The following is a 57671-nucleotide window of genomic DNA, read 5'->3' as shown; positions in this document are numbered from 1 at the left end:
GCGGCATGGGTGAAAACGGGGGGGGATTACACCTGTGAATCAAGCGGAGCCATTAACGTAATTTCGGCAGCGGAAACATCCATCAACGCCAAGGGTCAAGTGACCATTGAGTCCCCGCTTGGAATCACCCTGCAAGCCGGAGACAGCAAAATAGAGCTGACACCGACGGGTATCAGTATTAATGGCGCAATACTCAATATTGAGAGTCAGAAAATGACCGCCAATGCAAGTACCATGAAACTGGAAGCATCCTTTAAGGCCGCGGTCTCAGGCTTGATGGTGGATATTGATGGAAAAATACAAACACAGGTGAAAGCCGGTGTAAATCTAACCTGCAGTGGCGCTATTGTCAGGATAAATTAATGACAGGCTCAACTTAATCGTTCAAATCAGAACCCTTCCATGGCAGTCAAGTCGTTAATACAGTAAAACCTGAATTTACAGGTTTGATCAGCGCTATCAGCCTATTCTGCGTTATTTTCCAAACGACATTAATAAAAATTGCTTAATACCAACTTTTGCAGTAAAAAAGATTCCTCCCTCTGACATTAGCAACGCAAAACAGATAACAAATGCCAGACACCTTTTTGATCACAAGGTGTCTGACAGAATATCCAGATACTCAATTAGCCTGGTATACGTTTGATCTTCGCACCCAACTGCTGAAGTTTCTCTTCAATACACTCATAACCACGGTCAATGTGGTAAATGCGGTCAACCATGGTGTCGCCTTCTGCCACCAATCCTGCAATCACAAGGCTGGCAGAGGCACGAAGGTCGGTTGCCATTACGGGTGCAGCCTTTAATTGCGAGACACCTGTGACAATAGCAGTATTGCCTTCCACATCAATCGTCGCACCCATACGCTTCATTTCCTGCACATGCATGAAGCGGTTTTCAAACACGGTTTCCGTAATGGAACCAGTGCCTTCCGCGACGGCGTTCAGTGCGGTGAACTGCGCCTGAACATCAGTTGGCAATGCGGGATAAGGCGCGGTCTTCAGATTAATCGCTTTAGGGCGACGGCCTTCCATGTCCAGGGAGATCCAGTCATCACCCCACTGCACATTGGCGCCGGCTTCCTGCAGTTTGGTCAGCACGGAATCCAGGATTTTCGGCTCTGTATCCTTGACCTTGATACGCCCGCCAGTTGCGGCCGCTGCAATCAGGTAAGTACTGGTTTCGATACGGTCCGGCAGCACGGAATAGACACAGCCATGCAGGCGATCAACGCCCTGAATACGGATGGTGTCTGTACCGTGGCCTTCAATTTTCGCCCCCATGCGCAACAGGCACTCAGCCAGGTCAACGACTTCCGGTTCACGTGCGGCGTTTTCAATCAGGGTTTCACCTTCTGCCAATACCGCGGCCATCAGCAGGTTTTCCGTACCGGTTACCGTGACGGTATCCATAAAAATACGGGCACCTTTCAGACGCTTGGCCTTGGCGCGGATGTAACCTTCCTCAACCTTGATATCTGCGCCCATGGCTTCCAGGCCACGAATATGCAGGTCAACAGGACGACTACCGATCGCACAACCACCCGGCAATGCCACTTCCGCCTCACCAAAACGGCTCAGCAAGGGCCCCAGAACCAGGATGGACGCACGCATGGTCTTGACCAGTTCATAAGGTGCGCTGAGATGCTTGATAGTGCTGGCATGCACTTCCACATTCATCTTTTCATCAATGAGCAGTTCAATCCCCATGCAGCCAAACAGCTCGATCATGGTAGTGATGTCATTGAGGTGCGGCAGGTTACAGACTGTCACCGGCTCATCGGCCAGCAGCGTCGCTGCCAGGATCGGCAGGGCAGAGTTCTTGGCGCCGGAGATCCGGATCTCGCCATTGAGTTGTACTCCACCAGTAATAATCAGCTTATCCATTGAAACCCCTGTTGCGAGGATAAGCATTATTTCCGGGAACTGACGTCACGTTCACCTTCCTGGAAATAACACAGCTAATACGAAACCATCACCCAGCTTGATCAACCCGCAAGCATGCAGCGTCGAACAAGCATAGGCTGGCAAAAGAATTACTGCTGGGCAGCCCACTCGTCACGGGTAAAGGTACGCATGGTTACCGCGTGAATCGTGCCGTCAGCAATCAGGTCATTCAGATGGGCATACACCATTTGCTGGCGTTTTACAGGCAAGGCACCGCTAAACTGATCAGAAATCACCGTCAATTGAAAATCACAGCCTTCACCGGCAACGATGACCTCGGCGTCATCCAGTCGCTCTTCCAGTAGTGTCTTGATTTCAACTGCTTGCATGGCGCTCAATCCCAACCCGGATACAAAACGAGCAATGATAATAAAAGAAGCGGGCTGAACACCAGTGCCCAGCCCGCTTCTTACACGTTTTTTTCAGTTTTTCTGCAATCTCAGGTCATTGGCAGCAGGTCATCCACACCACAGACCCCGGCCAGTGCCAGCAACTCATCGGGTAATCCCGTAAATTTAAGCGCTACCTGTTTTTTGCCGGCATCACGCATCCAGGACAGCATCAAGGCCAGCGCGGCGCTGTCGGCCCGGGTAACGGCTGACAAATCCACTTCCCACTCAGAAGCAACCTGCCCGTCAATCAGGGTCATACCAGCCTGCTCAAGTTCTGCCGCCGTATCAACATCAACGGCGCCCTTCAAGGCTAGCTTGCCTGATGCAATAACCTCAACTGTATTCATCAGGCCCCCTGGTCGGCTTCTGCCTGGCTCTTCATGATGGCTGACCAGTTATCAATCACCTTGCCCACATCCTTGTACTGCTGCATGGCAGAGGCAAACTGGTTACGGAACTGCACGCCGATGTTGATCCCTTCAACGATGATATTCCGCGCTTTCCACTGGCCATCATCCTGAATCATGGAGTAGGACAAGCTGTACTCCTGACTGTCAGAGCTGACTTTCAGGTTGACCGGAATAGAACGGATCTTTCGGTTACGGTAATCCGTCAACTGCTCTTCTGCCACCGGATCAACCCTGGATAGCTTCAGGCGAGAGGGATCCAGCGTCATCACGGCCTTACCGTAAAACTCGATCAGACTATCACGAAAAGTCTGGGTAAACGCCTTCAGCTGCTCCGGCGACGCCCGATGCGCGTACTTCCCCATCACACCACGGGCCACCTGGTCAAAGGCAATGACAGGATCAAGGACTTCTTCAACCGCCACGTAGTATTTCTGCGGTTCTTTCTCAAAGACTGACCGGTTTTCACGCAGCACCGTCAGTACCCGGTTGGTCGCTTCGCTGGCCACGGTTTCCGGCTTTTGCTCAGCCGCGGCAACCGGCAGGGAAACCTGTGCAACAACCGCCAGCAGTGCCAGCATACGAGTCAGTTTCTGTGTCATTTTCATGGTTGGCAACCGTCAAGATCACACGTTAATTTAAGTCTATCGCCGTTCTGTCAAAACGCATCGTCGCTGGCAGTATCATCCTTGCCAACGGCACCCAGCATGAACTTGCCTATCAGGTCTTCAAGCACGATGGCGGACTGGGTATCATCAAACAGCTCACCCGGCTGCAGGAATTCTGCCGCACCACCGATACTGATGCCGATATACTTTTCACCCAGAAGACCTGCCGTCTCAATGGCCGCAGTGCTGTCGATGGGAATATTGTCGACGTCACTGTCGATGGCCATGGTGACCCGCGCCATATAGGTTTTCTTGTTCAGCTCGATACCCACCACGCGACCAATCGTGACACCCGCCATGGACACCTTTGCCCGGTGTGTCAGTGAACCGATATTATCGAACTCCGCATGAAGCTGATAAGTCTGTGAGTTACCACTGAGTGACAGGCCGCTGACTTTCAGCGCCAGCAGGACAAGCGCAAACACGCCCGCCAGAATAAAGGCGCCGACACCAATTTCTATCGTTCGCATCCGCATCGCTTACAGGTCTCCAAACATTACGGCAGTCAATATAAAGTCAAGCCCCAGGACAGCCAGGGAGGCGTAGACCACCGTGCGGGTCGTTGCCCGACTGATACCTTCTGATGTCGGCACGGCGTCATAGCCCTGGAATACGGCAATCCAGGTCACGACAAAACCAAACACCAGACTTTTTATCATTCCGTCAATCACATCATTGCGGAAATCAACGGCCTGCTGCATGTTGGCCCAGAATGAGCCTTCATAGATACCGAGCCAGTCAACTCCCACCATGGCGCCACCCATGATACCCACCATGGAAAAGATCGCGGCCAGTATCGGCATACTGATAAAACCGGCCCAGAACCGCGGCGCGATAATGCGCTTAAGCGGATCAACACCGATCATCTCCATGCTCGACAACTGTTCCGTGGCTTTCATGAGCCCGATTTCTGCCGTCAACGCAGAGCCCGCCCGGCCAGCAAACAGCAACCCGGTCACCACCGGCCCCAGCTCACGCACCAGACTCAGCGCCACCAGCTGACCGACCGCCTGCTCAGAACCGTAACGCACAAGGATGTTGTACCCCTGAAGCCCCAGCACCATACCGATGAAAAAACCGGATACGATAATGATGACCAGAGACAGAACACCCACGAAATACAGTTGCTTGATCAGCAACGGGAACATGGAACCGTGGCGGGAACGCCCCAAAATGGCATGAAACAGGATCATCCCGGCGCGGCCAATCGCCTGAATGCGAGTGAGACCAAGGCGACCGATCCTGACCAGACTATCGACAAAGCCCGTCATTATCCCTCCTCCAGCAATTCAGTGAGATAGTCCTCACCGGGATAATGAAACGGCACCGGCCCATCAGGCAGACCATTCATAAACTGCCGGATATCAGGGTCATTTGAATTCATCATTTCTTCCGGCGTGCCCTTGCCAATCACATGGCCATCGGCAAACAGATACAGGTAATCGGCAATACTGGCGGTTTCCGTCAGGTCATGCGACACGACAATCGTCGTCATCTTGAGGGAATCATTGAGCATCCTGACCAGCTTGACCAGCACACCCATGGCAATGGGATCCTGCCCGACGAAAGGCTCGTCGTACATCATCATGCCGGGATCCAGCGCAATCGCACGGGCGAGCGCCACACGGCGCGCCATACCACCTGACAGCTCACTGGGCATAAGCTGAGATGCACCGCGCAAGCCCACTGCCTGCAATTTCATCAGGACAATATCCCGAATCATTCGATCTGGCAGGTTAGTATGCACACGCAGCGGAAAGGCAACATTTTCAAAGACGCTCAGATCGGTGAACAGTGCGCCACTCTGGAACAGCATCCCCATACGGCGACGCAGCTGGAACAGGCGCTCCCGGTCCTGGGCAAACAGATCATGGCCATCGACCCGGATCGTACCGGCATCAGGCTTCAACTGGGCACCAATAAGGCGCAGCAGGGTTGTTTTACCCGTGCCGCTGGGGCCCATCACCGCGGTGACTTTACCCCTGGGAATATCCATATCCACGTTGTCGAAGATCACTCGTTCGCCACGCAGAAAGGTCAGCCCGCGAATTTCAACAAAATTGTCCGACAGTGCACTCATCGAGCAATAGCACCTTCCATCCAGGAATCGGTTAACGCGAAACAATCCATACCCAACCGCAGACGATAAATACGCTCACGGTGATTCAGTACAATCTGGGATTCAGCCAGTTAAGGCTACAAGATTACACAACAGGCAACGACAGCTTGCTATTTCAAGGCAACAGCTTATAACAACCATTATCCTGTCGCCAAAGTGTAACACCGTTCACACTATGACATAAGTCTCCCATGAACGATGCTGATCATCTGAATATATTCCTGCCTTTTATCCTACGCAAAACTTCCTTAACAAAACCTGAACAAGCAAAAAGGTTGCGGTTTTTCGCCGGTTCCGAGTGCCAGACCTCGTGTTTACAGATACAATCGACCGCTTTCATGCAGACAGGTTTACGTAATCACCATGCTTCTCGCTACTGGCGCTATCCTTGCCGGATTCATCGCCCTGATGTGGAGCGCCGACCAGTTTGTCAACGGCGCAGCCGGCACTGCCCGGAACTTTGGCATGTCACCCATGCTGATCGGCCTGACCATTGTCTCCATCGGCACCTCTGCCCCGGAGATCCTGGTTTCCCTGATGGCGGCCATGTCCGGTTATGGCAACCTCGCGGTAGGCAACGCTGTCGGTTCCAACATTGCCAACATAGGCCTGGTGCTGGGTATTACAGCTATCGTTGCGCCTCTGCCCGTCAAGAGTGATGTTGTTCGCCGTGAAATCCCCCTGCTGATGATTGTCACGGTTCTGGCGGGCCTGCTGCTGATCGACAACCAGCTTGGCCGACTGGACGGCATACTGCTGATCAGCGGACTGGTTCTTACGCTTTACCTGATCTACCGCTGGCAACGCCAGCCCGACAGCCAACTGCAAACCACTGCAGGCCAGGAAACCGAAGAAGAACTGCCAAATATCAGCCAGGCAAAAGCCACCGTCCTGCTGATCGTTGGACTGCTGGTGATGGTCGCCAGCTCCCGCCTGCTGGTCTGGGGTGCAACGGAAATCGCCCGGGCACTGGGCATCAGTGAACTGGTTATCGGCCTGACCATAGTTGCCATCGGCACCAGCCTGCCGGAACTGGCCGCTTCTGTGGTCAGCGCCCTGAAAAAACACCATGACATTGCGCTGGGAAATATTGTAGGCTCCAACATTTTCAACCTGCTGGCCGTCATGGCGGTGCCTGGAATCGTTGCACCGGCTACTATTGATCCGGCCGCATTCCAGCGTGACGTGCCAGCCATGACGGCTATCACGGCATTGCTATTGATCCTGGCACTGGCCGGTCGCAAACGCCAGAGAATCGGACGGGGCGCGGGCATACTTCTGGCAGCCTGCTATCTGAGCTATACCCTGCTGCTGTATCTTCAGAGTTGATACGCTATGGACACGCACCCAGACATCACAGCGACCACTGAATCATTATCTGACCGAGCTGCAATGACCAATCCGGAAACTTTTATCGCGTCAGGCCGACGCACCGTAGACCTTGAACGCAAGGCGGTCGACGCCCTGCACAACCGTATCGACAACCATTTTGCCGATGCCTGTCAGCGCATGCTGGCCTGTACCGGCCGCGTCATTGTGGTAGGCATGGGCAAGTCTGGCCATATCGGCCGCAAAATTGCCGCCACCCTGGCCAGCACCGGCACCCCTTCATTCTTTGTGCACCCGGCAGAAGCCAGCCACGGTGATATGGGCATGATCACCAGCAACGACATCGTGCTGGCCCTGTCCAACTCCGGCAATACCAGTGAAGTCGTTACCCTGATCCCGCTGCTGAAGCGGCTGGGTGTTCCCCTGATCAGCATGACAGGCAACAACGACTCCACGCTGGCGCGTGCATCCGACGTTCACCTGAACGTCAGCGTTGAAAAGGAAGCCTGCCCCCTGGACCTGGCTCCCTCCTCAAGTACGACTGTGACACTGGTCATGGGTGACGCCCTGGCAATTTCCCTGTTGGAAGCACGCGGTTTCACCGCAGAAGACTTTGCCTTTTCCCATCCCGGCGGCAGCCTGGGACGCCGCCTGCTGCTGAAAGTCTCCGACATCATGCACACCGGCGACCGCATCCCCATGGTCAGGGAGGGAACCTCGCTCGGCCAGGCACTACTGGAGATTACCGGCAAAGGCCTGGGCATCACCGCAATCTGCGATGACAGGCAACAAGTTACCGGTGTTTTCACCGATGGCGACCTGCGCCGGACACTGGACCATAACATCGACCCTCGCAACAGCGTGATCGATGATGTGATGACCCGCAACTGTAAAACCGTTCGGGACAATATCCTTGCAGCCGAAGCCCTGCATATCATGGATGAATACAAAATCAACGCCCTCATTTGCGTGAATGAAGACAATCACGCGATTGGCGCTATTAATATGCATGACCTGCTGAAGGCCGGAGTTGTCTGAATGAATGCCGCACTGCACGAAAAAGCACGCAACGTAAAGCTGGCCGTTTTTGATGTGGACGGCGTGCTGTCTGATGGTCGCCTTTATTTCACGTCTGACGGTGAAGAAATCAAGGCGTTCAACATTCTCGATGGCCTGGGCATCAAGCTGCTGCAAAACAGCGGTGTTGAAACCGCCATTATTACCGGTCGCAGCTCACCGCTGGTAGAAAAGCGCGCCCGTGACCTCGGCATTGCCCACCTGGTACAGGGTCGTGAAGACAAACTCACCGTTCTGACCGGTATACTGGAAGAGCTTGGCCTGTCCTTTGAACAGGTCGCTTACCTGGGCGACGACCTGCCGGATCTGGCCGCTATCCGCCGGGCAGGTCTGGGCATGGCGGTTGCCAATGCCCACGATTTCGTCAAGCAACATGCTGACGGCGTCACCCAACTGAACGGTGGCCGTGGCGCTGCACGGGAATTCTGTGAGCTGATCATGGCGGCCCAGGGCACCCTGGAAGCTGCTCAGGCCGCGTATCTCTGAATCACCAGGGATACGCAGCCCGCGGGTTAAGGACGTTATATGCCACTACGCCAGATTCTATTGATAGCCGCCATTGTCGTCCTCGCGGTCGGCATGGGTTACTGGGCCTACGAAACCGACCTCAAGGTTTCCCGCCAGCCAGCCGGGGCAGCCACCGAGATCAAGGTGCCGGATTTCTTTTCCTACAATGCGCATATCCGCGAATTCGATGAGAAAGGACAGCTGAAATCAGACCTCACTGCTGACAGCATCAGCCACTATCCTCACAATGAAATCACACTGCTGGCCAGCCCGGATCTCTGGAGTCACAGCGAAAACGCTGCACCCTGGCATACTGTCGCGGACACCGGCCGCATTCTCCCCGACGGAGAAACCGTAGAACTGAAGAAGAATGTTGTCATGACCCAGATGGAGGGTGACACCCAAAAGCTGCGCATGGACACAGACTTTCTGACCATATACTCTGGTCAGAATTTTGCCGATACCAACCGGCCTGTCACCATCATCAGCCCCAGCGGGGTGATGAAAGCCAATGGTATGAAAGCGTTTTATAAACGGGATTTTATCCAGTTGAAGTCCAGGGTCAGGGGCGTACATGAATCACGCTAAACTCACACTTTCACTTGTTACCGCCATGGCACTGTTTGGTGCAACTTCTGCACAGGCCTTGCCCGGCGATCGGGAAAAACCGATCCATATCTCTTCGGACTCCGCCGACATAGACGACAAACAAGGCATTTCCATCTACCGTGGCAATGTCATCATGACCCAGGGCACCACCAAACTGACCGGGGACATTGTCACCATCTATTCAAAGGATCGCCAGATTCAGAAAGTCGTCTCTGAAGGCAAGAAGAAAAAGGCCTACTTTGAAGAAGAACAAGACAGTGAGAAAGGCCTCCTCAAAGCCTGGGGCAAGACCATCAAGTATTACCTGGATCATGAAAAGGTCGAGCTGATCAAGCAGGCCCGTCTTGAGCAAAAAGGCGACACCTTTACCGGTGACATGATCGAGTACGACAAACAGGCCCAGGTCGTCAACGCAAAGGCAGATGGCGCCAACCAGGGCAAACGGGTCGAGATGGTCATCCAGCCTCGCCAGTAAACCGACCCTTTCCAGGGATGGCCGCTTCATATTGCGGCCATCACCGTTCCAACGAGTTTCGATGTACAGCGGTTAAACGACAGCATGTCTCAGCTTAAAGCCTGCAACCTCAGAAAACAGTACGGTGGCCGCCAGGTCGTCAGGGATGTCTCTGTCAGCATTGAGAGTGGGCAGATTGTCGGACTGCTCGGCCCCAACGGCGCCGGCAAAACGACCTGTTTTTATATGATTGTCGGACTGGTACACGCCGATGGCGGCCAGATCCGGATTGATAACCAGGACATCACTCCCCTGCCCATGCACGGCCGCGCCCGCGCGGGCATTGGATATCTGCCACAGGAAGCCTCCATTTTCCGCAAACTCAGCGTAGCGGATAACCTGATGGCTATCCTTGAAACCCGCAAGGACCTGACCAAGGCGCAGCGTGTGGAGAAGCAGGAACAGTTGCTGGCAGAGTTCAACATCCAGCATATCCGCGACAGTGCCGGCATGAGCCTGTCCGGTGGTGAGCGACGCCGGGTTGAAATTGCCCGTTCGCTGGCAACCGAGCCCTCCTTCATCCTGCTGGATGAACCCTTCGCCGGCGTTGACCCTATCTCGGTCAATGATATCAAGCAGATTATCCAGCACCTGAAGAATCGCGGCATCGGCGTCCTGATCACCGATCACAACGTACGCGAAACGCTGGATATTTGTGAACACGCCTATATTGTCAGCGAAGGTCACATTATCGCCGAGGGCGACAGTCACACCATCATGGCCAACCAGAAGGTTCGCGACGTCTATCTCGGAGAACACTTCCGTATCTGATGCAAAATCCGATCCAGCCATGTACTATACCGTCGCGAAAGCGATAACTGTCGCAACAGACTGAATAGCCGCAGGTGCAAACAGGCACCTGGCAAGCTCTCAGGGATGAGCAAGAACGACAACCGTGAATCAGATGTAGTGCAACCAGGACCGGTAGAGTCATGAAGCCATCACTGGAACTCAAGATTGGCCAGCAACTGACCATGACCCCTCAACTGCAGCAGGCTATCAGGCTGCTGCAGTTGTCAACGTTGGATCTGCAACAGGAGATCCAGCAGGCCATTGAGAGCAATCCGCTGCTTGAACAGGAGGAAAACACGCCTGAAAACAGTTCAGCCGATGACGCAGCAACGCAGGACAGCGATGCCGGCAGTGAAACCGGCCTGACTGACTTTGCAGCGGGCGAAAAAACAGAAAAATCCTCAGAAGAATCGGAATCCCAGGAAGAGTGGAGCGATCAGATTCCTACGGAACTACCCGTGGACAGCGGCTGGGACGACATCTACCAATCCTCATCCAGCTCCCAGAGCGAACGCTCTGACGACGACTTTACCAGCCGCAGCAGCGCCCCCGATTCCCTGCAGGATCATCTTGAGTGGCAACTCAACCTGACCCCGATGAGTGACACCGATCGCCTGATCGGTATGGCGATTATCGATGCAATAAACGACGACGGTTATCTGACCTGCTCTCTGGAAGACATCCTTGAGGGCATGGATCCGACACTGGAACTCGAACTTGATGAGGTCGAGGTCATGTTACGTCGTATCCAGCAGTTTGACCCGATCGGCGTAGCCTGCAGGGATCTACGCGAATGCCTTCTGATACAGCTAAACGGTCCTGACGTTCTGGAAGAACCCGCGCTACTTGCCGCCAAGCAGGTCGTTGATCAGCACCTGGATCGTCTGGGCAGCCGTGATTACACCACTATCATGCGCAAGGCAAAGCTCAAGGAGCCCGAGCTGAAAGCCGCCATTGAACTGATCCAAACCCTGAACCCGAAGCCCGGCAGCAGCCTTGAAACCGGTGAAGCAGAATATGTCATTCCAGACGTACTGGTCAGCAAGAAGCAGGGCGAGTGGGTTGTTGAACTGAATCCTGATGCGTCGCCACGTCTGCGCATCAATACCGGCTACTCCTCGCTGATCCGCCGGGCGGATAACAGCAGCGACAATACCTACCTGAAAAACCAGCTTCAGGAAGCCCGCTGGTTTATCAAAAGTCTGCAAAGCCGCAGCGAAACCCTGCTCAAGGTCGCCACCCGCATCGTCGACTACCAACGCGGGTTCTTCGACTATGGCGAGGAAGCCATGAAACCCCTGGTGCTGCACGATATTGCTGAAAGCGTGGAGATGCACGAATCCACCATCTCCCGTGTTACCACCCAGAAATACATGCATACGCCCCGGGGCATTTTTGAATTGAAATATTTCTTCTCCAGCCATGTCAGCACGGCATCCGGGGGAGAATGTTCTTCCACCGCCATTCGGGCGCTGATCAGGAAACTGGTCTCCCAGGAGAACCCGAGAAAGCCCCTGAGCGATAACAAGATCGCCGCATTGCTGGCGGAACAGGGCATTCAGGTCGCACGGCGAACCATTGCCAAGTACCGGGAATCCATCCTGATTCCGCCATCTAACGAACGAAAACGGCTGGTGTAGTCTACGCTGTGCCTAACAACCGGTTAGGGCACGTACAAACATACGCGCATTCCGGTAAATAGGTCGCAAAAACCCAAGACGACCGCCCCTGAGCAATGGTACACTAGAGCCGTCAGCCCGGTTCGTACGGAGTGCAAACCGGATGTGAGCGAACCTGTGATCAGGAGAGTAACGCATGCAAGTTAACATCAGCGGACATCATGTCGAAGTTACCGAGTCTCTCCGCGAGTATGTTACCAAAAAACTAAACAAGCTCGCTGAACACTGCGATAGCATAACCAATATCCAGGTTACGCTGAGCGTGGAAAAAGTCAGACAGCTTGCAGAAGCGACGCTCCACATACGCGGTGCGGATATCGCAGCGTCCGCCGAGCATGAAGATATGTATGCTGCCATTGATCTTCTGGCCGACAAACTTGATCGCCAGATCCTCAAACACAAAGAGAAAAACCTCGATCGTATGCAGGGAGCCGGCTCGCATTGAGCACCCCTCGCTACTCCCAGCATTCCAATGAGCATTCGTAAGATTCTATTGCCCGAGCACGCCCTCTGTGGCGTGCAGGGTGGCAGCAAAAAGCGCACCCTCGAATATATCGCCAACCTGATCGGACAGCATGATCCCGTCATCGACGCCAAGGATCTGTTCAACTGTCTTGTCACCCGCGAAAAACTCGGCAGCACCGGTTTAGGTAACGGCGTCGCCATACCCCATTGCCGCCTGGCCTCCTGCAAAAAACCGGCAGCCATATTTCTCCAGCTGGCAGAACCAATCGACTTTGATGCTATTGATCGCCACCCCGTTGATCTCATCTTCGCGCTGGTCGTACCAGACAACAGCATCAACGAACATCTGGAACTGCTGAAAAAACTGGCTGAAAAATTCAGCAACCCGGGACTTTGCGAGGCTCTGCGAAAAGCCGAAAGCAGCGAAATGCTGTACCAGCTGATCACCTGCGAGGAATAACGTCCCTCCCAGAAACGCCAACCTTACATAAACGATAAACCATTGTCGTTTGACCTCTTTCTCTTGTTTTCATTTTTTCCTATGCTTGAACTGATCAGGGAGCCTGCCGCTACGGCTGACGGGTTCCCTGCTGGCAGCAACAAATACGGGATAATTAACAATGTCCACTGTCCCCCGGCTGATCGTCATCAGCGGTCGATCAGGTTCAGGCAAGAGTGCCGCGCTGCATGCGTTGGAAGATCAGGGCTTTTACTGCGTGGACAACCTGCCCGCCGACCTGCTGCCAGGCCTGATAGACAGTCTGCGCAATAACCCGAGTGAACAGTCACCCCGCATTGCCCTGAGTATTGATGCACGCAATATCCCCGGCGCACTCAGTCATTTCTCATCGATTTACCGCGAAATCACTGAAACACAGGGTATTGAATGTGACATCATCTTTCTGGATGCTGACGATACCACCCTGCTGAAGCGGTATAGCTCAACCCGCAGGCGCCACCCCCTGAGTAACGAGCAGTATTCCCTGGAAGAGGCGATCAAGCGAGAGACCGACATACTGGAACCCATCTCTCTGTTAGCCGACCTGCGGATAGACACCAGCACCCTGTCACTGCATGACCTGCGCAGCACCATCCGCCAGCGGGTTCTGGGAAAACAGGAGCACGGACTGTCACTGCAACTGCAATCCTTTGGTTTCAAGCATGGCATTCCCACCGATGCCGATTATGTCTTTGATGTCCGCTGCCTGCCGAACCCTTACTGGGATGAATCGTTACGCGCATTTACCGGCAAGGATCAGCCCGTTATCGATTTCCTCAAAGGTCAACCGCCCGTAGAACGGATGATCAATGATATCTACACCTTTATTGAACACTGGCTCCCGGACTTTGAAGCCGGCAATCGCAGCTATATGACCATCGCCATTGGTTGCACAGGCGGCCAGCATCGTTCAGTCTTTGTCTGTGAAGCACTCGCGCAACGGTTTCAACAGGCTCACAATAACACGCAGGTTCGGCACAGAGAGATTCAGGCACAATGATCCGTGAGACCATTACGATAAAAAACAAACTGGGCCTGCACGCGAGGGCCGCCGCAAAATTTGTCACGACCAGCTCCGCCTTTGCCAGCCGCATTGACGTGGGACGTGATCAAAATATGGTGGACGGTAAAAGCATCATGTCTGTGATGATGCTGGCTGCCAGCCAGGGCACCGAACTGACCGTCGAGATCGAAGGCCATGATGAAGCCAGGGCGCTTCAGGCCATTCAAGCCCTGATTGATGATTTTTTCGGTGAGGGAGAATAATCTCCCGCACTTGCCCCCGGATATTTATTACAACCCGCTGCATTCTCCGCTTGCCCCACCGTTGACAGACTGACTATTCTTCAAACATATAACCACTGTCTACTATATCCGCAGTCAAGGACAGGCATGACACAGCAACACTCCCTGGCGCTTTCAGACAACCAGCTGGACATCCTCAACAAGGCACTGGAGGAAGGCATTTCCACGCAGGTCAAACAGATGCTGAACAGCCTGTCGCCTGCCGATGCTGCGCACCTGCTGGCTTCAGCGCCACCCCGACAGCGCAGCCTGCTGTGGAAACTCATTGACGTTGAACACGAAGGTGATGTCCTCAACGAAATGAGTGATGATGTCAGGCAGTTCTTTATTGACCGCATGAATGTGGCGGAACTGATCGGCATCCTGGAAGGACAGGATATCGACGACATCGCCGACCTGCTGCAACAACTGCCCCAGACCATCACCCACCAGGTGCTGTCGTCAATGAGTCAGCAGGATCGCCAGCGGATTGAGGCCGTCCTGTCATGGCCTGAAGACACTGCCGGCGGCCTGATGAATACCGACACCACCACGGTCAGGCCGGATATCACCATTGATGTCGCACTACGCTATCTGCGTCGTCATGAATCCCTGCCGGAACCCTTCGATGGTTTGCTGGTTGTCAGCCGGGATGACACGTTAATCGGCACCTTGCCCACGACCCGACTACTGACTGAGGATGGCAACAAAACCATCAGTGAGGTCATGGAAACGGAATTCATTGCTATCCCCGCCGACATGCAGGACAGCCAGGTGGCCCAGCTGTTCGAACGGGAGGACCTCATTTCCGCGCCGGTGATTAACGAAAACCATCGCCTGATTGGCCGTGTCACTGTTGATGATGTTGTTGACGTTATTCGGGAAGAAGCGGATCACTCAGTGATGAGCCGGGCCGGTCTTGATGAAGACGAGGACACCTTTGCACCGACATTCAAGACCGCACGCCGTCGGGCAACCTGGCTGGGCATCAACCTGATGACCGCCTTTATTTCCGCCAGCGTGATCGGGCTGTTTCAAGATACAATCGACAAGGTGGTTGCCCTGGCGGTTCTAATGCCTATTGTCGCCAGCATGGGTGGCATTGCCGGCAGCCAGACACTGACCCTGATTATTCGTGCCATGGCACTGGGCCAGATCGGACGTTCCAACACCCGCTGGCTGGTGACCCGGGAATTTATCGTCGGTCTGTCCAATGGCGTGATCTGGGCCAGTGTCGTTGCCACTGCCGCCATGCTGTGGTTTGACGATTCGGTAATTGCCCTCGTGATTGCGCTGGCCATGGTGATTAACCTGACGGTTGCCGTTGTGGTCGGCGCGATACTGCCAATGATATTGAAGGCCTTGAAGATTGACCCTGCTCTGGCCGGTTCCGTGGTGTTAACCACCATCACCGATGTCACCGGTTTTATGTCCTTTCTGGGACTGGCCACACTGTTCTATTCATAATCTTCAGCCATAAAAAAACACCGGATAACCGGTGTTTTTTTATGGGGCTATGACGGGTTAATTTCCCGCAATCGTCAAGCCATCAATCAGCAGTGAACCCGTCTGGATATTGCCACGACGATCCACATCGTTACCTACCGCCTGCAATTGCATAAACATGTCTTTGAGATTTCCGGCAATGGTAATTTCTGACACCGGATACTGGATCTCGCCATTCTCCACCCAGAAACCAGCCGCGCCGCGGGAATAATCCCCCGTCACGATATTCACGCCATGACCAATCAGCTCTGTAAGCAGCAGGCCAGTGCCCATTTGTTTCAGCAACGATTCCTGATCACCGGCATTACTGTCTACAAACAGGTTACGTGCACCACCCGCATTGGCAGTACTTGGCATACCCAGCTTACGGCCAGAATAAGTGCTCAACAGGTAGTTAGCCAGTACACCGTCCTTGATGAAATCCTTAGCGTACGTTTGAAGACCATCACCATCGAACGCGCCTGAACCCATTCCGCCTTTTAACAGGGGCTGCTCATGAATATGCACCCATTCAGGGAATATCTGCTTGCCGAGATGGTCTAACAGGAAAGAAGACTGCCGGTACAGGTTACCACCACTGATGCCCGCCATCAGGTTCCCGATCACACCACCAGCCAGCTCGGCACTGAACAGCACAGGCACTTTACAGGTTTTCAGTTTCTGGCCACCCAGACGACGAATCGTGCGCTCTGCTGCAGTACGCCCCACATCCACCATCCGGTCCAGCAGGTTGCCGTCACGGGCCACGGTGTACCAGTAATCACGCTGCATGTCGTCGCCTTTCTGGGCGATCACCACACAACTGACACTGTGCCGGCTGGACGCCTGCGCACCAATGAAACCATGACTGTTACCGTAGACACGGCAGCCTTGGTGGGTATTCACGGTCGCACCGTCTGAATTCGTAATCAGCGGACTGGTTTCGCGAGCCGCCGCCTCACATTCGCGGGCGAGCGTGATCGCTTCTTCCGTACCAATACCCCAGGGATGATAGAGATCCAGATCAGGGAATTCCGTTGCCATCAGCGATTTGTCCGCCAGACCGGCACAGTCATCCTCGCTGGTGTAACGGGCAATATCGCAGGCGGCCTCTACAGTGGCACGTATGGCATCCGGGCTGGAATCCGTAGTGCTGGCCGAGCCTTTACGCTGGCCAAAGTACACGGTAATACCAAAACCCTTGTCCTGGTTGAATTCCACGGTTTCCACTTCACCGAGGCGAACCGAGGCGGACAATCCGGCATCACTGCTGGCGCCGACCTCACAGGCCGAGGCGCCCTGGCGGCGGGCCTCGGCAACAATGTCTTCCACCAGCGTCTTCAGACGCTCTTGCTCAACGGCTGGATCGATAGCAGGCTGCAGCTGATGGCTGGTCATTCCAACTCCCAATGGCGTTGTTTGCGATAACTTTCATTGTACCGTCAGCCTTGTTCAAGGGGAAACGGAACTGTGTTTGATCAGACCGGACTTTCCTGACAACAAACGCTACAATGCACCCCATCCTATGAGTGTGGAATAGCAATGAATCACCCCGACAACGTTGGAGAGCAGGACGAGTTCGACGACATCGAGTATGTCAGCAAAAGCCAGATCAAGAAGGAAATGCACGAACTCAGGGATATGGGCGCCAGACTCCAGGAGATGAAGCCTGCGCAACTGGAGAAACTGGTACTGACAGAGCGCCTGCGCGCCGCACTGGAAGAAGGCCGCCGTATCAAGAGCTTCAATGCCAAGAAACGGCATCTGAATTTCATTGGCAAGCTGATGCGCGACCAGGACGTGGAACCGATCCAGGAACTCCTGCAGCGGCTGGATAGCCAGACGGAAGAAAGCGCACGTCACTTCCACAATCTGGAGCGCTGGCGCGAACGGCTCCTGACGGAAGGCAATGCCGCATTGACGGAGTATATGGACGAATACCCTCAGGCTGACAACCAGTATATTCGCCAGCTGGTTCGTAATGCTCTGAAGGAGCAGAAGGAAAACAAGCCACCGGCCCAGAGTCGTAAACTGTTCCGCTACCTGCGTGAAGTCAGTGAAGACATGAGACCGGCGGAATAAAAAGCATCAGGCAGCCTCCTTGCGAGACTGCCTGTCACACCTCTCAGGTGCCAGTACCACCTACGGTAATTTCATCAATCTTCAATGTCGGCTGACCTACACCAACGGGAACCGACTGACCATCCTTGCCACAAACCCCCACACCGGTATCCAGTTTCAGGTTATTGCCCACCATGGACACCCGGTTCATGACTTCTGGACCGTTGCCAATCAGTGTTGCGCCCTTGACCGGTGAAGTGATCTTGCCGTTTTCAATCAGGTAAGCCTCACTGGTGGAGAACACAAATTTGCCTGAGGTGATATCCACCTGACCACCGCCCATATTAGCTACATAGATGCCCTTATCCACGGAAGCAATGATCTCATTATGCTCATGGGAACCGGCCAGCATGTAGGTATTGGTCATACGCGGCATGGGAAGATGCGAGTAGGACTCACGACGGCCATTGCCCGTCGACGCGACGCCCATCAGGCGAGCATTCATCTTGTCCTGCATGTAGCCCTTCAGAATGCCGTTTTCAATCAATACGGTACATTCAGAAGGCACCCCTTCATCATCCATATTCAGAGAACCCCGACGGCCGGCAATCGTGCCATCATCCACAATCGTACACAGCGGTGACGCCACGCGTTCACCAATACGACCAGAAAAGGCAGAACTGCCTTTACGGTTGAAGTCCCCTTCCAGACCATGGCCAACGGCCTCATGCAGCAAGACACCATTCCAGCCTGCCCCGAGGACTACCGGCATGGCACCGGCCGGTGCAGGGACTGCTGCCAGATTGACAATGGCCTGCCGCACAGCTTCCTTCGCATAATCACGCCAGAGGTCACCATCCAGGAACATCTGATAGGTACCACGGCCACCGCCGCCAAAAGAGCCCCGTTCAAGCCGGCCATTCTCTTCGGCAATGACACTGACATTGAGACGAACCAGCGGTCGGATATCCGCTGCCAGGGTGCCATCACTGGCTGCCACCAGGATGGTCTCATACACGCCAGCCAGACTGACGGTCACCTGTTTGATTCTGTTATCCGCCTTCCGGGCTTCCTGATCAACATTCTTCAGCAGCTCAACTTTCTGATCACGGCTTAACGTATCCAGCGGATTGATTTCACCATAAAGACTCAGGGGCTGACTTCTCTCCCAGGCCTGTACTGAACGCGATTGTCCCTGGCGGGCAATACTCCGCGAGGCACCGGCCGCGGCTTCCAGCGCGGTGAGCTCAATATCATTGGCGTAGGCAAAACCGGTTTTTTCACCGCTCATGGAGCGGACGCCAACCCCACGGTCCGCGTTAAAACTGCCTTCCTTGACGATGCCGTCTTCCAGCACCCAGCCTTCATGGCGGCTGCTCTGGAAGTAGAGGTCAGCGGCATCAATCTGGTGCCCCAGCATCCCATGGATGACCTGTTCGATATGCTTCTCTTCAAGGCTTGATGGCGCCAGCAGGTGCTCTCTGGCGAGACTCAGAATATCTGTCATGAATTATTCTCTGGCTTTTCCCGCTTGTCTTAACGCTATGGTATGAAAGGCCGGGAACCGGCACAAGAAGAGTATGATGAACTGTTGGTTATTTTGTTCATAACCGACGGTGGGACTGACAGGGCATCTGCCGCCGAACCTCAGTCAGCCGGGCCATATCCAGTTCTGCTGTGATAACACCCGGCTCCTCTCCGGCTTCCGCCAATATGTCACCCCACGGGTCAATAATCATGGAATGTCCCCAGGTTTCCCGGATCTTGCCATGACGTCCACACTGGTTGGCGGCCAGAACAAAACACTGGTTTTCAATAGCCCGGGCCCGTAATAACACTTCCCAATGGGCTTCACCGGTCACCCGGGTGAATGCTGCTGGCACAGTGAATATATCTACCTCTTGCGCTGACAAGGCTCGATACAATTCAGGAAAGCGAATGTCATAACAGACTGACAACCCGACCTTTCCCGCAGCCGTTTCCACGCTCACCACCTGATCACCATGCCGGTAGTTATCGGATTCGCGGTAGGTGCCCTTGCCGTCCGCCACCTCTACATCAAAAAGATGTATCTTGTTATAGCGCGCGTATTGCTGGCCATCCGGACCAAACACGCAACAAGTTGCATAATGCCGCTCATTGGAAGCGGGTTCATGATTCAGCGAAGCACAGGGCGTTGTTCCACCTACAATCCACAGTTTCAGCGACTTTGCCTGGCGGGAAAGAAACCGCTGAACCTTTCCCGAGTGGCTTTCTTCAACACCTAACCGCTGCAGATCACCTTCCAAACAGGCGAAACACTCCGGTAAAACAGCCAACCTGGCTCCCTGCTTGGCAGCCAGAATCAGGAAATGACGAGCGGCATCCAGATTTGCGGCTACATCGGCTTGTGACGACATCTGAATGACCGAAACCCGCATCTGATTTTCTATCCTGTCGTTTGATTAAAAATAAAGATACACGCGTTTGTTTTGAATGATGAAACAGCATTTAAGTCATATCAATCGACTGTATAAACATTTCGTCACTTCAGCGCAAACCCGCCAAAAATACGATTCACATCATTTTCAGCTATAGTGTGTGATTACCATCCGCTTTCGACAGGCGACTGTAAGACAATGCCTACTTATCCTGGAAGCATGCTCGAAAATATTGTATACCAACATGATGTGGGAGGTGCCAGTCTTGGTGTGCTGCTGATTGATGAAAGCAAACATAATATGGAGCGTTATCCAGAGAACAGCAGCCAGTTAAGAGTGTTACAAACAGCCTCCGATCTTGGCCTTCCTATCATAACTATTGAATTGAATCCAAAGCTGAAACATGATCCGCACGAATTTTTCATAAAAACACATCAAAGTGCTATCAAGTTTGCTCACAAGATCGTCAACAAATCAACGATGAATGTATTTAGCGGCATGACGTATCCTAACATCCATTACACCTTACAAGCTTGCGGATTGCTCCCACACAAAAGCAAACTTGTCATTATGGGCTACGAGATGGAATGTTGCGTTAGATTAAGCGCTGTTGGCGGGAAGCAACGAGCAAAAAGTACTATTTCAGAAATGGGCGCAACATCGTATGGCTACACTGTCATAACATGTCTTGATGTTCTGAGAGGGATTGGAGATAAACAGCCCCCTTCGTGGCGCGATAACTTTTTGGTGGAGTATTACGAACAGCTGTAAATACGCGCTTTGTATTGAAAAATACGATAACTGCTTGCCTGCAGATAATGACCGTTAGATTAACACTCAACTCCGTACTTCGTTAATACACATTTATTTCACCTTATTGGAAAACAGCTTGTCCAGCTTCACATCCGGGTCTGCAAACGGCCCCTTGATCTCATAGCGGACACTGGCCAGCTGCTCCACCTTCCTGCCCCAGATTTTATCAAACAGGTAGATCGCACCGGCAATCTGGGGCTGACCCAGCAACAAACTCACCAGCGGCAGGTTTTCCGTGACCGGCAACGTTACCACCAGCTCCAGGTTCAGGTTTTGCCTGGGCAGGTCAATGACACCACCCAGCTTGAAGTTAGACGACGGTCCGGACACTTCTATGGGTTCGGCAAAGGTAATCAGCCCTTCATTGAAATTCATGACCCCTTTGATCCTGTCAAACGTGACGCCCGACTTGAACAGGTCAGAGAAATCGAGTTTCAGGCGGCGGGTAATGGAATCCAGGTTGAGAATACCGAAAATACGCAGTACGCCGGATGCAGCGTCCGAAGACAGAAAGCGCCCATCCTTGATATCAATCCCCACCTGACCTTTCAGACTTTTTGACATAAACGCTGCCGGCGAGCCAGGCCAGACGACATCCGCAGTAAACGCCGCCTTACGTGTTGTGATGCGATCCGGATATCCCCAGCTGGCCAGCACACGCTTCAAGTCACCGGTTGAGATATGCCCCTTGTAATGGGTATCAGGTTTCCCGTCCACAAGGTTCCACGCCAGCGAACCATGTAGCGCCAATCCACCCAGTGCGCCATTGAGTTCCTGCAGCACAATGCCGGTATCGGTTTTACGCGTCTGAAGACTGATCTTGCCAAACTCACGTTCGCCTATGCGTACATCCTGTATTGCAATATCCATGACAGGAATCGTCTTCGGGTTAACCTCCGCCAGGGGGTCTTTCTCTGGCTGTTCCGGCTTAGCGTCTTCCTCCTGGGCCAACAGGGATTCCGGCAACACCAGCTTTTCCACATCCAGCACCAGCGGCGTATCCTGATCCGGCACAGTCAGGGTGCCCTTTGCCATCGGCGACGTTAAGCGGATATGGGTTCCACGCGGATCGCTGAGCACACTGAAACGGGTATCATCCAGTACATAGTCATCCACTTTCAGCTGCTGAATGGAAAAATCGCTAACACTGAGTTCCAGCCCTCCGACTGTTAATCCCGCAGCGCCCGTCCCGCTGTCAGTGGCTTTTTTCTGCGTCGATGCCTGGCTATACCCTTGCCACCATGTTTGCCAGGGGGATAAATCCAGTGTTTTCAGACCACCTGCGATCTGAAGGCCGGTTTCCGGCAGGCGGGGTTTCCCCTTGCCAAAATAAACGACACCAGATTTCAAATCCTGCCCATCAAGGCGCAGGAGTGATGTAATCTCATTCCCTACGGTGGTACGCACCGTTACCGCACCCTTCCCTGGCAGCGTGACGCTCACCCGGAGCTTCCGCGCAGTTTTATCAGACTTGCCCAATGGTGCAGGCAACGGGATGGTGATGCCCTTAAGGTCGCTGATCACATCCAGGGTAATCCCTCCCTTACCAGGTATCACCAGGTCAGCGCGATAGGCGGTCTGCCCCCGAATCCAGGGCGACAAATCCTGCCCCAGCGAGGACTGGATGGCAGCCACATTCGCCGTCCCTTCCAGGCCTAACCGCACGGTATCCGATTTCACATCGGTCTGCATATCCAGCTTCACCAGCTTGTCATACAACTGCGCCTGCAGCCCCTGGCTGTAGAGACCTTTTTCGGTGGTGTAGCGGAATTGTCCGGCAACATTGTTGAGGGATACATCCGGACTTTGCAGGGCAAAGCTGCCATTATCGGTTGTGACCGTGACATCAATCCTGTCTTCCAAGCCTTCTTTTAACGGGATGCCGAGGCTGAGCTGGATATCGAGATCACCACCCAGCGCCCAGTTATCCGCAGCATTGTGGATAGCCTCTGCAACAGGCGTTTCCCGTAGCAGCTTGAGACCATCCTTACCCTTTGATACCAGGCCAGCCTGCAAATCCAGCACCAGTGGATCCGCCGTCCCCAGGTCCGGCACCGACGCCTTAAGACTCACTACCCGACTGTCATAAATACGGGCGCTGCTGGCCGATACGTTGACAGCTTCCTGGTCGACCAGCACCAGTCCATTAATATCCTTGAGTTCCGGCCAGTCCGGGCTGTACATCAACTCGCCGTTTTCAATATTGAAGTAGAGGCCCCAGGTCATATCGTTAGGGGCGTCGGTCACGTCGAGCGGCCCGTTCCAGATGAATGCGCCATCGTTGATCGCAGCCCCATGGATACTGGTTTTCAGCCAGCGCACCAGGTTCTCATTCATGCCGGTCTTTACCGGCAGGTATTTTTCCGCATAACGGGCATCGCCGTTGGTAATACCCACTTCCAGTCCCATGTTGACCGGCTCGCCATCGAGCGGCACATCCAGGCGTAACCGGGCATTCAGGTCGCCTTCTTTGGCCAGAAAATGCATGCGATCCGTTCTCAGGCGATACACGTCATCAGTGAGACGCCAATACAACCGCCCGGTCACCTGTTCGTAGGTCCAGTCCTCATCGAAGACATTATCAAGACCCAGTACAAAATCCTTACTATCCAGGTCAAGCAGACCTTCCCGGGCGGTCATGCGCAGCCTGCCCGAAATATGCTCGCCGGAGGGTGCGCCCTCCCAGGAGTCCACCGCCACCTCATCCAGCCTGGCAGCGAGATCAAAATCGAATGTTTCACGTTCCGGATAAAATCGCAGCACCACCTGCTCCAACTCACCACGAGGGTTCAACACCCGCAGGAGTTTGTCGGCGATACCCGGCAAGGGAACAGTATCCACCATCTGCTTTAGCGGCTGGAGCGAAATACTGTCGGTCGCCACCGTCAAACGTGATTCGGGCTCATGACGGGAAGAGAAGTAGAACTGGCTGCGCGGATAGGGAATCCCCCCGAAAACAAACTGCCAGTCCTGTAACCAGACCTGCCAATCCTGCTGATCCCCCCTGGCAAACAGTCGGGTACTGAAATCCGTCAGCGGCGGCAGTGTACGATGCTGCCAGTCCAGGTCCAGCATGGGCGCGTTCAGATCACTGCTGACCTGCCACTGCCCCTTGTTCCATTCAGCCTGAATTTCCGCAGATACACGCAGCTGGTTGAGTTTTATGCCGATATGCTGCTGAACCAGATCGTCAAAAAATGGCAGCCAGGGCTTGATATTGATCCGTTCAGCAATCAAATGGCCGGACAACCGGATATCCGGCCAACTCAATAACGGCCCTTCTGCCGCGAGGTTCAACGATAGCTCATCCCCGCCATCCGTCACCAGGTGCCCCGAAAGGTGGCGATTGGCCCTCGTACCGCCCACCCGGAGATGCTCCACCATCAGTCCGGCGCGATCACCCTCGTCATTGGTAATCTGCAGGTGGACGTCATGGAAATGAATGCTTTCCTGGTTGCTCAGAACGTCGGTCAGCTCCCTGAGATTGTGTTCACTGACCGCTGCCTGCTGATTCGCAGCAGCATTGCCTGCCTCAGGGAACCCGGCCACGCCCCACTGCCCGTCGTTAAACGTCAGCTTAAGTTGCGCGCCGTCAACGGCAATGCTGTCAAATACCGGGGATAACGTACGAATAGTGGCGAGGGTATCCAGTTGCAGAATGGCGGTATCAATCTCTACCGCCGTCTTGCCGGGCTGATCGGGCTGATAAACACGAATACCGGCCACTGCAATGGCGGGGTTGTAGTTGTAGATACGTCCCTTAATGGACGTCAGCGTCACTTTGGTCTTGAAGGTATTACCCAGGTAAACCTGCAATTCTTCCCTGAAACTGTCCATCCAGGGCATCAGCAGACGCACGACACTGACAGTCAGTGCCGTGGATATCATGACTGCGGCAAATGCCAGCCAGGTTGCCTTTGCCAGTCTCTTCATGGATTCTGCCGATCACCCTCAAACCAGTACGACATCAAATTGCTCCTGCGAGTAACGGGGTTCGACCTGGAAACGGATGGTCTTGTCCAGGAACGCTTCCAGTTCTGCCACATTGTCGGACTCTTCATCCAGCAGCTGGTCCACCACCGCTTCGGAGGCCAGCACCAGGTAAGAGTCGTTTTCATAGGCCCGGGCTTCACGGATGATTTCCCGGAAGATTTCATAGCAGACGGTTTCAGCGGTTTTCAAAGTACCGCGGCCGTTACAGGTCGGGCAGGCTTCGCAGAGCGTGTTTTCCAGGGATTCCCGGGTACGCTTGCGGGTCATTTCCACCAGACCCAGCTCTGATACGCCGGTGATATTGGTTTTGGCGTGATCCCGTTCCAGGTTTTTCTCCAGTGTCCGCTGCACCTGGCGCTGGTGTTCAACATCTTCCATATCAATGAAATCAATGATGATGATTCCACCAAGGTTGCGCAAACGAAGCTGCCGGGCAATCGCGGTGGCCGCTTCCAGGTTGGTCTTGAAGATGGTTTCTTCCAGGTTACGATGCCCGACAAAACCACCGGTATTCACATCAATGGTGCTCATGGCTTCGGTCTGGTCAACGATCAGGTAACCGCCGGATTTCAGTTCAACCCGTCGACTGAGTGCCCGGTTGATTTCATCTTCCACACTGAACAGGTCAAACAGGGGACGCTCGCCGGTGTAATATTCCACCCGACCATCCAGGTGGGGCACCAGCTTCCGGACAAACTTGCAGACCTTGTTGTAGGTATCGAGCGAATCAATCCGGATCTTTTCAATATCCGGTTCGACCAGGTCACGCATGGTGCGCAGATGGAGCGGCAAATCTTCGTAAACACAGTCAGGCGCCGCGGACTCCTTGATTTGTTCTTCTACCGTTGTCCACAGGCGATGCAGGAACAGGATGTCCGCCAGCAGCTCCTTCTCACCAATGCCTTCTGCAGCCGTGCGCAGGATAAAGCCGCCCTTGTCATTCAGGCTTTCCTGTTCCAGCAGCCGTTCAACGGTATCCTTGAGACGCTCACGCTCCTGGGGATCTTCAATACGCAGGGAGATGCCGACATGGTTGTTATGGGGCATCAGCACAAGGTAACGGGCAGGGATGGAAATATGCGTGGTGAGCCTGGCGCCCTTGGTGCCAATCGGGTCCTTGGTGACCTGCACCACCATGGACTGCCCTTCATGCACCAACTCAACAATACCCGGTTCCCCCGCCCCCTCCGGACGGTTGTTACGGTCAAAGATTTCACTGGCGTGAATAAAGGCGGCTTTATCCAGGCCAATATCGACAAACGCCGCCTGCATGCCCGGGAGTACGCGGACCACCTTGCCTTTATAGATATTGCCGACAATGCCGCGGTTACGGCTACGCTCCACATAGACTTCCTGCAGAACGCCGTTCTCAACCAGCGCCACACGGGATTCCATGGGCGTGATATTCATGAGAATCTCTTCGCTCATCCCTTTACATCCCCCAAACTTCTCGGATTCCAGGTATCTTTACGTAACCTGCCCGTACCGGGGTATGCGTTATTATCGCTGAACATGGCAAGACAGGCTCACTTATTCTTGGTTAAACCCGGTGGATTTCCCGATGACGGGTAATACCCACACAGCTGATCAGTTCATTCATTATTGCCAGTACGGCACGCCGAAACAATCCAGCAGGTCAACGGTTTCGGCAATCGGCAGGCCGACCACCCCGGAATAACTCCCCTGCAGCTCCCTCACAAATACTGCACCCAGCCCCTGTATACCATAGGCACCGGCTTTATCCCGGGGTTCCCCCGTCTCCCAGTAACGGGCAATTTGTTCTTCGGATAATGGATTGAACCGTACCCGGGTGATGCTGAGACGGCTCTCCAGACGGTCGCCATCGTTAACCGCCACGGCCGTCATCACCTGGTGGTCACGACCGGCCAGCGCACTCAGCATTATTATGGCCTCTTCACGGTCGGCCGGTTTGCCCAGGATTTTGCCGTCAACCACTACAGACGTATCGGCAGCCAGAACCGGCCGCTGTACCATCCGAGCTTGCTGCATTGCGGCCAGGCCTGCGCCGGCTTTCTCGCAGGCCATACGCGCCACATAATCTTCCGGTGTTTCCCCGGCGTTCGGTGTTTCATCAATATCGCCCGCTACCAGCTCGTAGCGCACCCCTATCTGATCCAGAATCTCCCGACGCCGGGGTGAGCGGGAGGCGAGGTACAGCGATACAGCACTCATGGTGAAACCACCTTATTGTTGAAACGAATGCGACCGGTCAGACAATCCCGAACCGGCGTCGCAGGCCATGAAGAAGCAGGGATAACCAGGGCCACAACAGGGCACTGGTCACAGCAGGTAATACATAAATCAGGGACGGCTGGATATGCCCGATCGCACTGTTGATCCAGAGACAGGTCAACTGGTAAAGCCCGATGATCACCAGCACCATAAACGTCTGCTGCCAGAGCGGATACAACCGCAACCGGCGATACGATTTGTGGGTCGCCATGGCAAGAATCAGCATGGCAATGGCATTCTGCCCCAGCACTACGCCCAGCATGACATCCATCAGCAGACCAATACACCAGGCGAAGAACACCCCATAATTCTGTGGCAACACCAGCAGCCAGAACATGACCACCATAGCCATCCACGCCGGACGAGCCAGTGCCAGCCAGGGCGGCATGGGAATAATGCTGAGAACCGCAGCCAGCAACAGCGTGACCCAGACCAGCCAGTGATGTCCGTTTTTATACATCACCCTTCTCCTTCCGGCTTGTCAGCCTGCTGTTGCCTGGCAGCCTTCGCCGCCTCGGTGAAGACCAGCATGACCAGGCGTCCCTCATTCAGCTGGGCGGCCGGCTTGGCAACGATCCGCGCGAACGGCCGACCGGTATCCCGGGCCACTTCCGTCACTACCGCGACCGGATAGCCAAAAGGATAACGCTGACCCAGGCCCGAGCTCACCAGCAAGTCACCTTCCTTGATGTCCGCCGTATCCGGCACATGCAGCAGTTCCAGGTCATCCCCGTTTCCGGTACCGACGGCGATGGCACGGTAACCATTCCGGTTGACCTGCACCGGCACCCGGTTATTGCTGTCAGTAATCAGCAGAACCCGACTGGTAAACGGCGTCACCGAGATCACCTGCCCCATAACGCCGTGGGCATCCAGCAGCGGCTGCCCGACATAGACCTTGTCCGCCGAACCTTTATTGATGATGATCTGCTTAACCTGCGGATCAGGGTCAATCCCGATCAGCTCAGCCACCGTCACCCGCTCTTCCACACCCTGGGAAGAATTCAGCAATTCCCGGAGCCGGACATTCTGGGCAGTCAGCGCCGCATATTTCTGCAGCTTCTGTTCAAGGATCAGGTTACGGGCATTCAGACGGGCGTTATCCTCAATCAGGCCGGTATGGGAGGAAACGGCATCACTGGCAAGGGAAAACAGGCGGGCAGGCGTATCAGCCAGCCACTGGATCGGCGTCACCACGACACCGAGGTAGGACCGGGCATGCTTCAGATAATCAAAACGGTGGTCAACAAACATTAACACCAGGGACACGAGCATCAGCAGCGTAAATCGCGCCCAGATTGACTGACCTTTGCGAAAGATAGGGTTAATGGAAAACTCCTGACCCGTCGAGTCTTCTAGATAAATACCAAAGGACTGAATACACGACGAAACACGAATGTTGGGTGTTCACCGGACGTCTCCCGTCCTTCCCTGAACCACGACAGCCGGACATCAAGCCCGGCTGCCAGGATCAACCATCACGGCACGGTACTACTCGGTGGACAGCAGATCCATACGGTGCTTGTCCATCATCTCCAGTGCCCTGCCGCCGCCACGGGCGACACAGGTCAGCGGATCTTCCGCCACAATCACCGGCAGGCCGGTCTCTTCACTGATCAGGGTATCCAGGCCACGCATCAGGGCGCCACCACCGGTCAGCACCAGGCCACGCTCGGCGATATCGGAGGCCAGTTCCGGCGGAGACTGTTCCAGTGCACTTTTCACGGACTGCACGATCGCCGCCAGGCTGTCTTCCAGTGCTTCCAGGATCTCACGGCTGTTCAGGGTGAAGCTGCGCGGCACCCCTTCGGCCAGGTTACGACCACGGACATCGATCTCGCGGATTTCATCCATGGGATAGGCCATGGCAATTTCCTGCTTGATGCGCTCGGCAGTGGAATCACCGATCAGGCTGCCATAATGACGACGTACATAAGTCACGATCGCTTCATCAAACCGGTCGCCACCAATGCGAACCGATTCGGAATAGACAACACCGCTCAGGGAGATGATGGCGATCTCCGTAGTACCGCCACCGATATCCACCACCATGGAACCATTGGCTTCCTCAACAGGAAGACCGGCGCCGATCGCGGCCGCCATGGGTTCTTCAATCAGATACACTTCACGGGCACCGGCGCCCAGCACCGATTCCCGGATCGCCCGGCGTTCCACCTTGGTGGATTTGCAGGGCACGCAGACCAGCACACGCGGGCTGGGCTGGATCACACTGTTCTCATGCACCTTGTTGATAAAGTGCTGCAGCATTTTTTCACACACATCGAAGTCGGCGATGACACCGTCCTTCATCGGACGGATGGCAGTGATATTGCCCGGCGTCCGTCCCAACATGCGCTTGGCGTCGGAGCCGACCGCCACCACGCTTTTCTGGCTGCCCAGGTTACGGATCGCCACAACCGATGGTTCATCCAGGACAATCCCTTTTTCACGCACATAGACCAGCGTGTTGGCTGTTCCCAGGTCGATAGAGAGGTCTGTCGAGAACAGCCCCCGTAATTTTTTCAGCATTTTGTAATGTTACCCTGCACGGTCCGGGGGAAAACTGACAAGCCCCGTTATCATTCATAAAACTCTAACAACGGCGGGAATGCCGGACAACCCGCAAAATAGGATAAGTATGCCTTGCATTTGCCGGTAAGGAAACGATATTGTCACGCAATTCACTATCCTGGCCGTTGCATCCCTTGAGATTCAAACGCCAACCCCCTACATTAAGCCGATTAATTGCACTTGACCCGTTGATCCTGCACATGCAATCGAAGGGTTCGCTTATTTGTCACATTCCGGAGAATGATCCCTATGGCGATTGACCGCTCCACGATATCCAGTGTGGCGCATCTGGCTCGTCTGTCCATCAGCGAGACAGAGGCCCAGAAAACCACGGACAATATCGTGAACATCCTTGAACTGATCAACCGAATGCAGGCAGTGGATACCGACGGCGTCGAGCCCATGGCCCACCCGCTGGATGCGGTTCAGCGCCTGCGCCCGGATGTGGTGACAGAAACCAACCAGCGTGAACACCTGCAGGAAAATGCCCCGGCGACGGAAGACGGCCTGTTCCTGGTTCCCCGGGTCATTGAATAAAGCGCCGCCAGCAACCCGAACCTTCTTGCTCCGGCATAACCTGTATTCACCTGATACCAAGACATGCATAACAAGACATTAGCCGAACAGTCCCGCGCCCTGGCCGCCGGCGACATCTCCAGCGAAGAGCTGACCCGCGCCTACCTGGACCGGATCCGCGACCTGGATTCCACCTACAACAGCTACATCACCGTTACCGAAGACCTGGCCATGAACCAGGCCCGTCACGCGGACACACTGCGCGCCGAAGGCAAGGCGACCCCGCTGACCGGTATTCCGCTGGCGCAGAAAGACATCTTCTGCACCGAAGGCGTGAAAACCAGCTGCGGTTCCAAGATGCTGGATAACTTCATTGCCCCTTACGAATCCACCGTTACCCAGAATTTCAAGGATGCCGGCGCGGTCATGTTGGGCAAAACCAACATGGACGAGTTCGCCATGGGCTCTTCCAACGAAAGCAGCTACTACGGTGTGGTTCGCAACCCCTGGAATACCGAGATGATTCCCGGCGGTTCTTCCGGCGGCGCGGCGGCCTGTATCGCGGCACGTCTTGCCGCGGGCGCGACCGGTACTGATACCGGCGGCTCCATCCGTCAGCCTGCGTCCATGTGCGGCATCACCGGCATCAAGCCCACCTATGGCCGGGTATCCCGCTGGGGCATGATCGCCTTCGCTTCCAGCCTGGACCAGGCCGGCCCCATGACCCGCACCGCGGAAGACGCCGCGATGATGCTGAACGTCATGGCCGGTTTCGATCCGAAGGATTCCACCTGCGTCAACCGCGAAGTGCCGGACTACACCGCCGACCTAACCAAGCCGCTGGACGGCCTGCGCATCGGTCTGCCGAAAGAGTATTTCGCGGCCGGTCTCGACAGCCGTGTCGAAACCATCATTCGTGATGCCGTGCGCGAATACGAGAAGCTGGGCGCAACTGTCAAAGAAGTCAGCCTGCCCAGTTCCGACCTGGCGGTTGCGGCGTATTACGTTATCGCACCGGCGGAAGCCTCCTCCAACCTGTCCCGTTTCGACGGCGTACGCTTCGGCTACCGCTGCGAAGATCCACAGGACCTGGAAGACCTCTACAAGCGCAGCCGCAGCGAAGGCTTCGGTGGCGAAGTGAAGCGCCGTATCCTGGTGGGTACTTACGCGCTGTCTGCCGGTTACTACGACGCCTACTACCTGAAGGCCCAGAAGATCCGCCGCCTGATCAAGGACGACTTCACCCGCGCCTTCCAGGATGTGGACGTGATCATGGGACCGACCGCCCCGGCGCCGGCCTTCCCCATCGGCGACAAGACCGACGACCCGGTCGCCATGTACCTGTCGGACATCTACACCATCGCCACCAACCTGGCGGGCCTGCCCGGCATGACCATTCCGGCGGGTTTTGTGGACGGACTGCCCGTGGGCCTGCAGCTGACCGGCAACTACTTTGATGAAAGCCGCCTGCTGAACATCGCGCACCGGTTCCAGATGGCCACCGACTGGCACGCCCAGGCACCGGCCGGCCTGTAACAGATTGATTTTGACCGCCTGCCGACGCCGGCAGGACTGAAAAGAGGTTTACAACATGGAATGGGAAGCGGTCATCGGGCTGGAGGTACACGTCCAGCTCGCCACCAAGTCCAAGATTTTCTCCGGTTCGTCCACCGCGTTTGGTGCCGAGCCGAACACCCAGGCCAACGCCATTGACCTGGGTCTGCCGGGCATTCTGCCGGTGGTGAACGAAGAAGCCGTGAATATGGGCATTCGCTTCGGCCTTGGCATCAATGCCAAGATCAACCAGCGCAATGTTTTCGACCGGAAGAACTACTTCTACCCCGACCTGCCCAAGGGCTACCAGACCACCCAGCTGGACCACCCGATTGTCGGCGCCGGTGAAGTGGAACTGACCCTGGAAGACGGCAGTCGTAAAACCGTGCGTCTGCACCATGCCCACCTGGAAGAAGACGCGGGCAAGAGCCTGCACGAAGACTTCCAGGGCATGACCGGCATCGACCTGAACCGTGCCGGTACCCCGCTGCTGGAAATCGTCTCCGAGCCGGACATGCGCAGTGCGAAGGAAGCGGTCGCTTACCTGAAGTACCTGCATACGCTGGTCTGCTACCTGGGTGTGTCCGACGGCGACATGTCCCAGGGTTCCATGCGCTGCGACGCCAACGTTTCCGTGCGCCTGAAGGGTCAGGAGAAGCTGGGCACCCGCGCCGAGATCAAGAACGTCAACTCCTTCAAGTTCGTAGAACGCGCGATCAACCATGAGATCGAGCGCCAGATCGACCTGCTGGAAAGCGGCGGCACCGTGGTGCAGGAAACCCGACTGTACGACGCCGACAAGGACGAGACCCGCTCCATGCGCAGCAAGGAAGAAGCCAACGACTACCGTTACTTCCCCTGCCCCGACCTGCTGCCGGTGGTGATCGACGACGAACACCTGGAACGTATTCGCCAGACCATGCCGGAACTGCCCGCGGCCAAGCAGGCCCGTTTCACGGCGGAATACCAGCTGAATGATTACGACGCCAATCGTTTGGTGGAAGACCGGACCACGGCAGACTTCTTCGAGCAGGTCGCGAAAAGTGGTGGCGACGCCAAGCTGGCGGCCAACTGGGTGATGGGCGAACTGGCCAGCCGTCTGAACAACGACAGCCTGACCATCAGCGAATCCCCGGTGAACGCCGAGATGCTGGGCGGCCTGATCACCCGCATCCGCGACAACACCATCTCCGGCAAGATCGCCAAGCAGGTGTTTGACGCCCTGTGGAGCGGTGAAGGCCAGAGCGCCGATGACGTGATCGAGAAGAAAGGCCTCAAGCAGGTGACCGATACCGGCGCCATTGAAGCCATCATCGACGAGGTGCTGGCGAACTGTGCAGACCAGGTGGCCAACTACCGCGCCGCCGAGGAAAGCAAGCGTGGCAAGATGCTGGGCTTCTTTGTCGGCCAGATCATGAAGGCCTCCAAAGGCAAAGCCAACCCGGGCATGGTGAACCAGATTCTGAAGCAGAAGCTGGATCAGTAATTGCTCACAGTTTCCGGGCCGTCACCGGCCCGGTTTTTTTACAGCGACCTTCCCTGATAGACCAACCTGCCCAGCACTCCTCACACTCCCAACCTGTCATCACTCCTGAAAGACCTTCTCCATACGACTGAGGAAGTACGACTGACCGGTAAGAATCCCCAACAAAGCATCCGCGTCTTCCACGGAGAGCACCTTATTTTCAAGGATGGTGTGGCGGTATTCCTGCAACGTCACGGCGGCCACCAGGAACGTGGCATACTGCAGCTGTTCATCGTCCTCAAACCATTGCTGCAGTGACTTGTCTTTTTCTCGTGAACTGAGATGCCGTGCTGAGCCCAGCAGTTCCTTCACCAGTTGTTTTGTTTTCTCCTGCCAGCCATCTTCTGCCAGGGAAGCGGCTTCGGCAAAACGCTGCATGCCGTCCAGGTTGGCCTGGCGTTGTGGCGCCAGCCACTCCACATCCTCAGGACGATCCTCCTCACTGTAAAACCGCCGCCCTTCCTGCCAACGCTCGATGATAGATGCCGGCATACGGGAACCCACGCCACCCAGCTCAAACCAGACATCGCGAATATGGATCGCCGTGCCCAGCCCAATGACATCCATGGTGCCGAAAATACCCAGCGGACGCCCATAGACCAGCATGAACGCCAGATCGGCCATGGGGTAATTGATCACCCCTTCCTCGTCCATGCCAATGAAATGCTGCTTGAGGCGAAACCAGATCCGGTTGAAGGAGTGGCCGAGCTGATCACGAATCGGTAGTGAGTCATTACTTAGCCGGAAAGACCGGATGCCAAGGCTTTCGTTAAAGGCTTCCACGGCATCTTTCGTTGCCTGTGCGGTCGGTGAATCGTCCAGCGTCGCCACTTCGGCTGCCGCGCTATGGGGTGAGTAGAGGTGATTGACGGCTACCCGAGTTTTCAGTTCGTCCGGCAACTGTCGTGCGAGCAAGGTCGCGGGAATCGACGAGGTGTTGCTGGCCACCGGCGCCGGGTTCTTATGCTGTTCCAGCTGTAACACCGCCTTTGCCAGCAAGGCCTGTTTGACCGGCACATCTTCCGTCACCAGTTCCTGGAGAAAGACGGCGTCTTGCCAGTGGTCATCCGTCACCTCGTCAATAGACGACAGATAATGAACACCCGCACGCCCCTTCAGCCGCTCCTGCGCCTGGGCCAGTTTGTCCGGATCAATATCCACGATCACTAGGTCCAGCCCATCGCGGTATTTCAGCACCCGGTCAACAAACACACGCCCCGTTGCCCCATAACCAAAGACAATGACGGCATCCGCCAGCACCTCCACTGCAAAGAGCAACAACCAGGCCACCGCCAGGCCCAGAACACCACGCCGTACCATAACCGCTACCTCGTTACCGTTTTCCGGTGAGCATCTGGAAGCTGAGTGTAGTTCACCGGTAAAAGCGGCTACGGATAAAACAGCTTGAGGCTACGAGGCCAAAGGATAAAAGACCAAGTAAGGAGTAATACGTCAGTGCCATAGCCGAACGCTGGAAAATATGGTTATATCGCGCACGATAAACGACAACGTGACCATATAGCTACCGAGAACCAAGCTATGGCTGCCAGCAGGCTGCCTACATCTCCGGGCGGTAGCGTGCCTGATGTTTAAGGAATACTCGTCGTTAGCATCATCAGCCCATCAGAAAACTAAACTTAACGTTAATTAGTTTCTTAGAGTTTGACTTAGCTCGCCTATGCAAAACATCTCACACTTCTGCAACCGTTGCATATATTACATTTTCACACATTTAACGATGAATATTCCTTTATGCGAATCGGTTGACAAACAACCAAACAGCGAAATAAAGATACACCTTATTAATATGCAAGACTTTTAATAAATTACAGTTGATAAATAGGTAATACATTATAAAAACCCTAATCATATAAGCTTCTATCAACTGCTAGCACCATAAACAATGGAGTATAAATGAACAGAAAAATGGTAGCTCTCGTTATTGGCAATGGAGACTACAACAACGAGAATGCTGCATTACCAAACCCTACAAATGATGCTAATGATCTTTCGGAGGCACTAAGAGAACTAGGGTTCACAGTTATTACTAAAACTGATTGCAAAATTGAAGAAATTGATAGATCAATTAGATCATTCAGAGATAGTTTAAATAGTAATGATGTTGGACTTTTCTATTTTGCAGGCCATGGAATGCAAATTGAAGGCGAAAACTATATTACAGCGACTAATACAGATTTCTCTGAAGAATTAAGTGCAAAATACACCTCCTATGCGTTAAATAGGCTAATTGAAACAATGGAGAGCTGCAGCAACAAAACTAACATAATCATATTAGATGCATGCAGAAACAATCCCTATGTACGAGCTTGGAATAGAGATATAGCCGTGCAAGGCCTAGCTCCAATTTTTGCACCTAAGGGCACAATCATTGCTTTTTCCACATCCCCGGGCGAAACAGCCAGTGATGGTAAAGGGAGAAATGGCGCATACACTGAATCTTTATTGAAGCATATTTCCAAAGCAGACATTACTATTGAAGATCTTTTTAAGAGAGTAAGAAATTCTCTATCATTATTAACAATAGGTAGACAAACATCTTGGGAGCACACCTCTTTAACAGGAGATTTCTTTTTCAACTTAAGCCTTGGCCAAAGAATAGAAAAATACGACGAGAAATCGATCTCTGACGAACTATTCATAATTGATCCAACCACAGTAGGTCATAGTGTAATTTCTGATTTAAAAAGTCATAATTGGTATACACAAAACCCAGCAGCAAGAGGGCTTTCAGTTAAAACACTTGAGCAATGCAACGAGGATACCTTATTTGTTCTTGGACGTAATATATACCAAGCTTCATGTGGTAGTTCGGATGGGGCAATTGAATTTATTAACAATTTCAGATCAAAAACTCGCGGCCTCATTCAAGAAAAGGTTCACCATATTCTCGAAGGTATGTTGTTTGAGATTTTCTTTAGCTCTAAAGGAAATATACGGGAATCATTCAAAACATCGAGATTTAATAGTGTATTTGAATTACAAAGATTTGATGAGTTAGCACCAGCATTCAATTTTATATCTGAAACACTTCTTCCATATAGTAATAGATTTTACATCATCCCAGGCAAACCTATTACAGATGTAGCTATTGAAATTAGAGCAGATAAAAATGAACACGAAGAAATAAAAATAAAAGAAATTTATTTTGAAAGTGATAATATTCTGAGGGGTGAAGAAGTAAGTCAACCTTTTGGCGATGATGGAGGCATTTTGTATCAGTCTATGAGATATCGTGACTTTATAGAATTACTATCCGATGAGATGATGATACCTAAAAGCCACTTTAGTATCACATGTAATATAGATTTGGGAGAGGCATCAAGAATTTTATTCCCGTATTCTCATACAGTACGAAAATCATAAACGCGAAGTTAACAAATGACTCCTGCCTATCGTCTTCACGACGGATGGTCCAGTCATTATCCCTAAGGATAAAGATGAACATTCTGAGTATCGGGCTTGGTTTTTTAAGCGGTTTGCTTTTAGCCATAATTGGTGCGTTGGTGAATGAAAAAATAAAATCCAAGTCAGAGGAAGCAAAAGCAATAAATAAGGCTGAGTATGAGTTATTTCTTAAGCTTAATGATCTATATCAATGGTATTTTTGGCTTGCTACAAATGAAATGCATAACAAAGATACGGATGATGAAGTAGTTATCACTATTCATAATATAGCCTCAGATATAGCAAAAGAACTTCATAAAAATGAAGATAGTGAATTCACTCACGAGTTACTTCGTATTTTATATGATGAAAGCATTGATACATTTAATCAGCGTTGGAAAATGATGAGCACCCTCTCTGACAAAATGGGTAAAAAAGTGACACCAAAGCACCATAGTTATCTCAAAACATTAAACGACTCAAACCTATTGAAAATGGCAAAGCCTGACTTTAAGCCAAAAGCACCAGCAACTTCTCGCTTCAGGCTAAGGGTATAAAATATTTTATGCCAACTCGGCTCGCATAAACCTCTATTAGGGAGCCTAGGAGTATAATTTGGCTGTATCAGAAAAAATTAAGCGCGTGATTTGGTCACGAGCAGCTGGCAAATGTTCTATTTGTAGAGAAGATTTACTCCGTGTTGGTGAAAGTGAGTATGTTACTCATCTAACCGGAGAGGTCGCACATATTGTCGCAGAGAAAGAGGATGGACCAAGAGGTAAATCCGAATTAACTCAGGAAGAACGTAATCGTGAGCAAAATCTGCTTCTCCTTTGCCTTGAACATCACAAAATCATTGATGATGATCCACTTAGCTATCCCATCGAAAAATTGTCAGATATCAAGAAGAAACATGAGTCTTGGGTAACTAGCAATTTAGCCACAACTCCCACTTGGGACACTAAACTACACCAAATGCACTACATTAATGTCCCAAGACTTTCTTTACTGTGTGCCAGGTATGGGAGGTCTTTGGATTTATCCCAGTTTGGTCCCATTACGGCTTTATATGAGCTTGGTTGGGAACTAAACAGTTTAATGAGCGATTTTAGCAAACTATTGAGCTTGATTGAAATTAAGGCTGTTCCTATACAAGATGCAATGCTTTCTCTGGAAAATATGAAGGGAATGTACGTTAGTTTTGAGCATCGTTTTAGGACAAAGAACATTCGGATGCCAAAACATGCCATCGACTACAAGCCTATGTTCAATGGTAATTTTTCTAAAGCACCTCATGTGTATACAAAAATCGGTGATTACAAAATAATCGCTTTTATTGATAGGCGTTGGATTACTACAACTACAGCATTTTGTTATTTTAGACCAAGCGCAGGACATAGTGAGTTTGCAGGTATTGCTTTCGTCAACAGCATAGACCATAAAGCAAAAACAATTCATATAACACCATTTGTTCTTGGTATGCCTAGCAATGAATTTATAGAAGCATTTTATGGGCTCTCTAACCAAGAAATTAAGTAGGTCTCATGAACATGTGGCCGCTTCGCATTCGCTTAAATATCGCACCTGTTCTCTCACCGCTTATTACTAGATTATAGCCAAATAAGCCCTTCAACATTTGGAGCTTTAAAAATTATGGAAGAAGCAAAAATTTGCTTTTATGAAATCACAGCTTGTGGTTATTATAAGTATGGAAATAAAAACCCTGAATTTGGATTGTTATCAACAATTTTAGAAGACATAAAAAGTTGGAGTGATGGACTGACTTTAGTTGAAAGAGCTACTTATGAGGTTAAGGATGGTGATGACCTAGAAAAGTCATACTGTCTAGATATTGATAAATTTGGTACAGAGTATTTGATTACAATGTGGAATCAAATACCCACAACACAAAGCAATGCCGTTGCTGCAATCTCCGCCAATAGTACTAAAGGGAACACACAGTTCACATTTAAGAAATTTGGAAAAAATAGTATACCTGGATATGCTACATATTTTTGGGTAATCCCAGACCGTAATCTTTTAGCAACCGTTCGATTTCATCATAGCAAAAATGGGCATAAAAACTTCCATAAATATCTTAATGAATTTATGGCAAAGTTCTCATCCTATGTAGTGATTGATGAAGAAGCAGAAGATGAACACAATGAAATAGTAGGCTATAGAGATAAAAAAACTGACCAAGTACAACAATTAAACTCAAGATTCAACGACAAAGTCTTTAGCAAGCCTGGCCAGCTTGAGTACATTAGACAACACTCTAGCAAAATCACAAAAATAATTAGAAAAAACAAACTATCGATTAAAGAATCACATGAAAGCAACCTATTGAAGAGGCTTTTTGATGGATTCAAATTAAACGACGTAACACCAGAAGATACTGACATCAAAGTTAAATACGAGTTAAATTTCAAACCAACAAATGATCAATTAGAAGAAATGATCCAAGAATGGGATGATAACAACGAAACAAAATGGGATGATGTTGGCTTTAACATTTCTGGCACTGTATATTGGTTAAGTCATTCAACAGCCAAAGATAATGTCGATGTTGACATAAAAAGGGATAATGATGAGTTAGTAAATGGACAATCTCTACTCAAAGCACTTAACTCTAAGAGCAAAAGAATATTTAGAGTTTTAACCTAAGGTGATACTGTGCCATTCAAAACAATCAAATTTATTATTTTTATCAGTATCATGATATTATTATTTTACTTTGGAAGAAATATTAAATATTCTGATCAAAGTGACATCTATGAATCTATTAGGGATATAGCTTCATTTATATTTGGTGTTATGGGTATTTGGTTAGCAATATTCAGCCCAGAGTCATTTAGCACAATCTTCGGAAAAGGTAGCATTGAAAGCAAAACATTAGAACTTGAAAGAACTAAAACGCTTATTCAACCTATCATTTACTCAATCTTGATAATTGGAGGTACTTTAATATTCGAAATTACGGCCCCAATATTAAAGTCCCTAAACTTAAAATATAATCATATATTAACAATTCGGGGTCTAAGTTATTCATTCATTGGCTGTTTAGCTTTATTGCAAATCTCAACCTTATTCCAAGCTTTATCACCTGGAAAAATGATTCTCAAAACATTTGCAAAAAAAGTACAAGCCGACCAAAAAAGCAGCCGCTTATTCAAATTGGCACAGAGAAAATAAACACATCCAGCAAGTAAATTATAGGAACGCTGTCCCCCTCCGTTTTAGTGCATAACCAAACCAATAAAACGGAGGCTGTCATGCCTATAAGACTGGCAAGGAAACATGTCCGAATAATAAATGGTTGTTGTACAGATAAGCACAACAAGAATATATAGGAAATAAAGAATAAATATGATTGAAATATTTGGTTACACAACCTTGCTTCTCATTTTTTGTTCTACAGGAGCAGTTTTGGGAAGCTTTGCACACACAATTACTAGAACAATAGATTTAAGTGGCCCTCCTACAAATGAGGGTGAGATGAAGAAAGCTTCCAAAGAGTTACAAGAAATTCGAGGAGCCTAGCTTGGTCTTCGCCTGATTCTAGGAGGAATTTTAGGATTAGTAGTTGGCTTATATTTTGTGGGTTCAATCCAAGAGAATCCATCTACCTTAGCAAAAATAGTCGCTCTATCTATACTTGCTGGCTATGCAGCACCACAAATATGGGAAGCACAACAAAAAATAATTGATGAAAAAATCAAAAAATTGATTTCAGAACATAAAACTGAAAAAACCGAAAAAGTCTAGCAACTAACCGTTATAACATCCCCGTCTTTTTACTCACTCCAGTATTAAACAATAATAAATAATGAAGAAACAAAAACACATTATCGGCGCGATCATTACCTTAGTAGGTTTTTTCTCAGGCGCTATTGCTATTTATGATTATTTTAAAAACAACAACCATAATCAAGTGGCTGGAAAGTGGAATTTTGAAATAACTATTCAAGAAAGTAGCTTCAATCCCTACAAAGGACTTCAAGTTACATATCTCATTTATCTTAACCAAGAAGCCAACCGAATTATTGGTAATGGAGAAAAATGGGCAGAAAATGGAAATGATCTGCCATCATCCCAGCATGACCCTATTGAGCTTCAGGGAGCAATTACTGACAACTCTATGCAGTTAGTCTTCAAGGTTCATGGCACTAAAAGAAAGTCAGTAGGAGACTTCACCCTGGAATTAAATAGAGATGACAATCAACTCACCGGTTACTTTACAACTACAGCGGCCAATTCAAAAGGTACTGTTGTAGCAACAAAACTCTAAATATTACTCATCCAGCATCTTATAAATAAAACTATATCAATAATTACCTTATGAATAACCGTATTCCTTTGCCAACGGACAACATATATAAATTTTATGCTTTGTTCGGTTTATTACTATTTATTTTCGGAACAGGCACCATACTGTACCTGAATAAATCAACCAATGAATTGATTTTCGATATCGTTGTAGAATACGAAACTTTAAAATCCGCCAAAAATCGAACAGTACCACAAGAGACTAGGTACCAAGTACTCAAGCAAAAACTCGAAATAGCTAAGAGCGACAAAGATTTCTTCATAATTGCTATATCAATTATGATTTCGATAGGTACTTTCACCATGGGATATGGATTTAAAAAGTGGCACACTGAAATACAACCAATTCAAGATGAAATAACCCGACTAAACCTAAGAAAGTTACAACAAGAAGTTAGCAATAATTAAAATACTTAATCTGAACATTAATACATATCACATCTCTTATTTGGCATCTATCCCGTGCATCACGCCGGGGCACCTTCGGCGCCCTAGCTTAGCCGTTAGCCTTCCACTCGATTCAGCAAATCCCGGATCAGGTTTTCACGGTCCGTTTTGATCCGTTTGACCAGTGGCCGGGGCGCATTGGTGTCCGGGTCGTATTGGCTGCTCCAGGCAATCATCTCCAGCATGATCGGCAACATATCTTTGCCGGCTTGCGTGAGCGTATAGACCTTTTTCCGCTTGTCACCGGGGTCGGCCTGCCTGGTAATCAAGCCGTCGTTCTCCAGCTTTTCCAGGCGGCTCGACAGGATGTTCGTCGCCATCCGCTCATCCGAGTTTTGCAGTGCGGAAAAGGACTGTTTACCAAAAAACAGGAGATCCCGAAGGATCAGTAAGCTCCATTTGTCGCCGACACAATCCAGTACATTGGCGATGGGGCAGTCTGAACGCCGTGGCATGTTCTGTCTCTCTTCTCTCTGTGCTCGCAAATTAGTTTACTTGCAATTTGCAATTAATGATATTTACTTGCATTATACAAGTAAGTTATCGCCGAGTAACTACTGAGTCGCACGAGTTGACGTCAAAGGAGCAGGAAGATGCCACAACCAACAATAAACCTGGAACCCCTGGCAAAGTCTCATTGGAGTGTTGAGGACAGGCAGAATGTCGAGGCCGTCATCGGGTTCGTACAGCTGATGATGAACGACCATAACTTCGATGAAATCAAACGTCGGTATGCAGGCAGCGCCTACAAACAGCACAATCGCAATATTGCCGATGGGATTGAAGGCATCCTGAAAACCATGAGTGACCTGACCAAAATGGCGCCCGAGTTCAGCTACGAGGTGAAGCACGTTTATGTCGATGGCGACTCCGTGATTTTACATTCCCACGCGACGATGAAAGCCAAACACCGGGGGGATGACTCGCAGGGCATGAATATTATCGATACCTGGAAGGTGGCTAACGGGCAGCTGGTTGAACACTGGGATGCCATTCAGGGCATCGGTTTTTCCATGCGGTTGTATGGGCTGATGAACGGTGGGAATGTTCGCAACGATAATGGGGTTTTCTAAGAAATACTGACCCTCGTCGCTGATGGTTTTTGTTGTGGGTATGCCAAAGGACAAATACCAAGCAGCGTTGAACCCCCGCAGCGCTTTCTCACTCTCAAAGAAAGCGCCACTCAAAACAGGCTATTGCTCATAACAGGCATTACAGGGAATTTTTGTCCGGCTGTCCCGCCTGCGGCGGTGAGGAGTGAAAACTATCCTGTCATAGCGGGTTCCGGGAATAACAAAAGCAGTTATAGAACATCCATCTTCGGAATTTTTGATGTCCTGGTTGGTCTGAATCACCATGAAGCAAATTGGTACATCAAAGTAGGGCGAATGGAAGGATCAACAAAGACGGGGTCGAAAACTGTTTCTGAAATCAGTAAAGAGCAGAAGGGTGGCACGCCAACAAGTCAGGATAATGCGGAGAACACAGGATTTCAGACGGGTGTTTTTCGAAAGGTGAGCACTGCCTCTTCCGAATCTGCTGGGGCTTTAGCGTCGGTTCAGGCAATACCTTCTCCGGCTGGGGCGCGCCCAAAAGTGCCTGCGACACGATATCGCCCAAACAGAGTGTCAAGCATGACTTCAGGTTCGCTGGAGGGTAAACCTGAGAAGAAAAAGGAACTGCCAAGTTCATGCAACCAGTCAACTTTTGGGAAAAAAGGAAAAAAGAAGTACGGGTGCCTGTATGAAAAATGCCAGAAGGTTATCGCAGGTTGGCAGCATGCCTGTGCCCATATGGAAAGTGAACACCCTGAACTAAGCAGCCAATCAAAAGAATATGGTTGGATGGATATTAGCAGGTATAAGGCAGATTGGATTAAGTCAGGTCGACACAGTGTGAAATCAATAAAATTTGGCGATTTTGTTGGCTGTCTGCTATGTGACTGCATATTTACGCCAGGCGGTTACGGGAAATTGTCAACACATGTGATAAAGGTGCATAGAGAAAATATTGCAGAAAAGAAAGATCTTGACGTGTGCGAATATGCCAACAAGGCGTCTGAACGTCTGAGCAATAAACACTGGGTTAAGGTCGAGACGGCGAGGGATGCTGAAATGGAAACGTTCAGGAGGGCATTTAAGGCATCGATGGAGAAGAAGTTGCAAAAAAATGCAAGTTCCCCCTACATGAGAGCATTGTATAGCCAGGATCAAAATAGCCAATCTCGTGACCAGAAAGAGAGTTTGACTGCCGGGGTTAAGAAAATGCCCCAGAATCCCGTTGCAGTTCAGCCAGATCCCGATGTAGCTTCAGGTAATGCGTCGGCGGCGGGGGTGACGTCTGGCGCCCGGCGCAAAGAAGAGGGAAATACCAGCGTCAATCAGCCTCAGCTTCTACCGTGCGTAGCGGATGATGGGGGGCTTTCAGGTCAGGCGACGGGAGGTAGTATTTCGGTGCAGGGCAATGTTGCTGTTCAAAAGAAAAAAAAAGGGCGCGGGACTCGCTATGCCTGCCTGGATGAGAATTGCTCATTCGTTGTCAAGGGGTGGAATGAAGTTATTATTCATATGGGAGCTTTAAGTCATAAGGCCAAGAAGGAAAAACATACCAATGCTTGGAGGTCTGTCAGTAAGTTTAAAGCCGAATGGCACGATTCTGGAGAATGCACAGTAAAGCACATCAATTTCGGTGACTTTTTGCGCTGTCTGAAGTGCGATTTTTTGATAGAGCCAAAAAGTTACCTGAATCTTTTAAATCATATGGAGATGAAGCACCAAATAGAATATCAACGTAATGAGTTTCCATGGATCGAGTGGGCAGAAGAAGCGGTTCGCCGACTAAGCGAAAAAAAATGGCTTGAGGTAGAGAAGGCAACGGAAACGATGAAGAGGGATTTTAAGAATAAGATGCAGATGAAAGAAGAGAAACGCCTTGATAAAAAGGCGAAGTACCAGAGGTAGCGGAACGGTAGGAAGGGGGGTGAATCCAAAACACCACTTTCATTTGCCTGATAAGTAATCAGACAAAATTAATCTTATATTTGATACCGTAGTCATTCAGTACACGCATCACTTCTTCTTTCAGAGAATCAAAAGTGAACCCTGTTCGTTTATCACTGTATACAAACCATTGTTTCATTTCTTTAAAACAGCAATATGTACCATAGTACTATTTACTGATTTCGATCAGTTTTTGATCCATCCATACCCCCTACAATCCAGGGAGATAAGTATAAGGAGGGTGGTATGGGTTATTTCGGTGGCGAACAAGACCTCGCGTTTGAAGGCAAGGTCTTTCCCGACAAAGGGGCAACGAAAGAAGACGTCATGCAACGGCTGTCGGATTTCGATGCCATGGATGTCACAGACATCTATTCCCACAACACCATCCAATCGACCACCCTGATGTCGCACCTGGAAGCCGCCGAGATCGCCAAAGATGCCAACCGGATGTTTTTAAGGCGGAATTACCTCTACAAAGAACTCCTGCCCGGCTGCACGCAGATGGGCCTGGAAGTGAAGCAGATGGTCAAGGAGATGCTGCGGTTTCCACAGGATGCCCGGGTCAGGTTCACCTCCGGCGGCTCCGAAAGTCTGTACTCGGCCATTGCCGCCGCCAAGGAATGGGGCCAACAGGAAAAAGGGATTCTCAAGCCCAACATCGTTGTCCCCTACTCCATCCACACGGCATTTTCCAAGTGGTGTAAATACGCCAGTATTGAGATCAAGCGTATTCCCCTGGGTGACGATTATCGCGCCGATGTGGTCGCCATGGAAAAAGCTATTAACAGGAACACGATTCTTATCGCCGGTTCAGCGCCCTGCTGGCCTTACGGCTTGTTTGATGACATTCCCGCACTGGGCGCGCTCGCAGAAAAACACAATGTGTGGATGCATGTAGATGGTTGCCTCGGCGGGTTTCAATCGCCGTTTGTCGAAAAGCTGGGACAGGCACTACCGGTCTGGGATTTCAGGGTGCCGGGGGTACGTTCAATCTCGGCGGATCTCCATAAGCACGGCTACAGTGCAAAGCCATTATCCTCTATCACCTTCCGCAACAAAGAATGGGAGCAATATTATTGTTGTTCCGCCAGTGACTGGCCGGACGGTTTGTATTCCACCGAAGCCATTACCGGCACAACCTCTGCAGGCCCCATTGCCTCGGCCTGGGCGGTAATGAAGTTCCTGGGTGAAGAAGGTTACCTGGCATTGGCCAAGCGTTCGATGGAAGTGAAACAACGCTACCTCGAAAAAATCAGTGCCATCGACGGCGTGGAATGCTTCCCCTCAGACCTTTGCACGATGACGATTCGTCTGGAGAAAGGGCTGGATTTATTTGCAGTGATGGGCGGCCTGTTTGAGCGTCAGTCCTATTGCCTGCCCTCCTTTCAGCCGCCGGCACTCAAAATCGTGCTGGACCCGGTGACGGATGACGTCGTCGATACGTTTGTGAGGGACCTTGCAGAGGTCATTCCGTTAGTCAAAGCAGGCGAGATTTCCATTGAGAATCTCAAACCCTGGATGTAGCGGAAGGACATTGCCATGAAGATGACACTGCTGTTAATCGCCCTTGGCTTCAAACTGCTGGGCAGCGCTTTATTTAATAAAACGTTTCGGAAAAAGATTCGCTATATCAACCGGACGGTTGTGATCCGCACGGCCGATGGCAAGCACAACCACACGTATATCTTTCGACGCAACATGGTTTTCTTCCATCCCGGCGGAAGCAAAAATGCGACAGTGGAGTTGATATGGTCGGACAAAGATACCGCGCTGAAAGTCATGCTATCTAAGGAAGAGCTGGATACGTTCTCCGCCATGGGCAAAGGGGACCTTGTGATTAAAGGCAATTTTCAGGATGCGTTGTGGTTTACGGAGATTGCTGCCTGAATTGCCGCTCCTGTCACGGTTGAAAGGCTCGCGGGCTTTGTAGTTCGCGAGCTTTCATTTTTGCATTAGCCCCATCCATCGCAGTAAAGAATATTCCCGATCACGTCAGACCGCCTTTCCACGCTTTTTGCTAACGGTTAAAACCCATCAGTTTGTGGGTTGTTATACGTCACTTCGATACAAAATCATGCCTTGAGCACTTAACGGATCAAGCGACCGATGAGTAATAGCGCCCCTGCTTCCTGTTGACTCAAAGAGCCAAGCCATTCACCCTAACCGCTCCAGATGTAGATCAACAACAGCAGTACCTATGAATATAAAAAATATAACGATCGAAACGGATGACGGGTATCACCTTGCTGGTACAGAGTTTCTGCCTGAAAACGCCAACGGCATCGGATTGATGATCAACGGTGCGACGGGTGTCGTGCGTAAGTATTACCAGGCCTATGCGGAGTTTTTATGCGAGCAGGGTTTTACGGTACTGACCTATGAATTTCGGGGTATCGGCGAGAGTAAAAAAGCTCGCAGTGATTCTCCGGCACCCACCATGCTCCACTGGGGGCAGCGGGATATGGATGCAATGCTGACAAGCTTTATGCAGCGTCATCCCCAGCTGAAAGTGAAAGGCATTGGGCATTCAATTGGTGGTCAGCTGCTGGGCGTACTGCCGGATAACAACCGCTATTCCGATTTCCTGTGCATTGCCTCGCAACATATTTACTGGAAGAACTGGCCGCTGAAAGACCGGCCTTTAACCGTCGCGTTTTTCTTTGGTGTACTGCCACTGTTTTATACCCTCACCGGTGGTTTGCCCAAATGGGTGCTGGGCGCGGAACACCTTCCCCACCATGTCGCGCGGGACTGGAGTCGCTTTGGTCGTAAGAAAGCGTATATCGCTGATCCGGAAGGACGACCGTTGCGTGATGGATTCCACGGCTATAACGGAAAAATGCGCTTTTACGGCATGGCAGACGATAGACGGTTTGCGCCGCCTCCCGCAGTCCATAAGCTGGAAGCGTTGTTTAAAAATGCGGACAGTGACGTGAAAATCCTTCAGCCAAAGGATTACCAGATGAAAGGCATTGATCACTTCGGCTTCTTCAAGAAAAGCATGAATAAGCAGGCGTGGTCTGAAACGGCAGAGTGGTTATCTGACTAAGTTCTGGCATGCCGTTGATAAGGTATCCATTTGGATGCCTTTTGTGATTTGTAAAAGTCGGTTTGCCAGAGTCTCCAAACCACCATTGAAGTACCCCAACCCCGCCCCCATACGCAAACCTTCATGCAAGAACAACTACACACAGTAAAAATGAAAAACGGTGGTGAGATTGTTCTTCATCGTTTACTCAATTCAAAAACAACAGGTGTTCTCGTCATCGTGACGCACGGCTCCATTTCCAATGCAGAAGCCGTGCGCGATCTTGCCTTGTACCTCTCGTCTTTTGGGTTTGACTGCTGGTTACTGGAATGGGGTGGCCATGGTCACAGTAAGCCATCCAGTAAGCGGAGAACTTTGAGTATCCGGCTGCCATAAGATTTATGAACACTTCGGCGCCACCGATAAGTCATGGCTGGTGTGCTCACAGGGCACGGGTTTCAGTAAAGATTATAATCACGGACAGCTGATACGAGGACGTGCGGCGAAAAACGAAATCTTTCCAAAAATTGGCGAATGGTTACTTGAACGTAATCATTAAAACCATACGAAAACAACTGAGACAAACCTAACTTAAATTTGAACTACAATTCTGGAATTCAAACCTCCAATATCGACTCTGCTGACATGCTATTCACATGAGTAACTTTTAATTCTACCAGGACAGTGCTACCTTAGTTTAATAGTAAAATAAATAGCTATACACATTACTGAAAACCAATAAAACATAGACAACTAATGGTTTACGAAGCTAAAAACAATTTCTTTATGGACAAGCAATTGCAAGTCTCACTCTACAATCAACATTAGCTGATGCAGCACTTAATTTCGCAACATTAAAAGCAGACGTTTGCAGCTATCAAATGAGAATAAAAACATGCACTGGAGAGCGCTAGACAAAATAGATTCCAGCTTATATAAAGGCATAGCCATCTTGATGATAGCGTCGCATAACTTTATGCATTTATTCCCCAAACCAAGGGAGAATGAGTTTAGCTTTTATCCTGATCGTTTTTTTGACTTTCTTCATCTTGCCTATTCTGAGCCAGAGAATATTGTCCGTACTTCCCTCTCATTTTTCGGCCATTTTGGCGTACAAATTTTCATCTTCCTAAGCGCATACGGCTTAACCAAAAAATATTCATCAAAAAAACCTGACTACTGGCCGTTTATTTGGCAAAGGATAATGAAAATTTATCCTGCTTTTCTTTTAGCTATACTCGCATGGCTCATTATCGTTGGATGGATTACTGGTGACTACGGCTTATTAGGTCCAGTAGAGCTTTTATATTTAAAGCTTACCCCTCTACTATTGAAGCTATCCTTTCTATCCAATGTCTTTCCGGACCACTATTTTTCTCCCGTCGGCCCCTGGTGGTTTATCCCTTTCATTTTTCAGTTTTACATCATATTCCCCCTTCTTCGTTACCTGCACGTCTCCTGTGGCAGCTGGGTACTACCATCCATAGCGGTAACCAGCCTGTTGGTCGCCATGCTGACTGGGGGCATTATTGGTGGGCTAAACATATATTTTACAGTGGTCGGTCACCTTCCTGAGTTATGTTTGGGGATCTATCTGGCCAGCAGGGATAACAGGAAGATAAAAATCCCCAAACTATTAATCCTGTCAGCACTTGTCCTGTTCGTCCTCGGCAATATTTATGAAATCGTTTGGCATGCTACCCACATAAGCTTTCTTATTCTTATACTGGCTGCATTGATTTATTTATCAGACCCTATCAAAAACACGAAAACCATTAAAAGAACACTCTTATTTTTTGGCACAATATCAATGCCTCTATTCCTGGTTAATGGATTCCTGAGAGCACCGCTTATTACCTGGGCCATAGATTACAACCATTGGTTACTGACTATCGTTTTATGCTTACTCTTTCTGTCTATCTCAACCCTGGTCGCTTTCGGTTTATATAAAACCGAAAGACACATAATGTCTAAAGTAGATGGGGATACGCCACAATCATTATACGATCAGATTGTCAGGATGCTCTCAAGAGTATCCTTTCGCACAAAATGATTGCACTTCACACCAGACCACCTTCTGTTAATTAACGGTATTTTCTCATCTGGGCTGACTCACTGATTCAGCCCTTTTATTCTCATAAGCCTTAAAAATATTAGCTACAATACCAGCCATTAACGAAAACGAGAACAGCAGTATTTACATTTTTCTGTACCTCAGCTCATAGACAGCCAGCACTGGAGCTAACATAACCAATCTGTAGCTCAACTAATTCGCATCAAATCAATATCAGAGCAGAGGAAATTTCTGCAAAAACGCCCTTCAGGAAAACCAGTATTACGGATGGCATTCTTGAGAAAACGTGCAATCAGTTATTCCTGAGGGCTGGCTTTTTCCGACCAAATCCTCTCAAATACTGCTCAAAATAGTCAGGTTGCTATCTCCTTTGACACAGTCCTGATATTGAACCTGAGACTATTCCATCCGTCACCCTAACCTGTAGTGAGACATATACCGATGAAACCTTCCCCCATAAAAGAAACCGTCACTTTCGATGACTTCGAAAAACTTGATATTCGCGTTGGTACCATCATCTCCGTCAATGAAGTGGAAAAATCCAACAAACTCATGAAACTGACGGTGGATTTTGGCGACCATACACGTTCAATACTGGCTGGCATTCGGCAAGAACGGGAGAACCCATACGAGATCGAGGGAAAACAGGCCCTGTTTGTTGTGAATCTGCCCGAAAGGAAAATGGCCGGGGAACTTTCCCAGGGTATGTTGTTTGATATCGGTTATGCCGACGGCATCACGCCTTGCCTTGCCATGCCTGAAAACCCGGTGCCGAATGGTGCTCGCGCCGGTTAAGGCGCCTTTGTTGATGTTTCTTCGATAAGCTGTATTCAGATGTATTTGCACGCTACAGTCCCGCCAACCTGAATCGCTATTCGATTATCGCTAACGGCTCGATGGATACCGTGAAACAGACGACTCTTATCGTGATACAAGAAACAAGAATAACCTGATCAAATTTCATATACTGATCTGTAGGATGACGCAGAGGGAACTGGTTCAATAAATGGCTGCTAACGACACATCAAAACTGTTCATGATTTTTGGTATGATCTCACTGACCATGGGAGGCTTTATACTCTTCCTGATTGGGGGAAATGGAATACCTGATCACCAGGATCTTGAGCAGGCTGAAGGTAGCTTGCGTTACATCAAGATCATGCGCAGTTCACGGGGCGGCAGCGATACACTCAGATTTGGATTGAACGGTATCGAAAAGGACTTCCAGTACCCTTCTAAAGCAGGCGCATTGGAACACGTCCATGCCACACTGAATGATGCAGGCAATCAAACGGTCACCGTTCTTTACGACAATCATCACACCCGCTCCCCATTATTTGATGATCAGGTTTATCACACCGTATTTGCCTTAAGTCTTAGCAACCAGAATGTACGTTCTTACATCGAAATCAGAGACGAATGGACATTTGATAATAAAACCGGCGTTTGGATGGGGGGGCTATTCATAGGCTGTGGCGCACTACTGCTTATCAGCGCATTCTTTTCTGCCTTGTCACGTCAACGAAATCGCGTCCGCTAGCCGTCAAGCATTGATTGACTTTCTATATCCCTGCATCGAAACGATAGAAATGGAAACCCAATAAACAACATCGGTTCGTTTATTGGGTAATCCCTGTTAGTCCAGAGGTTCGATGGTGTGGATGACTGACTTGTTGATTTGGCGCTTCTTGCCATCCACCGTCTCAACCGTGTAGAAACCGGTATCCTCATCGTAGGACGGGGCATCCACTGCGTCGATCCTGGTGCCATCGTTGAGATGGACGGCACTCGGGGTTGCACAGCCAGCCAGAATCACCAGGGAAGCCGCAAGCATTGTTGCTGTCATTGTTTTATTCATCGTTATGTCCGCTTTTGAGATTCGTTTTAGTGTACAGGATCAGGCAATGGGGTTTTCTATGCAGGCTGTATGTTTTTTCTTTTGATTTGTTTTATTCACTGACGAAAGGTTGAACAAAATTAACATCGTTAACTTAATGTACCCAATCTGCCTTTTTAGAAAACGCCTTGCTAAAAAAGCTAAGCGCCATACGAGTACCCCCTTATCTTCACTAATGCATCAAACAAAACGTACTTTACTGATTTATTGATGCTTTTGACTATCCTCTTCTATGTCATTTCATTTGCCAGGCTTGGCTCTAGTTCTCCCCATGCCAGTGTTGCCTGGTATACGGCGCGTCATCTTTCAACTCTACACGCAGTAGGAGAGGGCAATGCTCAGAGAAAAAGTCGCTGTTATCACTGCAGGCGGCAGTGGTATGGGCGCCGACGCTGCACGTAAGCTCGCAGAAGAGGGTTATCATATTGCGATCCTGTCCTCATCAGGTAAAGGTGAAACACTGGCGTTAACCTTGGGTGGCATTGGGATTACCGGTTCCAACCAGTCCAACGACGATCTCCAGCAACTGGTTGATATGACCCTCAGCGAGTGGGGGCGGATTGATGTTCTCGTAAACAGTGCAGGCCATGGCCCCAAGGGCCCAGTCCTTGAGCTGTCCGATGCACAGTGGCATCAGGGTATGGACGTCTACTTTCTCAATGTCGTGCGTTCAGCCCGGTTGGTAACACCGGTCATGCTACGGCAGCAATCAGGTGTAATTATCAATATCTCAACATTCGCCACGTTTGAACCCGAACCCGATTTCCCTACCTCAGGCGTACTTCGCGCCGGGCTCTCAGTATTTACAAAGCTCTATGCTGATAAATACGCCGCAGAGAATATCCGGATGAATAACATTTTACCGGGCTTTATTGACAGCCTGCCCGCCAAGGATACTTATCTAAATAGAATCCCGATGAAACGCTACGGTACCATGGCCGAGATCTCTGATCTTATTGCCTTTCTGGCTTCGGATGGCGCAGCCTATATCACCGGTCAAAATATAAGAGTCGATGGCGGTTTTACCCGTTCCGTATAAAAATCCACAACAATACGGTACCTGAACGTTATGGATAAACAATCTATGTATGTGCCCAGCTGTACAATTTCAAAACCGAGATAGATACATGACATTCAGGGATTTCCTGACCATTCCAGAAGGCGGTCGATTCAGGCAGGTGTTCCGGTCTGAACGCATGGTCACCGTGTCCGGTGAGCAATCCCGTACGGCGCTCAGCCACATTTACTACACGCTGAATCCCGGAGAAGTCAGCCGGTTCCACAGGTTATGTTCCGATGAAATCTGGAGCCTCTACCAGGGCACCGGTGTTAAGCTTTATTGCTGGGATAGCACCATAAAACCACCAACAGTCATTACACTCTCCAAAGAAACCGGTTGTTTTTGCCATGGAATTCCCGCGGGCACCTGGCAGGCCGCTGAGCCTTTTGAAGATACGGTTCTGATTGGATGTTCTGTCGCGCCAGGCTTTGAAGACTATGACTTTGAACTGCTTCGGCCTGACTCTGAAACTGCCCATCTACTATTGTCGATTGATCCAACATTATCAAAATTAGTCAATGACTGATAATCAATCGGAAGACTGAATTAACAGCCATCTAATATTGGCTATACCGATACCTGACTGACAAAGGCTTTCACTGTATTGTGGCAGCCCCTTCCGGGCCGCCAAAAAAAACAAAATCAAGAAAGCTGTCTATCTGCGTCTATTTTTTAAGGGTAAGCGTCAGTGGGGTATATAATCCCAAAAGAATTTTCCTTTTCATTATTATCTGAAACAATTGTCAAAATCTCCTTTATAGTTATCAGATCAAGACGCAGAGCCCATGACAACTGACTCGCTCCCCTACGGTCCAATCGATAATCATGCTTTGCATATTGTCATAGACATGCAAAAACTATTTAATGAACCCGGTATTTTTTATTGTGATGGCCTGCAAGCAATCATTCCGGTTATCGCTAAAATTACACACCACAGGACACAGGATACCGTATTTACCCGTTTTATAGCGCCTAAACCAATAGATACACCTGCCACACAATGGCAACGGCATTATCATCAATGGCTGACAGACAATTTTGGCCGCATACCTCCCGACCAGTATGATCTGGTTGAGCCTTTCCATAGCCTGGCAGCACCTGAGCGTATCATTGACAAGAACACCTATTCGATTTTTGAAAGCCCTACATTCCTGGCAATGTTGAACCAGCAGCAACCCAGCACCTTGATATTTTCAGGCGTAAAAATCAATTACTGTGTATTGGCCAGTACGCTGGCATCTGTAGATCATGGGTACCGTACGCTTGTTGTGACTGATGCCGTTGCCGGCTCATCCAGTGAAGCAGAATCAGCCGTACTCGAAACCCTTCTGCCACGTTTTTTACACCAGATCGAACTGGTGACATCAGACACGTTGATGCACCATTGGCAATGATCGTTCATAGAGAGGACATTAAGAACTCCCAATGAGAAGCGAATAGCCGTTGCAATCATCATATTTATTAACTGGATGACGGGTTACTGTCATGATAAGCCGCTGAAAAACCATCATAAGCAAGATCAAGGTTGCAATCTTGAAGAACCCTGCAAAGTCGACCCAGTGTATTTTGATCATTTCGATCAAGAATATATTCCAGTAATTTTTTTTGTGCTCTTATGTACTGACCACTGCGCTCAAGACCATTAATTTCTTCAAACTCCTCTTGGCTTAAAACAGACATATGGGGATCACCGTATGTTAAACGACGGGCTATGTCTTCAGGGTTATACAGAACACCGGACAATCTCTCAAAATCTGCATGAATTGCAGCTACCCACGGAATCAAATCTTTCTTTTCCGTAAAGTTAAAATTACCCAGATCTGAACAGTTTGTCTGCAATTCACTGACAAGATAGTGCATAGCTTGCTTTTTTGCTGCTTGTGATGCGGCTTGCCCAGAAAACTGTTGGATAAAGCTATTGACTATACCTTTGCATTCCGTGACTTCTCTCAGGGTTGCAGCTGCCGATCGGGCTGCAGGCACTGGAGTGGCCGGGCTAGGGGCAACCGGCATTACTGGTCTGACAGGTGTGGTTTTCTCCATAATATATAACCTCATTCTTACTAGTGATCATTCACACACTCAGACCATACTATTTGAGATAAGTTCATATATTATCCCCTTTCCCATAATCACCTGATTAAGAGCCCCATGAGCACCCTCTGTAAAACCTGTGCCAACCGCAACACGGTCAAGTGCGGATCTGCCACCTGCCAGGTTCGCCTGCAGCGCACACTGCGGGCGATTGAACGCCACCAGCAGCGCCAGCAGGAAGCCATTGTGCAAAATGATGCGAACGCCATAGCCCGCCATCAACAGGCGATTGATCGCTTACAGCAAAAACTTGTGCTGCAGCAATAAACAGTAATGCGCTATTTTTGTAGGGTCTCTCCCAACCCATATAGCCGGAAGATTCCCTGCCATCATGAAGTTAGACAACAATATACTTCGTATTAGTCTTTTTTTTGTTTTTTATTTATGCATTGCTGCGTGCTCCGAGGCCTATATCAACGGCCCACAGTTTTCCATTGCTGTAGAATTATCGGATTGGGCCAGCGCGGAATTGAAAGCCCTGCATGAAAAAATCATCGTTGTCGCTTATTTTGATGGTGACAGCAAGCCTATGGCCGCCCAAACGAATTCCCCCTTGCGTGCTGTTTATTTAGGCAGTACCGAAGTCGTGATAAAACCGGGCAAAATCGCCCGGTTTTCCAGGATACGTTTTTCCGAATCAGACTATTCACAGCTCGAGAATGGTCATTACAACGTCACCATCAATGTCTATCCCATTAACCGGGAACAAATGAGAAACGCGCTTCGCTGTACCCCTCTGACAGGACTCAGTTCAGAATTTGATGGCCGGACAAGAACCGTCAAATGCTGGCTGATGAATGAGTGGGAAGACAACGACATACCCGAAACCCACTCACGCCACGAATTACTGCACCCATCACTGTTCCAGCCAGCGCTGGATGCAAACATGCTTATTGTGTCTGTTGACGATTACGTGGCTTTCTTGCAGCCGGCTTGAATACCTTGGGCTTCCCACTTTTTCCACTGGTTTTACGTGGTTGCCCCTGACGGGGTGCGGAATCATTGCCTGCTTTAGCCGGTTTCGGCTTCTTGGGTTTTTTCGGCTTTGCAGGTCGGGTGTCCAACCGGGACTCCGGCACATCATGCACAGGCTCAAAGCCATCAATCAGTTTTCGTGTCAGCACCTGGCGGGTCAGCCGCTCAATATCGGATAACTGCTTGAACTCGTCCGCACTGACCAGGGAGATCGCCTGCCCGCTGGCGCCTGCGCGACCGGTGCGACCAATACGGTGCACATAATCTTCCGCCACATTGGGCAGATCAAAATTGACCACCTGGGGCAACTGGTCGATATCCAGACCACGGGCGGCAATATCAGTGGCGACCAGGATGCGGATTGCCCCTGCCTTGAAATCTGCCAGCGCTTTTGTCCGTGCGCCCTGGCTCTTGTTACCGTGAATAGCAGCAGCCTTGATGCCTTCGGCATCCAGATGACGGGTCAGCCGGTTCGCGCCATGCTTGGTCCGGGTAAACACCAGCACCTGCTGCCAGCGGTTATCGTGAATCAACTGGGTCAGCAAAGCAGACTTCTGCTTTTTATCCACCGGACAAATCCACTGCTTGACTTTTCTGGCCGTACTGTTGGGCGGATTGACAGAAATTTCTACCGGATTATGCACCAGCCCCTTGGCCAGCTTGCGGATCTCATCCGAGAAGGTGGCGGAAAACAGCAGGTTCTGACGCCTGGCCGGCAGAATCGCAAGAATCTTGCGGATGTCATGGATGAAACCCATATCCAGCATACGGTCGGCTTCATCCAGTACCAGCACTTCCAGCTGGTTGAAGTTCACGGCATTCTGGTTGTAAAGGTCCAGCAGCCGACCCGGCGTAGCCACCAGCACATCAGCGCCACGACGCAGCTTCATCATCTGCGGGTTGATCTTCACGCCACCAAACACCACGGTGGAACGCAGCGGCAGATGCTGGCCATAGGTTGCGACACTGTCGCCCACCTGGGCTGCCAGTTCACGGGTCGGCGCCAGCACCAGTGCACGGACATGGTTGGACTGGGCCCGTTGTCCCTGCGACAGGTGCTCAAGGATGGGCAGGGTGAATCCGGCCGTCTTACCCGTCCCGGTCTGGGCTGCCGCCATGACGTCCTGGCCTTCAAGAATGGCAGGTATAGCCTTGGCCTGAATCGGCGAAGGCGTTTCATAGCCCTGCTCGGCAATGGCTTGAAGGATAGGGGCAGATAATCCCAGGGAGGCAAAACTCATAATTTCTCTCTGTATTGCACATTAAATAACCAGCCCGGCTGGAGGCCGTGCAGCCTACAGTATCTGCCAGTCAATTACTATTATTGCTTTGCCTTACCCGCGATGATGGATAGGGGTTACTGCCGCATGCTATTAACACGATTCCAGACATTCGCTTCGATTTAAGGCGTCCATCCGGTTTACCGGTACCCCGCCTGTATGACCGGGAAAAACATCGGCCATTTCGATACAGGGCAGCTAACAGAAAATCATACGACCTTTGACACTCTATTGGGGACAGGCTGAAAACGTGCCTGATGCTTGGATCAGTCCAGTCACGGATACAGCAACAAAGCCTCCAAAAAAACGCCCGCATCTGCGGGCGTCATTGTTTTAACAGGCTGTCACTGCCGATTATTGTCAGAAGTCATAACGGACATTGGCCAGCCAGGTATCCGCACTGAAATCCGCATTCCAGTTGCGATCGTAATTAAGCGACAGGCTCAGGTTGTTTTCCATCCAGTACTGCACGCCCACCCCGGCCTGGTAGTTACGCTTCTCGGGCTCGGCGCCCACCGTGACGAAACTGTTGCCTGACCCATTCAGGAAACGGGCCGAGGTATCGCCCCGGTCAGCGGCGAAGTCATGCCAGGCCATCAGAC

General features: G+C 50.8%; 62 protein-coding genes (1 of these 62 running past the window's edge). 40 read left to right on the top strand and 22 right to left on the bottom strand.

Annotated elements, in window-relative coordinates:
* The coding region annotated (locus AC27K1_RS20085; RefSeq protein ID WP_487152576.1) for a type VI secretion system Vgr family protein crosses the window boundary (this coding region is incomplete at its 5' end): on the top strand, positions 1-363 show 363 of its 2157 nt. 1794 nt of the annotated region lie to the left of the window's left edge.
* Positions 364-626: 263 nt separating this feature from the next.
* Here AC27K1_RS20085 and murA read toward each other — a convergent pair.
* From murA to AC27K1_RS20050, 7 genes are all read right to left on the bottom strand, one after another.
* Positions 627-1886 carry a UDP-N-acetylglucosamine 1-carboxyvinyltransferase gene (gene murA / locus AC27K1_RS20080; RefSeq protein ID WP_487152575.1) on the bottom strand — a complete coding sequence of 420 codons (1260 nt, stop codon included), beginning with the start codon at positions 1884-1886 and terminating at the stop codon, positions 627-629.
* Between the two features lie 149 nt (positions 1887-2035).
* A complete protein-coding gene (locus tag AC27K1_RS20075; protein WP_395177602.1) occupies positions 2036-2275 on the bottom strand; it encodes a BolA family protein in 240 nt (79 codons plus the stop codon).
* Positions 2276-2385: 110 nt separating this feature from the next.
* A complete protein-coding gene (locus AC27K1_RS20070; RefSeq protein WP_487152574.1) occupies positions 2386-2685 on the bottom strand; it encodes an STAS domain-containing protein in 300 nt (99 codons plus the stop codon).
* On the bottom strand, positions 2685-3353 hold the full coding sequence (locus AC27K1_RS20065) for an MlaC/ttg2D family ABC transporter substrate-binding protein (RefSeq protein WP_487152573.1): 669 nt from the start codon (positions 3351-3353) through the stop codon (positions 2685-2687). Before AC27K1_RS20065 ends, AC27K1_RS20070 begins: the two co-directional genes overlap by 1 nt.
* 50 nt (positions 3354-3403) lie before the next feature.
* The gene (gene mlaD / locus AC27K1_RS20060; protein WP_487152572.1) at positions 3404-3883 is read right to left on the bottom strand and encodes an outer membrane lipid asymmetry maintenance protein MlaD; all 480 of its coding nucleotides are present in this window, start codon (positions 3881-3883) and stop codon (positions 3404-3406) included.
* Between the two features lie 9 nt (positions 3884-3892).
* Entirely contained in the window at positions 3893-4684 is a 792-nt protein-coding gene (mlaE, locus tag AC27K1_RS20055; RefSeq protein ID WP_487152571.1) for a lipid asymmetry maintenance ABC transporter permease subunit MlaE, read from the bottom strand.
* The gene (locus AC27K1_RS20050; RefSeq protein ID WP_487152570.1) at positions 4684-5493 is read right to left on the bottom strand and encodes an ATP-binding cassette domain-containing protein; all 810 of its coding nucleotides are present in this window, start codon (positions 5491-5493) and stop codon (positions 4684-4686) included. Before AC27K1_RS20050 ends, mlaE begins: the two co-directional genes overlap by 1 nt.
* A 402-nt stretch (positions 5494-5895) precedes the next feature.
* On the opposite strand from AC27K1_RS20050, the gene AC27K1_RS20045 reads away from it, so the two are divergent.
* From AC27K1_RS20045 to mgtE, 12 genes are all read left to right on the top strand, one after another.
* A complete protein-coding gene (locus AC27K1_RS20045) occupies positions 5896-6861 on the top strand; it encodes a calcium/sodium antiporter (protein WP_487152569.1) in 966 nt (321 codons plus the stop codon).
* A gap of 63 nt (positions 6862-6924) precedes the next feature.
* Positions 6925-7899, top strand: coding sequence for a KpsF/GutQ family sugar-phosphate isomerase (locus AC27K1_RS20040; RefSeq protein ID WP_487152568.1), 975 nt, complete (start codon positions 6925-6927; stop codon positions 7897-7899).
* Positions 7900-8424 (top strand): 3-deoxy-manno-octulosonate-8-phosphatase KdsC, encoded by a 525-nt coding sequence (gene kdsC, locus AC27K1_RS20035; protein ID WP_487152567.1) that lies wholly within the window; start codon positions 7900-7902, stop codon positions 8422-8424.
* A gap of 39 nt (positions 8425-8463) precedes the next feature.
* Positions 8464-9033, top strand: coding sequence for an LPS export ABC transporter periplasmic protein LptC (gene lptC, locus AC27K1_RS20030; protein ID WP_487152566.1), 570 nt, complete (start codon positions 8464-8466; stop codon positions 9031-9033).
* Complete coding sequence (gene lptA / locus AC27K1_RS20025; RefSeq protein WP_487152565.1) at positions 9020-9529, top strand: lipopolysaccharide transport periplasmic protein LptA; 510 nt, start codon at positions 9020-9022, stop codon at positions 9527-9529. Before lptC ends, lptA begins: the two co-directional genes overlap by 14 nt.
* Positions 9530-9613: 84 nt before the next feature.
* Positions 9614-10339 carry an LPS export ABC transporter ATP-binding protein gene (gene lptB / locus AC27K1_RS20020; RefSeq protein WP_395182797.1) on the top strand — a complete coding sequence of 242 codons (726 nt, stop codon included), beginning with the start codon at positions 9614-9616 and terminating at the stop codon, positions 10337-10339.
* A gap of 161 nt (positions 10340-10500) precedes the next feature.
* Positions 10501-12000 carry an RNA polymerase factor sigma-54 gene (locus AC27K1_RS20015; RefSeq protein ID WP_487152564.1) on the top strand — a complete coding sequence of 500 codons (1500 nt, stop codon included), beginning with the start codon at positions 10501-10503 and terminating at the stop codon, positions 11998-12000.
* Between the two features lie 175 nt (positions 12001-12175).
* The gene (gene hpf / locus AC27K1_RS20010; protein WP_395177590.1) at positions 12176-12484 is read left to right on the top strand and encodes a ribosome hibernation-promoting factor, HPF/YfiA family; all 309 of its coding nucleotides are present in this window, start codon (positions 12176-12178) and stop codon (positions 12482-12484) included.
* A gap of 27 nt (positions 12485-12511) precedes the next feature.
* Positions 12512-12964: a PTS IIA-like nitrogen regulatory protein PtsN gene (ptsN, locus tag AC27K1_RS20005; protein WP_487152563.1), complete on the top strand. Its 453-nt coding sequence runs from the start codon at positions 12512-12514 to the stop codon at positions 12962-12964.
* A 160-nt stretch (positions 12965-13124) separates the two neighbouring features.
* A complete protein-coding gene (gene rapZ / locus AC27K1_RS20000) occupies positions 13125-14003 on the top strand; it encodes an RNase adapter RapZ (protein WP_487152562.1) in 879 nt (292 codons plus the stop codon).
* A complete protein-coding gene (locus AC27K1_RS19995; protein ID WP_487152561.1) occupies positions 14000-14269 on the top strand; it encodes an HPr family phosphocarrier protein in 270 nt (89 codons plus the stop codon). Before rapZ ends, AC27K1_RS19995 begins: the two co-directional genes overlap by 4 nt.
* Positions 14270-14395: 126 nt before the next feature.
* Positions 14396-15754 (top strand): magnesium transporter, encoded by a 1359-nt coding sequence (mgtE, locus tag AC27K1_RS19990; protein ID WP_487152560.1) that lies wholly within the window; start codon positions 14396-14398, stop codon positions 15752-15754.
* Between the two features lie 57 nt (positions 15755-15811).
* Here mgtE and pmbA read toward each other — a convergent pair whose 3' ends face one another.
* Positions 15812-17155: a metalloprotease PmbA gene (gene pmbA / locus AC27K1_RS19985; RefSeq protein ID WP_487152578.1), complete on the bottom strand. Its 1344-nt coding sequence runs from the start codon at positions 17153-17155 to the stop codon at positions 15812-15814.
* Positions 17156-17314: 159 nt separating this feature from the next.
* Between pmbA and yjgA the strand changes: the two genes are divergently transcribed.
* Positions 17315-17854: a ribosome biogenesis factor YjgA gene (gene yjgA, locus AC27K1_RS19980; protein WP_487152559.1), complete on the top strand. Its 540-nt coding sequence runs from the start codon at positions 17315-17317 to the stop codon at positions 17852-17854.
* 43 nt (positions 17855-17897) lie between these two features.
* Here yjgA and tldD read toward each other — a convergent pair whose 3' ends face one another.
* Both tldD and AC27K1_RS19970 read right to left on the bottom strand, forming a co-directional pair.
* Positions 17898-19340, bottom strand: a complete 1443-nt coding sequence (gene tldD / locus AC27K1_RS19975) for a metalloprotease TldD (protein WP_487152558.1) — start codon at positions 19338-19340, stop codon at positions 17898-17900.
* 97 nt (positions 19341-19437) lie between these two features.
* A complete protein-coding gene (locus AC27K1_RS19970; protein WP_487152557.1) occupies positions 19438-20253 on the bottom strand; it encodes a carbon-nitrogen hydrolase family protein in 816 nt (271 codons plus the stop codon).
* Positions 20254-20451: 198 nt separating this feature from the next.
* Here AC27K1_RS19970 and AC27K1_RS19965 point away from each other — a divergent pair, with 198 nt between their 5' ends.
* Positions 20452-21024: a hypothetical protein gene (locus tag AC27K1_RS19965; RefSeq protein ID WP_487152556.1), complete on the top strand. Its 573-nt coding sequence runs from the start codon at positions 20452-20454 to the stop codon at positions 21022-21024.
* A 93-nt stretch (positions 21025-21117) separates the two neighbouring features.
* Here the strand turns inward: AC27K1_RS19965 and AC27K1_RS19960 are convergent, their stop codons facing one another.
* The 6 genes from AC27K1_RS19960 to AC27K1_RS19935 form a co-directional block, all read right to left on the bottom strand.
* The gene (locus AC27K1_RS19960) at positions 21118-24999 is read right to left on the bottom strand and encodes a YhdP family protein (RefSeq protein WP_487152555.1); all 3882 of its coding nucleotides are present in this window, start codon (positions 24997-24999) and stop codon (positions 21118-21120) included.
* 18 nt (positions 25000-25017) lie between these two features.
* Positions 25018-26487, bottom strand: coding sequence for a ribonuclease G (gene rng / locus AC27K1_RS19955; protein ID WP_487152554.1), 1470 nt, complete (start codon positions 26485-26487; stop codon positions 25018-25020).
* Positions 26488-26658: 171 nt separating this feature from the next.
* Positions 26659-27252 carry a Maf family protein gene (locus tag AC27K1_RS19950; protein WP_487152553.1) on the bottom strand — a complete coding sequence of 198 codons (594 nt, stop codon included), beginning with the start codon at positions 27250-27252 and terminating at the stop codon, positions 26659-26661.
* A 37-nt stretch (positions 27253-27289) separates the two neighbouring features.
* Positions 27290-27772, bottom strand: a complete 483-nt coding sequence (gene mreD / locus AC27K1_RS19945; RefSeq protein WP_487152552.1) for a rod shape-determining protein MreD — start codon at positions 27770-27772, stop codon at positions 27290-27292.
* Positions 27772-28632 (bottom strand): rod shape-determining protein MreC, encoded by an 861-nt coding sequence (gene mreC, locus AC27K1_RS19940; protein WP_487152577.1) that lies wholly within the window; start codon positions 28630-28632, stop codon positions 27772-27774. Before mreC ends, mreD begins: the two co-directional genes overlap by 1 nt.
* Before the next feature lie 171 nt (positions 28633-28803).
* Positions 28804-29841: a rod shape-determining protein gene (locus AC27K1_RS19935; protein WP_487152551.1), complete on the bottom strand. Its 1038-nt coding sequence runs from the start codon at positions 29839-29841 to the stop codon at positions 28804-28806.
* 291 nt (positions 29842-30132) lie between these two features.
* Here AC27K1_RS19935 and gatC point away from each other — a divergent pair, with 291 nt between their 5' ends.
* The 3 genes from gatC to gatB all read left to right on the top strand — a co-directional run bounded on the left by gatC (position 30133) and on the right by gatB (position 33439).
* A complete protein-coding gene (gene gatC, locus AC27K1_RS19930; protein ID WP_345192639.1) occupies positions 30133-30420 on the top strand; it encodes an Asp-tRNA(Asn)/Glu-tRNA(Gln) amidotransferase subunit GatC in 288 nt (95 codons plus the stop codon).
* 63 nt (positions 30421-30483) lie between these two features.
* Positions 30484-31935, top strand: coding sequence for an Asp-tRNA(Asn)/Glu-tRNA(Gln) amidotransferase subunit GatA (gatA, locus tag AC27K1_RS19925; RefSeq protein WP_487152550.1), 1452 nt, complete (start codon positions 30484-30486; stop codon positions 31933-31935).
* A gap of 55 nt (positions 31936-31990) precedes the next feature.
* Positions 31991-33439, top strand: a complete 1449-nt coding sequence (gene gatB, locus AC27K1_RS19920; protein ID WP_487152549.1) for an Asp-tRNA(Asn)/Glu-tRNA(Gln) amidotransferase subunit GatB — start codon at positions 31991-31993, stop codon at positions 33437-33439.
* Between the two features lie 99 nt (positions 33440-33538).
* Here the strand turns inward: gatB and AC27K1_RS19915 are convergent, their stop codons facing one another.
* Positions 33539-34798 (bottom strand): 3-hydroxyacyl-CoA dehydrogenase NAD-binding domain-containing protein, encoded by a 1260-nt coding sequence (locus AC27K1_RS19915; RefSeq protein WP_487152548.1) that lies wholly within the window; start codon positions 34796-34798, stop codon positions 33539-33541.
* A gap of 594 nt (positions 34799-35392) precedes the next feature.
* On the opposite strand from AC27K1_RS19915, the gene AC27K1_RS19910 reads away from it, so the two are divergent.
* From AC27K1_RS19910 to AC27K1_RS19875, 8 genes are all read left to right on the top strand, one after another.
* Positions 35393-36862 carry a caspase family protein gene (locus AC27K1_RS19910; protein ID WP_487152547.1) on the top strand — a complete coding sequence of 490 codons (1470 nt, stop codon included), beginning with the start codon at positions 35393-35395 and terminating at the stop codon, positions 36860-36862.
* A gap of 74 nt (positions 36863-36936) precedes the next feature.
* Positions 36937-37440, top strand: coding sequence for a hypothetical protein (locus AC27K1_RS19905; protein ID WP_487152546.1), 504 nt, complete (start codon positions 36937-36939; stop codon positions 37438-37440).
* 58 nt (positions 37441-37498) lie between these two features.
* Entirely contained in the window at positions 37499-38422 is a 924-nt protein-coding gene (locus AC27K1_RS19900; RefSeq protein WP_487152545.1) for a hypothetical protein, read from the top strand.
* Positions 38423-38536: 114 nt separating this feature from the next.
* The gene (locus tag AC27K1_RS19895) at positions 38537-39550 is read left to right on the top strand and encodes a hypothetical protein (RefSeq protein WP_487152544.1); all 1014 of its coding nucleotides are present in this window, start codon (positions 38537-38539) and stop codon (positions 39548-39550) included.
* A gap of 9 nt (positions 39551-39559) precedes the next feature.
* Complete coding sequence (locus tag AC27K1_RS19890; protein WP_487152543.1) at positions 39560-40078, top strand: hypothetical protein; 519 nt, start codon at positions 39560-39562, stop codon at positions 40076-40078.
* Between the two features lie 405 nt (positions 40079-40483).
* Positions 40484-40651, top strand: a complete 168-nt coding sequence (locus AC27K1_RS19885; RefSeq protein ID WP_487152542.1) for a hypothetical protein — start codon at positions 40484-40486, stop codon at positions 40649-40651.
* Positions 40652-40712: 61 nt separating this feature from the next.
* Positions 40713-41174: a hypothetical protein gene (locus AC27K1_RS19880; RefSeq protein WP_487152541.1), complete on the top strand. Its 462-nt coding sequence runs from the start codon at positions 40713-40715 to the stop codon at positions 41172-41174.
* Between the two features lie 50 nt (positions 41175-41224).
* A complete protein-coding gene (locus tag AC27K1_RS19875; RefSeq protein ID WP_487152540.1) occupies positions 41225-41620 on the top strand; it encodes a hypothetical protein in 396 nt (131 codons plus the stop codon).
* A gap of 95 nt (positions 41621-41715) precedes the next feature.
* Here AC27K1_RS19875 and AC27K1_RS19870 read toward each other — a convergent pair whose 3' ends face one another.
* The gene (locus AC27K1_RS19870; protein ID WP_487152539.1) at positions 41716-42114 is read right to left on the bottom strand and encodes a winged helix-turn-helix transcriptional regulator; all 399 of its coding nucleotides are present in this window, start codon (positions 42112-42114) and stop codon (positions 41716-41718) included.
* Positions 42115-42252: 138 nt separating this feature from the next.
* Between AC27K1_RS19870 and AC27K1_RS19865 the strand changes: the two genes are divergently transcribed.
* From AC27K1_RS19865 to AC27K1_RS19825, 9 genes are all read left to right on the top strand, one after another.
* Complete coding sequence (locus AC27K1_RS19865) at positions 42253-42732, top strand: nuclear transport factor 2 family protein (RefSeq protein ID WP_487152538.1); 480 nt, start codon at positions 42253-42255, stop codon at positions 42730-42732.
* A gap of 315 nt (positions 42733-43047) precedes the next feature.
* Entirely contained in the window at positions 43048-44619 is a 1572-nt protein-coding gene (locus AC27K1_RS19860) for a hypothetical protein (RefSeq protein ID WP_487152537.1), read from the top strand.
* A 285-nt stretch (positions 44620-44904) separates the two neighbouring features.
* Positions 44905-46185 carry an aminotransferase class V-fold PLP-dependent enzyme gene (locus tag AC27K1_RS19855; RefSeq protein WP_487152536.1) on the top strand — a complete coding sequence of 427 codons (1281 nt, stop codon included), beginning with the start codon at positions 44905-44907 and terminating at the stop codon, positions 46183-46185.
* 15 nt (positions 46186-46200) lie between these two features.
* Entirely contained in the window at positions 46201-46548 is a 348-nt protein-coding gene (locus AC27K1_RS19850; protein ID WP_487152535.1) for a hypothetical protein, read from the top strand.
* A gap of 310 nt (positions 46549-46858) precedes the next feature.
* Entirely contained in the window at positions 46859-47710 is an 852-nt protein-coding gene (locus AC27K1_RS19845; RefSeq protein WP_487152534.1) for an alpha/beta hydrolase family protein, read from the top strand.
* A gap of 123 nt (positions 47711-47833) precedes the next feature.
* On the top strand, positions 47834-48085 hold the full coding sequence (locus AC27K1_RS19840) for an alpha/beta hydrolase (protein ID WP_487152533.1): 252 nt from the start codon (positions 47834-47836) through the stop codon (positions 48083-48085).
* Positions 48086-48584: 499 nt separating this feature from the next.
* Entirely contained in the window at positions 48585-49742 is a 1158-nt protein-coding gene (locus tag AC27K1_RS19835) for an acyltransferase family protein (protein WP_487152532.1), read from the top strand.
* A 462-nt stretch (positions 49743-50204) separates the two neighbouring features.
* Positions 50205-50558, top strand: a complete 354-nt coding sequence (locus AC27K1_RS19830) for a hypothetical protein (RefSeq protein ID WP_487152531.1) — start codon at positions 50205-50207, stop codon at positions 50556-50558.
* Positions 50559-50769: 211 nt separating this feature from the next.
* Positions 50770-51303 carry a hypothetical protein gene (locus AC27K1_RS19825; protein ID WP_487152530.1) on the top strand — a complete coding sequence of 178 codons (534 nt, stop codon included), beginning with the start codon at positions 50770-50772 and terminating at the stop codon, positions 51301-51303.
* A 96-nt stretch (positions 51304-51399) separates the two neighbouring features.
* On the opposite strand, the gene AC27K1_RS19820 is transcribed toward AC27K1_RS19825, so the two are convergent.
* Complete coding sequence (locus AC27K1_RS19820; protein ID WP_487152529.1) at positions 51400-51609, bottom strand: YgdI/YgdR family lipoprotein; 210 nt, start codon at positions 51607-51609, stop codon at positions 51400-51402.
* Between the two features lie 385 nt (positions 51610-51994).
* Here AC27K1_RS19820 and AC27K1_RS19815 point away from each other — a divergent pair, with 385 nt between their 5' ends.
* From AC27K1_RS19815 to AC27K1_RS19805, 3 genes are all read left to right on the top strand, one after another.
* The gene (locus AC27K1_RS19815; RefSeq protein ID WP_487152528.1) at positions 51995-52699 is read left to right on the top strand and encodes an SDR family oxidoreductase; all 705 of its coding nucleotides are present in this window, start codon (positions 51995-51997) and stop codon (positions 52697-52699) included.
* A gap of 88 nt (positions 52700-52787) precedes the next feature.
* Positions 52788-53246: a cupin domain-containing protein gene (locus AC27K1_RS19810; protein ID WP_487152527.1), complete on the top strand. Its 459-nt coding sequence runs from the start codon at positions 52788-52790 to the stop codon at positions 53244-53246.
* A 259-nt stretch (positions 53247-53505) separates the two neighbouring features.
* The gene (locus AC27K1_RS19805; protein ID WP_487152526.1) at positions 53506-54114 is read left to right on the top strand and encodes a cysteine hydrolase family protein; all 609 of its coding nucleotides are present in this window, start codon (positions 53506-53508) and stop codon (positions 54112-54114) included.
* A 67-nt stretch (positions 54115-54181) separates the two neighbouring features.
* On the opposite strand, the gene AC27K1_RS19800 is transcribed toward AC27K1_RS19805, so the two are convergent.
* Entirely contained in the window at positions 54182-54763 is a 582-nt protein-coding gene (locus tag AC27K1_RS19800) for a hypothetical protein (protein WP_487152525.1), read from the bottom strand.
* A 108-nt stretch (positions 54764-54871) separates the two neighbouring features.
* On the opposite strand from AC27K1_RS19800, the gene AC27K1_RS19795 reads away from it, so the two are divergent.
* Positions 54872-55081: a hypothetical protein gene (locus AC27K1_RS19795; RefSeq protein ID WP_487152524.1), complete on the top strand. Its 210-nt coding sequence runs from the start codon at positions 54872-54874 to the stop codon at positions 55079-55081.
* Between the two features lie 64 nt (positions 55082-55145).
* Positions 55146-55751 (top strand): hypothetical protein, encoded by a 606-nt coding sequence (locus tag AC27K1_RS19790; RefSeq protein ID WP_487152523.1) that lies wholly within the window; start codon positions 55146-55148, stop codon positions 55749-55751.
* Here the strand turns inward: AC27K1_RS19790 and AC27K1_RS19785 are convergent.
* Both AC27K1_RS19785 and AC27K1_RS19780 read right to left on the bottom strand, forming a co-directional pair.
* Positions 55705-57030 (bottom strand): DEAD/DEAH box helicase, encoded by a 1326-nt coding sequence (locus AC27K1_RS19785; protein ID WP_487152522.1) that lies wholly within the window; start codon positions 57028-57030, stop codon positions 55705-55707. The genes AC27K1_RS19790 and AC27K1_RS19785 overlap by 47 nt on opposite strands.
* A gap of 399 nt (positions 57031-57429) precedes the next feature.
* A partial coding sequence (locus AC27K1_RS19780; RefSeq protein WP_487152521.1) for an autotransporter domain-containing protein occupies positions 57430-57671 on the bottom strand: 242 nt, incomplete at its 5' end.

It is taken from the genome of Kistimonas ophiarachnellae, assembly GCF_057552235.1.
Note: the sequence above shows the minus strand (reverse complement) of the source record. Positions and strands in the feature narration are given on the sequence as shown.

Bases quoted from the DNA above. Each gene is read 5' to 3' on its own strand.
- mreD (WP_487152552.1), bottom strand. From the start codon at position 27,772: ATGTATAAAAACGGACATCACTGGCTGGTCTGGGTCACGCTGTTGCTG.
- tldD (WP_487152558.1), bottom strand. From the start codon at position 19,340: ATGACAGATATTCTGAGTCTCGCCAGAGAGCACCTGCTGGCGCCATCA.
- AC27K1_RS19810 (WP_487152527.1), top strand. From the start codon at position 52,788: ATGACATTCAGGGATTTCCTGACCATTCCAGAAGGCGGTCGATTCAGG.
- AC27K1_RS19875 (WP_487152540.1), top strand. From the start codon at position 41,225: ATGAATAACCGTATTCCTTTGCCAACGGACAACATATATAAATTTTAT.
- murA (WP_487152575.1), bottom strand. From the start codon at position 1,886: ATGGATAAGCTGATTATTACTGGTGGAGTACAACTCAATGGCGAGATC.
- AC27K1_RS19995 (WP_487152561.1), top strand. From the start codon at position 14,000: ATGATCCGTGAGACCATTACGATAAAAAACAAACTGGGCCTGCACGCG.
- gatA (WP_487152550.1), top strand. From the start codon at position 30,484: ATGCATAACAAGACATTAGCCGAACAGTCCCGCGCCCTGGCCGCCGGC.
- yjgA (WP_487152559.1), top strand. From the start codon at position 17,315: ATGAATCACCCCGACAACGTTGGAGAGCAGGACGAGTTCGACGACATC.
- AC27K1_RS19910 (WP_487152547.1), top strand. From the start codon at position 35,393: ATGAACAGAAAAATGGTAGCTCTCGTTATTGGCAATGGAGACTACAAC.
- AC27K1_RS19855 (WP_487152536.1), top strand. From the start codon at position 44,905: ATGGGTTATTTCGGTGGCGAACAAGACCTCGCGTTTGAAGGCAAGGTC.
- AC27K1_RS20015 (WP_487152564.1), top strand. From the start codon at position 10,501: ATGAAGCCATCACTGGAACTCAAGATTGGCCAGCAACTGACCATGACC.
- AC27K1_RS19960 (WP_487152555.1), bottom strand. From the start codon at position 24,999: ATGAAGAGACTGGCAAAGGCAACCTGGCTGGCATTTGCCGCAGTCATG.
- AC27K1_RS19805 (WP_487152526.1), top strand. From the start codon at position 53,506: ATGACAACTGACTCGCTCCCCTACGGTCCAATCGATAATCATGCTTTG.
- AC27K1_RS19785 (WP_487152522.1), bottom strand. From the start codon at position 57,030: ATGAGTTTTGCCTCCCTGGGATTATCTGCCCCTATCCTTCAAGCCATT.
- AC27K1_RS20065 (WP_487152573.1), bottom strand. From the start codon at position 3,353: ATGAAAATGACACAGAAACTGACTCGTATGCTGGCACTGCTGGCGGTT.
- AC27K1_RS19965 (WP_487152556.1), top strand. From the start codon at position 20,452: ATGCCTACTTATCCTGGAAGCATGCTCGAAAATATTGTATACCAACAT.
- AC27K1_RS20075 (WP_395177602.1), bottom strand. From the start codon at position 2,275: ATGCAAGCAGTTGAAATCAAGACACTACTGGAAGAGCGACTGGATGAC.
- AC27K1_RS19935 (WP_487152551.1), bottom strand. From the start codon at position 29,841: ATGCTGAAAAAATTACGGGGGCTGTTCTCGACAGACCTCTCTATCGAC.
- AC27K1_RS20070 (WP_487152574.1), bottom strand. From the start codon at position 2,685: ATGAATACAGTTGAGGTTATTGCATCAGGCAAGCTAGCCTTGAAGGGC.
- AC27K1_RS19970 (WP_487152557.1), bottom strand. From the start codon at position 20,253: ATGCGGGTTTCGGTCATTCAGATGTCGTCACAAGCCGATGTAGCCGCA.
- AC27K1_RS19895 (WP_487152544.1), top strand. From the start codon at position 38,537: ATGGAAGAAGCAAAAATTTGCTTTTATGAAATCACAGCTTGTGGTTAT.
- hpf (WP_395177590.1), top strand. From the start codon at position 12,176: ATGCAAGTTAACATCAGCGGACATCATGTCGAAGTTACCGAGTCTCTC.
- AC27K1_RS19820 (WP_487152529.1), bottom strand. From the start codon at position 51,609: ATGACAGCAACAATGCTTGCGGCTTCCCTGGTGATTCTGGCTGGCTGT.
- gatB (WP_487152549.1), top strand. From the start codon at position 31,991: ATGGAATGGGAAGCGGTCATCGGGCTGGAGGTACACGTCCAGCTCGCC.
- AC27K1_RS20045 (WP_487152569.1), top strand. From the start codon at position 5,896: ATGCTTCTCGCTACTGGCGCTATCCTTGCCGGATTCATCGCCCTGATG.
- mlaD (WP_487152572.1), bottom strand. From the start codon at position 3,883: ATGCGAACGATAGAAATTGGTGTCGGCGCCTTTATTCTGGCGGGCGTG.
- AC27K1_RS19905 (WP_487152546.1), top strand. From the start codon at position 36,937: ATGAACATTCTGAGTATCGGGCTTGGTTTTTTAAGCGGTTTGCTTTTA.
- AC27K1_RS19815 (WP_487152528.1), top strand. From the start codon at position 51,995: ATGCTCAGAGAAAAAGTCGCTGTTATCACTGCAGGCGGCAGTGGTATG.
- rng (WP_487152554.1), bottom strand. From the start codon at position 26,487: ATGAGCGAAGAGATTCTCATGAATATCACGCCCATGGAATCCCGTGTG.
- gatC (WP_345192639.1), top strand. From the start codon at position 30,133: ATGGCGATTGACCGCTCCACGATATCCAGTGTGGCGCATCTGGCTCGT.
- AC27K1_RS19790 (WP_487152523.1), top strand. From the start codon at position 55,146: ATGAAGTTAGACAACAATATACTTCGTATTAGTCTTTTTTTTGTTTTT.
- AC27K1_RS19830 (WP_487152531.1), top strand. From the start codon at position 50,205: ATGAAACCTTCCCCCATAAAAGAAACCGTCACTTTCGATGACTTCGAA.
- AC27K1_RS19850 (WP_487152535.1), top strand. From the start codon at position 46,201: ATGAAGATGACACTGCTGTTAATCGCCCTTGGCTTCAAACTGCTGGGC.
- AC27K1_RS19800 (WP_487152525.1), bottom strand. From the start codon at position 54,763: ATGGAGAAAACCACACCTGTCAGACCAGTAATGCCGGTTGCCCCTAGC.
- AC27K1_RS19840 (WP_487152533.1), top strand. From the start codon at position 47,834: ATGCAAGAACAACTACACACAGTAAAAATGAAAAACGGTGGTGAGATT.
- AC27K1_RS19915 (WP_487152548.1), bottom strand. From the start codon at position 34,798: ATGGTACGGCGTGGTGTTCTGGGCCTGGCGGTGGCCTGGTTGTTGCTC.
- AC27K1_RS19880 (WP_487152541.1), top strand. From the start codon at position 40,713: ATGAAGAAACAAAAACACATTATCGGCGCGATCATTACCTTAGTAGGT.
- mlaE (WP_487152571.1), bottom strand. From the start codon at position 4,684: ATGACGGGCTTTGTCGATAGTCTGGTCAGGATCGGTCGCCTTGGTCTC.
- mgtE (WP_487152560.1), top strand. From the start codon at position 14,396: ATGACACAGCAACACTCCCTGGCGCTTTCAGACAACCAGCTGGACATC.
- AC27K1_RS20040 (WP_487152568.1), top strand. From the start codon at position 6,925: ATGACCAATCCGGAAACTTTTATCGCGTCAGGCCGACGCACCGTAGAC.
- AC27K1_RS19845 (WP_487152534.1), top strand. From the start codon at position 46,859: ATGAATATAAAAAATATAACGATCGAAACGGATGACGGGTATCACCTT.
- AC27K1_RS19835 (WP_487152532.1), top strand. From the start codon at position 48,585: ATGCACTGGAGAGCGCTAGACAAAATAGATTCCAGCTTATATAAAGGC.
- rapZ (WP_487152562.1), top strand. From the start codon at position 13,125: ATGTCCACTGTCCCCCGGCTGATCGTCATCAGCGGTCGATCAGGTTCA.
- lptB (WP_395182797.1), top strand. From the start codon at position 9,614: ATGTCTCAGCTTAAAGCCTGCAACCTCAGAAAACAGTACGGTGGCCGC.
- AC27K1_RS19860 (WP_487152537.1), top strand. From the start codon at position 43,048: ATGGAAGGATCAACAAAGACGGGGTCGAAAACTGTTTCTGAAATCAGT.
- AC27K1_RS19870 (WP_487152539.1), bottom strand. From the start codon at position 42,114: ATGCCACGGCGTTCAGACTGCCCCATCGCCAATGTACTGGATTGTGTC.
- AC27K1_RS19825 (WP_487152530.1), top strand. From the start codon at position 50,770: ATGGCTGCTAACGACACATCAAAACTGTTCATGATTTTTGGTATGATC.
- AC27K1_RS19795 (WP_487152524.1), top strand. From the start codon at position 54,872: ATGAGCACCCTCTGTAAAACCTGTGCCAACCGCAACACGGTCAAGTGC.
- AC27K1_RS19950 (WP_487152553.1), bottom strand. From the start codon at position 27,252: ATGAGTGCTGTATCGCTGTACCTCGCCTCCCGCTCACCCCGGCGTCGG.
- AC27K1_RS20050 (WP_487152570.1), bottom strand. From the start codon at position 5,493: ATGAGTGCACTGTCGGACAATTTTGTTGAAATTCGCGGGCTGACCTTT.
- AC27K1_RS19865 (WP_487152538.1), top strand. From the start codon at position 42,253: ATGCCACAACCAACAATAAACCTGGAACCCCTGGCAAAGTCTCATTGG.
- ptsN (WP_487152563.1), top strand. From the start codon at position 12,512: ATGAGCATTCGTAAGATTCTATTGCCCGAGCACGCCCTCTGTGGCGTG.
- lptA (WP_487152565.1), top strand. From the start codon at position 9,020: ATGAATCACGCTAAACTCACACTTTCACTTGTTACCGCCATGGCACTG.
- lptC (WP_487152566.1), top strand. From the start codon at position 8,464: ATGCCACTACGCCAGATTCTATTGATAGCCGCCATTGTCGTCCTCGCG.
- kdsC (WP_487152567.1), top strand. From the start codon at position 7,900: ATGAATGCCGCACTGCACGAAAAAGCACGCAACGTAAAGCTGGCCGTT.